General features: G+C 68.2%; 46 protein-coding genes and 5 pseudogenes (2 of these 51 cut by a window edge). 40 read left to right on the plus strand and 11 right to left on the minus strand.

Annotated elements, in window-relative coordinates; genetic code table 11:
• Positions 1-12, plus strand: the 3' portion of a protein-coding gene (locus EV567_RS22025; protein ID WP_130442792.1) for an IS481 family transposase. 993 nt of this gene lie to the left of the window's left edge; only the last 12 of its 1,005 coding nucleotides appear in the window; its start codon lies beyond the left edge, outside the window; its stop codon occupies positions 10-12.
• A 163-nt stretch (positions 13-175) separates the two neighbouring features.
• Here EV567_RS22025 and EV567_RS22030 read toward each other — a convergent pair whose 3' ends face one another.
• A complete protein-coding gene (locus tag EV567_RS22030) occupies positions 176-1,546 on the minus strand; it encodes a hypothetical protein (protein WP_130442794.1) in 1,371 nt (456 codons plus the stop codon).
• Positions 1,547-1,873: 327 nt separating this feature from the next.
• On the opposite strand from EV567_RS22030, the pseudogene EV567_RS22035 reads away from it, so the two are divergent.
• From EV567_RS22035 to EV567_RS22070, 7 genes and pseudogenes are all read left to right on the plus strand, one after another.
• Positions 1,874-2,254 (plus strand): annotated as a pseudogene (locus tag EV567_RS22035) (glycosyltransferase); the annotation flags it as partial.
• Positions 2,247-3,353 (plus strand): hypothetical protein, encoded by a 1,107-nt coding sequence (locus tag EV567_RS22040; RefSeq protein WP_130442796.1) that lies wholly within the window; start codon positions 2,247-2,249, stop codon positions 3,351-3,353. The pseudogene EV567_RS22035 and the gene EV567_RS22040, both read left to right, overlap by 8 nt.
• Positions 3,354-3,390: 37 nt before the next feature.
• Positions 3,391-3,849, plus strand: coding sequence for a hypothetical protein (locus EV567_RS22045; protein ID WP_130442798.1), 459 nt, complete (start codon positions 3,391-3,393; stop codon positions 3,847-3,849).
• Positions 3,846-4,942 (plus strand): annotated as a pseudogene (locus EV567_RS22050) (hypothetical protein); the annotation flags it as partial. The gene EV567_RS22045 and the pseudogene EV567_RS22050, both read left to right, overlap by 4 nt.
• Positions 4,943-5,620: 678 nt before the next feature.
• A complete protein-coding gene (locus EV567_RS22060) occupies positions 5,621-5,833 on the plus strand; it encodes a hypothetical protein (RefSeq protein WP_130442802.1) in 213 nt (70 codons plus the stop codon).
• Between the two features lie 46 nt (positions 5,834-5,879).
• Positions 5,880-6,377, plus strand: a complete 498-nt coding sequence (locus EV567_RS22065; protein WP_207228829.1) for a hypothetical protein — start codon at positions 5,880-5,882, stop codon at positions 6,375-6,377.
• 98 nt (positions 6,378-6,475) lie between these two features.
• Positions 6,476-6,901: a hypothetical protein gene (locus tag EV567_RS22070; protein ID WP_130442804.1), complete on the plus strand. Its 426-nt coding sequence runs from the start codon at positions 6,476-6,478 to the stop codon at positions 6,899-6,901.
• 124 nt (positions 6,902-7,025) lie between these two features.
• On the opposite strand, the gene EV567_RS28520 is transcribed toward EV567_RS22070, so the two are convergent.
• Entirely contained in the window at positions 7,026-7,346 is a 321-nt protein-coding gene (locus EV567_RS28520) for a hypothetical protein (RefSeq protein ID WP_207228830.1), read from the minus strand.
• Positions 7,347-7,694: 348 nt separating this feature from the next.
• Here EV567_RS28520 and EV567_RS22080 point away from each other — a divergent pair, with 348 nt between their 5' ends.
• From EV567_RS22080 to EV567_RS22165, 20 genes and pseudogenes are all read left to right on the plus strand, one after another.
• Positions 7,695-8,390, plus strand: a complete 696-nt coding sequence (locus tag EV567_RS22080; protein WP_165430455.1) for a hypothetical protein — start codon at positions 7,695-7,697, stop codon at positions 8,388-8,390.
• A 23-nt stretch (positions 8,391-8,413) separates the two neighbouring features.
• A complete protein-coding gene (locus EV567_RS22085; RefSeq protein WP_130442806.1) occupies positions 8,414-9,172 on the plus strand; it encodes a hypothetical protein in 759 nt (252 codons plus the stop codon).
• On the plus strand, positions 9,169-9,819 hold the full coding sequence (locus EV567_RS22090) for a hypothetical protein (RefSeq protein ID WP_130442808.1): 651 nt from the start codon (positions 9,169-9,171) through the stop codon (positions 9,817-9,819). Before EV567_RS22085 ends, EV567_RS22090 begins: the two co-directional genes overlap by 4 nt.
• Positions 9,820-9,833: 14 nt before the next feature.
• Positions 9,834-10,241, plus strand: a complete 408-nt coding sequence (locus tag EV567_RS22095) for a hypothetical protein (RefSeq protein WP_130442810.1) — start codon at positions 9,834-9,836, stop codon at positions 10,239-10,241.
• 275 nt (positions 10,242-10,516) lie between these two features.
• Positions 10,517-10,900 carry a hypothetical protein gene (locus EV567_RS22100; protein ID WP_130442812.1) on the plus strand — a complete coding sequence of 128 codons (384 nt, stop codon included), beginning with the start codon at positions 10,517-10,519 and terminating at the stop codon, positions 10,898-10,900.
• Positions 10,897-11,700: a DUF317 domain-containing protein gene (locus EV567_RS22105; RefSeq protein ID WP_130442814.1), complete on the plus strand. Its 804-nt coding sequence runs from the start codon at positions 10,897-10,899 to the stop codon at positions 11,698-11,700. The genes EV567_RS22100 and EV567_RS22105 overlap by 4 nt, the downstream gene beginning before the upstream one ends.
• 28 nt (positions 11,701-11,728) lie before the next feature.
• Positions 11,729-12,085 (plus strand): hypothetical protein, encoded by a 357-nt coding sequence (locus tag EV567_RS22110; protein WP_130442816.1) that lies wholly within the window; start codon positions 11,729-11,731, stop codon positions 12,083-12,085.
• A complete protein-coding gene (locus tag EV567_RS22115; RefSeq protein WP_130442818.1) occupies positions 12,076-12,894 on the plus strand; it encodes a DUF317 domain-containing protein in 819 nt (272 codons plus the stop codon). Before EV567_RS22110 ends, EV567_RS22115 begins: the two co-directional genes overlap by 10 nt.
• Before the next feature lie 19 nt (positions 12,895-12,913).
• Positions 12,914-13,480, plus strand: a complete 567-nt coding sequence (locus tag EV567_RS22120) for a hypothetical protein (RefSeq protein WP_130442820.1) — start codon at positions 12,914-12,916, stop codon at positions 13,478-13,480.
• Positions 13,477-13,614 carry a hypothetical protein gene (locus EV567_RS28525; RefSeq protein ID WP_347400501.1) on the plus strand — a complete coding sequence of 46 codons (138 nt, stop codon included), beginning with the start codon at positions 13,477-13,479 and terminating at the stop codon, positions 13,612-13,614. Before EV567_RS22120 ends, EV567_RS28525 begins: the two co-directional genes overlap by 4 nt.
• Positions 13,614-13,748 (plus strand): annotated as a pseudogene (locus tag EV567_RS28530) (DUF317 domain-containing protein); the annotation flags it as partial. The gene EV567_RS28525 and the pseudogene EV567_RS28530, both read left to right, overlap by 1 nt.
• A gap of 190 nt (positions 13,749-13,938) precedes the next feature.
• Positions 13,939-14,277: a DUF317 domain-containing protein gene (locus tag EV567_RS28535; RefSeq protein WP_347400502.1), complete on the plus strand. Its 339-nt coding sequence runs from the start codon at positions 13,939-13,941 to the stop codon at positions 14,275-14,277.
• A gap of 3 nt (positions 14,278-14,280) precedes the next feature.
• A complete protein-coding gene (locus EV567_RS22130; protein ID WP_130442822.1) occupies positions 14,281-16,074 on the plus strand; it encodes a type IV secretory system conjugative DNA transfer family protein in 1,794 nt (597 codons plus the stop codon).
• Positions 16,075-16,412: 338 nt separating this feature from the next.
• Positions 16,413-17,015: a hypothetical protein gene (locus EV567_RS22135; protein WP_130442824.1), complete on the plus strand. Its 603-nt coding sequence runs from the start codon at positions 16,413-16,415 to the stop codon at positions 17,013-17,015.
• A 587-nt stretch (positions 17,016-17,602) separates the two neighbouring features.
• Positions 17,603-18,439 (plus strand): tryptophan synthase subunit alpha, encoded by an 837-nt coding sequence (gene trpA, locus EV567_RS22140; protein ID WP_130442826.1) that lies wholly within the window; start codon positions 17,603-17,605, stop codon positions 18,437-18,439.
• Positions 18,432-18,884, plus strand: a complete 453-nt coding sequence (locus tag EV567_RS22145; protein ID WP_130442828.1) for a hypothetical protein — start codon at positions 18,432-18,434, stop codon at positions 18,882-18,884. The genes trpA and EV567_RS22145 overlap by 8 nt, the downstream gene beginning before the upstream one ends.
• A 57-nt stretch (positions 18,885-18,941) precedes the next feature.
• Entirely contained in the window at positions 18,942-19,865 is a 924-nt protein-coding gene (locus EV567_RS22150) for a hypothetical protein (RefSeq protein WP_242620972.1), read from the plus strand.
• Entirely contained in the window at positions 19,862-21,133 is a 1,272-nt protein-coding gene (locus EV567_RS22155; protein ID WP_130442830.1) for a DNA cytosine methyltransferase, read from the plus strand. The genes EV567_RS22150 and EV567_RS22155 overlap by 4 nt, the downstream gene beginning before the upstream one ends.
• Positions 21,133-22,251 (plus strand): DnaB-like helicase N-terminal domain-containing protein, encoded by a 1,119-nt coding sequence (locus EV567_RS22160; RefSeq protein WP_130442832.1) that lies wholly within the window; start codon positions 21,133-21,135, stop codon positions 22,249-22,251. The genes EV567_RS22155 and EV567_RS22160 overlap by 1 nt, the downstream gene beginning before the upstream one ends.
• A gap of 63 nt (positions 22,252-22,314) precedes the next feature.
• A complete protein-coding gene (locus EV567_RS22165; protein ID WP_130442834.1) occupies positions 22,315-23,682 on the plus strand; it encodes a DUF317 domain-containing protein in 1,368 nt (455 codons plus the stop codon).
• A gap of 95 nt (positions 23,683-23,777) precedes the next feature.
• Here EV567_RS22165 and EV567_RS22170 read toward each other — a convergent pair whose 3' ends face one another.
• Entirely contained in the window at positions 23,778-24,692 is a 915-nt protein-coding gene (locus EV567_RS22170) for a DUF5655 domain-containing protein (protein ID WP_130442836.1), read from the minus strand.
• A gap of 1,359 nt (positions 24,693-26,051) precedes the next feature.
• Between EV567_RS22170 and EV567_RS22175 the strand changes: the two genes are divergently transcribed.
• Positions 26,052-26,993 carry a zinc ribbon domain-containing protein gene (locus EV567_RS22175; protein ID WP_130442838.1) on the plus strand — a complete coding sequence of 314 codons (942 nt, stop codon included), beginning with the start codon at positions 26,052-26,054 and terminating at the stop codon, positions 26,991-26,993.
• Between the two features lie 23 nt (positions 26,994-27,016).
• Here the strand turns inward: EV567_RS22175 and EV567_RS22180 are convergent.
• A pseudogene (locus EV567_RS22180) lies at positions 27,017-27,695 on the minus strand (transposase family protein); the annotation flags it as partial.
• A 208-nt stretch (positions 27,696-27,903) separates the two neighbouring features.
• On the opposite strand from EV567_RS22180, the gene EV567_RS22185 reads away from it, so the two are divergent.
• Complete coding sequence (locus EV567_RS22185) at positions 27,904-28,218, plus strand: hypothetical protein (RefSeq protein WP_130442840.1); 315 nt, start codon at positions 27,904-27,906, stop codon at positions 28,216-28,218.
• Here the strand turns inward: EV567_RS22185 and EV567_RS22190 are convergent.
• Together EV567_RS22190 and EV567_RS22195 are read right to left on the minus strand one after the other, a co-directional pair.
• A complete protein-coding gene (locus EV567_RS22190) occupies positions 28,208-28,975 on the minus strand; it encodes a transposase (protein WP_130443091.1) in 768 nt (255 codons plus the stop codon). The two genes, EV567_RS22185 and EV567_RS22190, sit on opposite strands and share 11 nt — an antisense overlap.
• A 211-nt stretch (positions 28,976-29,186) precedes the next feature.
• Complete coding sequence (locus EV567_RS22195; RefSeq protein WP_242620956.1) at positions 29,187-30,323, minus strand: site-specific integrase; 1,137 nt, start codon at positions 30,321-30,323, stop codon at positions 29,187-29,189.
• A 1,338-nt stretch (positions 30,324-31,661) separates the two neighbouring features.
• Between EV567_RS22195 and EV567_RS22200 the strand changes: the two genes are divergently transcribed.
• From EV567_RS22200 to EV567_RS22210, 3 genes are read left to right on the plus strand one after another with little or no spacing between them, the layout of a single operon-like run.
• Positions 31,662-32,855, plus strand: a complete 1,194-nt coding sequence (locus tag EV567_RS22200; protein ID WP_130442842.1) for a hypothetical protein — start codon at positions 31,662-31,664, stop codon at positions 32,853-32,855.
• Positions 32,852-36,235, plus strand: a complete 3,384-nt coding sequence (locus EV567_RS22205; protein ID WP_130442844.1) for a hypothetical protein — start codon at positions 32,852-32,854, stop codon at positions 36,233-36,235. Before EV567_RS22200 ends, EV567_RS22205 begins: the two co-directional genes overlap by 4 nt.
• Entirely contained in the window at positions 36,232-38,988 is a 2,757-nt protein-coding gene (locus EV567_RS22210; RefSeq protein ID WP_130442846.1) for an RNaseH domain-containing protein, read from the plus strand. Before EV567_RS22205 ends, EV567_RS22210 begins: the two co-directional genes overlap by 4 nt.
• An 88-nt stretch (positions 38,989-39,076) precedes the next feature.
• Here the strand turns inward: EV567_RS22210 and EV567_RS22215 are convergent, their stop codons facing one another.
• The gene (locus EV567_RS22215; RefSeq protein ID WP_130442848.1) at positions 39,077-42,388 is read right to left on the minus strand and encodes a class I SAM-dependent DNA methyltransferase; all 3,312 of its coding nucleotides are present in this window, start codon (positions 42,386-42,388) and stop codon (positions 39,077-39,079) included.
• A gap of 618 nt (positions 42,389-43,006) precedes the next feature.
• On the opposite strand from EV567_RS22215, the pseudogene EV567_RS28300 reads away from it, so the two are divergent.
• From EV567_RS28300 to EV567_RS22230, 3 genes and pseudogenes are all read left to right on the plus strand, one after another.
• Positions 43,007-43,252: pseudogene (locus EV567_RS28300) on the plus strand (hypothetical protein); the annotation flags it as partial.
• Between the two features lie 61 nt (positions 43,253-43,313).
• Positions 43,314-44,126 (plus strand): hypothetical protein, encoded by an 813-nt coding sequence (locus EV567_RS22225; protein WP_130442850.1) that lies wholly within the window; start codon positions 43,314-43,316, stop codon positions 44,124-44,126.
• 53 nt (positions 44,127-44,179) lie between these two features.
• Positions 44,180-45,199 carry a hypothetical protein gene (locus EV567_RS22230; protein ID WP_130442852.1) on the plus strand — a complete coding sequence of 340 codons (1,020 nt, stop codon included), beginning with the start codon at positions 44,180-44,182 and terminating at the stop codon, positions 45,197-45,199.
• A gap of 96 nt (positions 45,200-45,295) precedes the next feature.
• Here EV567_RS22230 and EV567_RS22235 read toward each other — a convergent pair whose 3' ends face one another.
• Positions 45,296-46,447 carry a site-specific integrase gene (locus EV567_RS22235; RefSeq protein ID WP_242620957.1) on the minus strand — a complete coding sequence of 384 codons (1,152 nt, stop codon included), beginning with the start codon at positions 46,445-46,447 and terminating at the stop codon, positions 45,296-45,298.
• Positions 46,448-47,171: 724 nt separating this feature from the next.
• Between EV567_RS22235 and EV567_RS22240 the strand changes: the two genes are divergently transcribed.
• Both EV567_RS22240 and EV567_RS27895 read left to right on the plus strand, forming a co-directional pair.
• Entirely contained in the window at positions 47,172-48,398 is a 1,227-nt protein-coding gene (locus tag EV567_RS22240; protein WP_242620958.1) for a beta-propeller fold lactonase family protein, read from the plus strand.
• 128 nt (positions 48,399-48,526) lie between these two features.
• A complete protein-coding gene (locus tag EV567_RS27895; protein ID WP_165430450.1) occupies positions 48,527-48,688 on the plus strand; it encodes a hypothetical protein in 162 nt (53 codons plus the stop codon).
• A 170-nt stretch (positions 48,689-48,858) separates the two neighbouring features.
• Here EV567_RS27895 and EV567_RS22245 read toward each other — a convergent pair whose 3' ends face one another.
• The 3 genes from EV567_RS22245 to EV567_RS28415 form a co-directional block, all read right to left on the minus strand.
• Positions 48,859-49,908 carry a hypothetical protein gene (locus EV567_RS22245; protein ID WP_130442854.1) on the minus strand — a complete coding sequence of 350 codons (1,050 nt, stop codon included), beginning with the start codon at positions 49,906-49,908 and terminating at the stop codon, positions 48,859-48,861.
• A gap of 38 nt (positions 49,909-49,946) precedes the next feature.
• A complete protein-coding gene (locus EV567_RS22250; RefSeq protein ID WP_130442856.1) occupies positions 49,947-51,872 on the minus strand; it encodes a DNA/RNA non-specific endonuclease in 1,926 nt (641 codons plus the stop codon).
• An 83-nt stretch (positions 51,873-51,955) separates the two neighbouring features.
• Complete coding sequence (locus EV567_RS28415; RefSeq protein ID WP_207228831.1) at positions 51,956-55,336, minus strand: ALF repeat-containing protein; 3,381 nt, start codon at positions 55,334-55,336, stop codon at positions 51,956-51,958.
• A 584-nt stretch (positions 55,337-55,920) separates the two neighbouring features.
• Here EV567_RS28415 and EV567_RS22260 point away from each other — a divergent pair.
• Together EV567_RS22260 and EV567_RS22265 are read left to right on the plus strand one after the other, a co-directional pair.
• A complete protein-coding gene (locus tag EV567_RS22260; protein ID WP_242620959.1) occupies positions 55,921-56,376 on the plus strand; it encodes a hypothetical protein in 456 nt (151 codons plus the stop codon).
• A 172-nt stretch (positions 56,377-56,548) separates the two neighbouring features.
• Positions 56,549-57,671, plus strand: the 5' portion of a protein-coding gene (locus tag EV567_RS22265) for a trypsin-like serine protease (RefSeq protein WP_130442858.1). 1,079 nt of this gene lie beyond the right edge of the window; the window shows 1,123 of its 2,202 coding nt (coding positions 1-1,123); the start codon lies at positions 56,549-56,551; the stop codon falls past the right edge of the window.

A 57,671-nucleotide genomic window follows, 5' to 3' on the forward strand; every position in this document is an offset into this window, starting at 1 on the left:
TCATACAGCTAGATCCACCGTGTACTCCGCACCTGGCTCCGAGGTTGCCGTCGTCACCCCGACGTGGCTGCGCCCTGACCGCATCGCGTACCTGCTGGAGCTCGCGGCCGTCCTACGAGGAGGAGGTTCCCGGCATCGTCGATCCGGGAGCCGGACCGGGCGTGCGGCAAGATCATCACGATAGGTCTTCGCCCTCATCGACGAAGACCGACTTGAACACGTCGGCCGCGTCGGTGCAGGGCTCGGTGGGCACCCGAACCTCACCTCTGGTCACCGTGTCGCTGCCGTCCTCGGTTAGTTCCCACGATACCTCCACCGAACTGGCCTGAAGGTCCCTCGCGATGAGGACGTAGTCGTCTTGGTCGCTCGCCCATACTACGTTCGGACGGAACGCCTCGGGAGTGAGCACAACTTGGGCATCCGAGCCGTGGTTGCTCCAGGTCACGGGATAATCCCGCAAGACGGGTCGGATAGCCGAGTGGTCGAAGATCGCCGGGAATGGCACGTGCGGCCCTAGCACTGGTTCGACGACCTTCTCGATATCCGCGTCGTCCGGATCAAGGCAATCCAGCACCTCGCAGTTGTGAAACGTCAAGGTCAGGTGAGGCTTGGACACGAAACGATCGCGGCTGACCACCTGGACGCCGGCACCCGGAATCCCGACGCCTAGGAGATGTTCCCGGCCCTTGGCGATGTGCTCGGCCTTCTTGCTCCGCCATGCAGCAAGCGCCGCCTCCCTGTCCTCCATCGACAGCGGCTTGCGGTTGCCGAAGATACTTGACGGCAATACCAGCAGTGCCGATCTCGAGGTGTCCTCAGCTGGTGTCGGTTGCTTGCTGAACTGCTCTTCTTCGTAGCAGCGCAGGCTCTCCAAGACCTCGCCCACACGGCTGACCCTGCGGATCGGACCGACCACCTGCACCTCAAGGTCAATCGGTGATCTCCCGCCCCGGCGGACACGCTCGACGAGGGCGAGGACCTCTCCGGAACGTGCAGGCCGCGTGTTGCTGGTGCCTCGAACGTAGATCGCGCCATCCTCAAGGCTGTCCCGGCGATCGTCACTCTGGTAGCTCTTGTGACACGGAAAGATCGTCTGACCATCCTCCGGCGGCTGAGCGATGACGAACAGGACCTCGCGGTCGGAGTCGACGCCGATCCTGCCGAACTCGAAGGCTGGGAACTGGGGCCCGAGGTAGGGGCGGAGCCGGTCCTCAAGCTCATGCGCCTCGGTTCCGCGCAGCACTCCAGGAGCGCTGTTCTTCTGCACGCCGATGACCAGGACCGCGTAGCCATGGAAGTGCCGGGCCGCCTCCCTTGGACGTCGATTCGCTGCCCCCAGAAGGAACTTCGCAATCTTGGCCGCAGTCGCCTTGCTGTTCATGTCGAGAGGGCCCTTGACCTCAAGGTACGTCGTCTCGGCCTCATCGCCAGCAGCGACTACGTGCCCAAGAACGCCCCGCAGAGCGCGCTCACCGAGCGGGATGACGCTGGTGTCGAGAGAAGAGTTCCCGGCGTTCGACTCGTCTGAGGGCAAGATCTCCGGCATGGACCGATTGTCTCATTCACGACCGCCGGGCGGAGTCGAACGTCTGCCTTAGCGAAGGCCAGACCGCGGTCACGGCTCAACATAGCCGATGATCGCCGATTACCCCAACCCGCGATCATCACGACACTTGAAGCTCCCCTTCAACCGCGAATCCCACCGAGCTGGCACGCGCATGCCTGCGAAGCCGCCCCTCAAGGAGCAACCCCATCTCACGAGTACTCAAGCGGGCCGGCCGTCGGGCGGGGCTGGGGCTGAGACGAGCACGTGACGCACGCGGTCACTGGCTCGGCGCACCTCGCGAACAGCCTTCACCGCAGCCGGAAAACCGACGGCTCGGCCACCCTGTGGCGCTGCCCCACGCCGCCCGGCCGACACAAGGCCGGTGACGTGTGGACGTACTGGAAGTCACCGACGGACACCATCCCCACCGGGCCGACCACGATCCTCGCCCGTACCGACCTCGTGCGCGCCGCGCCGATGGGCGGCCTCGTCCAGGGCGAGGACTACTGCGCGGCCGTCGGCGTCACCGCTCTCGCCCCCGGGGTCCTGCTGCCAGTGCCCGTGTACAGGTACCGCAAGTGGAAGGGGCAAATGACAGCCCAGGTCGGATACGACCAGCTGGAGGCAGCGGCCCGTGAACACGCCTGGGCGTACGGCCGCAGCCTGCGCGCCGTCCTGCGCGGTGGCGAGGACCTGGTCCATGGCTGAGGCTCAGATCATCCTGTCGCACAGCCGGGAGTCCGGGATCGTCGCCATCGCCTCGGGCGAGCATTACTCCTGGGCGCATACCGCCCTCGCGGAGAGCAGCTTCCAGCGGGACGACGACGGTGTCTGGCACCTGCCCGCGGACGGCGCCCAGACCACCGTGGTCGACCTGGTCACGTGCGCGAAGCGGCACCGCACCAGCGTGCACACGAGCAGCCGCCGGTTCATCGGCGACGTCGCCCGCGACCTCGCGCGCCTCCTGCCCGGCCAGTGGCACGCCTCGGTCGAGATCTACTCGCACCCCGCCTGGCAGGAAGACCTGGTCCCCTGGATCTGGGACAGCGGCGAACTCGGCCGCGCCGTCCAGAGCGACAGGATCCCCTACGCCGCGCTCCTCACCGATATGGTGCAGGGCACCACGCTGCTGTTCATCGAGCGTCCCGGCCGTCAACTCGACTACCTGGTAGGGGCATTCTCGCCCGAGGGGCTCGAAGGGGGCTACGGCGATCCCCACGCCCCGCGCAGCATCGTCCTGCCGCCGTTCCCCGGGCGGGCTGCCCAGGCCCTTACCGACCGGTATCTCCCCACCTACGAGCAGGCCGTCCACGCCCGCCAGACGGCGGCCATCGCCGCCGTGCTCGGGGACATCCGCTCCGAGCACGACACCTGGCAGGCCATGAACGCCTCCGGACGATACGGCGACGCCACCCCGCTGAGCGCCGCCGCCCTCGGCGCGGCGACGGAGTTGTTCCTCAACCACGCCTGGCACCGTTTCCTGACCGTCGTCGACCACGCCCCGACGCTGCTCGAGCGGTGCCGACCCGCGAGCAGCCCGTGGCCCGACGACGCCGCAGCCCTCTCCTGTCTGGCCGACGCCGTGATCGATGCCGAGGGCCAGGTCGACGAGATCGTCCACGGCGGTTCCGTGCCGGAACAGGAGCGCCGAGCACGCGCGTGGCCAGCCATCGAGACGTGGCTCACCGACGGCCAAACGTTCTTGCGTCAGGCCCGCATCAGCGCACCCGACCGCCGCCCGGCCCTGCCCGTCACCGCGCCAGCCCGCCCCCTCACCGCGGCCCGGCCCGCGCGCCACGGCCCCTGACCCTTCCGCCCCACGCCCCGAGGAGAACCTCGCCCCCTTGCGACCCGGCACCCACTTCGCCTTCGGCGACCACGAGGAACACGGCTTCGTGGCCTCCTTCACCTCCTCCCTGCCCGCACACCTCGCCCACTGGTACCTGGAGCGCGAGCAGTTCGAGCCCGTTCCCGGAGAACCCGGCCTGTACCGGCTCAGCGAGCCCGAGCGCGACGGAGTCCGCCGCACCCGCCAAGCCGTCCACGACCTGCGCCGCCACGGCTACACCGTGCAGGCCGACATCCGCCTCGACCCGTCCCTCTCGGCCGGCCCGCCACGCCCCGCCCGGCCCAACGGACTCCAGGAGCGCCGCAGCCGTCTCGCCCAGGCCGCCGCCGGTCGAACGACGCAGCGCTCCGGACCGCCCACCACCTCCCCGCCGGCGGCCCGGCCGATCCCGCCGAAGCCCACGTACGCTCCGACCGTCCATTTGACGGCCGCGACCGGCGGGCGGTCCCGATGACACCCGCGAGCAGGCCGGCCCCCCACGGCCCCTTGCCGAGAGCGCCCGAACTGGCCAACTGGGCACGTGACTTCCGCTTGCGGATGGCGGTCATCGACTGCGAGACCGAGGACGTGCTCGACATGACACGCGACCGCTACGGCCGTACCGTCCACGCGGGCGCCGCGGCAGCCGCACGAGCCCACCGCGACAAGGCAGCGTTGGAGGCGTACGCCACCCACCTCGCCTCGCACGCCGAGGCTCTCCTCGATGCCGCCCGCCTCGTGCTCGACGAGCTGCCACCCGCCCGGCACCTGGCCGGGTGGCGGGCTGTCCTGGACGGCCTGGCTGCCTCCGCCGCCGAGATCCGCCGGGCCCTCGACCGGCCGGCTGCCCCCGGCTCCCAGGCCGAACGCACTCAGCACGCGGCCCTGTGGCCGCACCTCGCCGCCTGGGCGGACCACAGCTCTATCGCCAGCAACCTCGCCGACCAGCGCGACGGCCAGCGCCACAAGGCTCCGCTGAGCCACGAGAAACAGAAGATGTGGACCGAGAGGGCCCAGGCCGCGCAGCGGCGCGGCGAGCTGGAGCTGACCGAGTCGTGGTACGCCGCCGACGGGCAGCCGATCACCCTCGCTTACCTGGTCGAGGACGACGACTCGACGGTGGTCGCGCTGCGCGGCGATCCGGGGTACCGGGCTGGCAGGTGATCGGGCGCTACGCCCACGAGTACGAGGCGGGGAAAGCACTGCCCGCTCCGGTCCCGCCCGGTGTGCTGCGCGCGGACGTCTCTCGGTTCAACCGCCCGGCGCCGGCCCCGGAGGTGTCCCTGCAGGACCTCATCCGCGACGTCGTGGAAGGCCACAGTGCCGGTGACGCATCGAACGCTCTCCTCGGCGCCGTCCAGCGCGGCTACGACGCCGGCCCGATGGTCCGCCTGCAGGAACTCCTGGAGACGAGCAGCCAGTTCGCCAGCGCTCTGGAGACCGCACAGGGCCGTCAGATCGCCGCCCGCCTCACAGCGCTGGGCCGGCAGATCGAGTTCCTCACCCGCGAAGTCGAAGAGGCGGCCGAGGACCTCGGCGCGACCATCGCCGTCCTGCCCCCGCACCGAGAACACGAGCCCAGGGAGCAGTACGCGATTGTCCTTGCCATCGCAAACTGAAGCACGATCTTGAGCTGCCTTGAGCACCCACGGCCTAGGGGCGGCCATGCCAGCCGCCCCTGAGCAGCGGCTACTGCTGACGCTTACTCACGTGCGACACGGCGGTCATACCAGCGCCGTAGGTGAAGGCAAGGACGGCACCACCAGAAGCTACTGCGGTGAGGGCAGGCTGCCCAAGAACAACGGAGCCGATCCCAGCAACCAGCCCAGTGATGACAGATACCAAGGCAACGACGACAACGTGATACACGCGGTGGTCGCAGGTAGAAGTGGTGGCAGACAAGTAGGGCCCTCCCATACTCCGTCGGAGCGCCGTCACCCGAATCAGGGCAGGGTGCAGCCTGCGCTGGATTCACGTCACAGCGTCGCCGCCCAGCGGGCGTCGCAACAGGGAAGCGCCGGCCAGGCGCGCCTATTGCTCCTCGGCTGGAGCGCTGTAGCGGTTGGCCGTCATCACCGATGCACCATGCCTTTCAAGGAACTCGTCAACCACGCCCATAGTAGCCAACCCCACTGACACCCAGACAAGTTGGTGAACGCTTCCTGGGAGCCCAAGCGCCGATCTGCAGCGACCCTCACTACCTGAGTCTTCACGCGTGAAACCCCGTTGCAGGCACACCTCTCCTGGTGGCCGTGCCCCTGGCCAAGAATCCCGCCCGCCGCACCGCCCTCGCCGGACACCTCGCCAAGCAGCCGCCCGCCAGCGCTGCCCTCCCCGCCACCGGCGCGGCCTTCGCCCTCGCCATCCTTCTCGCCGCGCACCGACAGCTCCGCCCCACGGGACAGCTGCAGCGCGGCCGACACCGCCGCCCATTCCGAGGCCGGCACAAGACGCCCTGATCAGGGCGCACCCCACCACCTACCAACCCCTTGAGGAGACCGATTTATGGCCGTGCGTACGCACTGGACCGTGGAGCACGCCTGCTCCCACAGCGTGGATCATGACCTGTCCAATCGCCCTGCCGACAAGCGGGCCGGCTTCGCCCGCTGGCTCGCGTCGAAGGACTGCACCGACTGCTGGAAGGCGGCGCGCGACACCGACTCCGAGTCCAAGGAGGAGTGGCTCGCAACCAAGCGCGCCGAGGAGCAGGACGCAGCCGTCGCGTGGGCCAGGCGGTTCGACATGCCGCAGCTGGAGGGCCCGGAGAAGGCCCTGGACTGGGGCGAACGCTCCCGCCACCAGCTGATGACGGCCGCGCACACCGCGCTCGTCCTAGAAGGCACCTGGGACGAAGCGGACTGGGCGGATCTGGAGGAGAAGGCCCGCGCCATCACCCGTGCCGGATGGTGGATCGACCAGCGCGACGCCGAAGGCACCGACCTGCTCGAACTCCTCGACGCAGCCACCGAGGCGGACCGCGGGACAGAGAACCCGTACCGCTGACGGCGAGCAACATAGACGGAGAACGCCGGTTAGCCAAACCGGCGTTCCTCCGGACTATTGATGCTCCCACCCCGCCGGCAATCGCGCGGAAGGAACTCATGTCCCAGCCCCCGACCACCTCGGCGTTCGCACCGACGCCAGACCCGCTCACCCCCGACCGGGACATCACCCACGCCCACTTCCAGGCCGGCGACACCGTCGTCGTCCTGAAGGGAGTGGTCGGCGGAGAACTGTGGGGCGACGCGATGCGCGTCGTGGCGCCGTCCTGGCACACCCCGACCGACGAGGACGGGTGGCGGCTGCGTGATCCGGCCGGCGGAGCCCAGTCCTACGTCACCGCCCACCCCCGCTACCTCGTACACCTCTCACGCCGCTGCCCGGACTGCCTGATCTATGCACGGGCCATGGAGGACACCCTCCTCGCGCGGTTCGCGAACCGCGACGAGCTGATCGACTGCGGCTGGTACACGACCACCGCCCTGGGCCAACTCGTGCACATCGCCGACATCCGGAGCGGCCGGTGATCCCCCGCCTGCACGAGCGGACCCACCGGCCCCACGACCCGCTCGAAGAGGCGCTGGGGCGACCGGTCTCAGCGAACGAGGGCCTGACGGACCACACGATCGTCGCCCACTGGCCCGGCCTGGACTACTTCACCCTGGACGACGAGCAGAGACCTGGACGTCCGTCCAGTGGGCAGAGCACCTCGAAGACCCCTACCTGGAGCACCCGATCGCCGCCAGCCCCGACGACGACCGGCGGGCGATCCTCCACCTCGACATCCGCCTTCACCCGGACGACCGGGAGCTGACCGGACCGGAGTGGGCCGAGGTCGCTCACCGGCTCGCGCGGGCCGCGGGCACCGAGATCCCCGGAAAGGAGCACGGCTGCCGGTGGATCGCCGTCCAGGCCCAACCCGGGCGCCTCGACCTGATCGCCAACCTGATCCACCTCGACGGCGCTTGGCACGCTCCTCCCGCCGACAAACTGCGGCGCCTGGCACGCGAGGCGCGTCGCATCGAACAGGATCTCCAGCTGATCCCTGTCCGATCCGACCCCCCTTCACGGCCTGCCGTCCGCGCGGCGCTCACGGCATCGGCCCAGCTCGCGACCGTCCTCACGCAGCTCGCCGACGAACAGGCTGGCCCTCTGGCCGCAGTGCGCGGACTCGTCGAGCACACCTCGCACCGGATCGCCCGCCAGCCGGGAGCAGGACCTGGACACCACCGCAACCCGCCTGGTCCAGCCCCGTGCCGTCCCGGCCCCGGCAGCCGTCCGGTACACCGCCCAACGATCGCCGTAGAAGAAAACGTCTCCTTGCCCCGTACCGACCACTTCCTGGGCATCCGCCGCGACCTGCACTCCGGCGAACTCCTCGCCCGCGGCGGCGACTCCGAAGCGCACAGCATCCTCCAGCGCGCGGGCTTCGTCGCCGTCGTCCGCGTCCACGAGACCTACCACCGCGCCCCCACCGGCCTGACCGGGGACGACGAGTCCCGTCTCGCCACCGACGCCGTCGCCCGCCTGCGAGCGGCCGGTTACCACGTCGACTGCGACGCGGACTTCGACACCGACTCTCGTCCGGTTAGCTACCTGCCGCTGGGCTCCTCCGTCGCCCACGTCGCCGAGCGGATCCGCGAGGCCACCACCACGAACGAGGCGGCCGATGCGCTGACCGAGCTGACCGCGGCTCACGACGGCATCCTCGCCGCGCTGGAGGAAGTCCTCACCGCCACCGCCGACTTCCACAACGGGCTCGGCCAGGCGGCCGACTCCTACATCGCCCGGCGGCTGCGCTACCTCGCCGACGAACACCTTCGCGTCATCCGTATCGACCTCTCCGAGACCCGCAACCAGCTCGCCGACCGGCACGCCCCGCATCCCGGCCGCAGCACCTGCACCGGGGAAGTCCCGTCAACCGAGCACGAGCGCTCCGCCGTGTGCGCCTGCCCGCCACCGCCGCGCACCCTCCCGGCTCCGCCGCCGCCGATGGCTGCCGGACTGCGCCGCTGACTCCCACCTCGCCCAAGGACACCATGCACGACCACGACCCCTCCGAGCGCCTCGCCTCGTACGCCGACGTCCTCGCCGGCGAACTCCCCGACACCTGGACCAGCTCGCACCTGTCAGCCGACGCCAAGGACGACCTCGCCGAACTCGCCGACTGTATCTGGGACCTGGACCTGGTCGCCGCCTCCCTCGCCGAGCACCCCCTGCAGCAGGCCGCCGTCCTGAGCCGACCGGACGGCGCGCAACTCGTGCTTCTGGACCGGCACGACGAGCGCGACGGCTTCCTCATCGCCGCCGTCGCCCCGCGGGCCTTGCCCGACGAGGCGTACCACGCCGTCCCCGAGCCCAACGGCATCGCCCTGGCCGAGGACCCTTTCCTGAGCGCCGAGCAGATCGCCGGCGACCTGCTCGCCCGCTACGACAGCGCCCTCGCCCAGGTCCGCCACAACGCCCTGGGCGGCATACAGCCCTCCCAGGCGGACCGGGTCGTCCTGACCTGGCAGCCAGACGGCAGCATCGCCACCGCCCCCGTCGACGACCGCTCCGGAGCTGTTCTCATGGCCCACGGCTTCGTCCAGGACCCGCAGAGCGGCATCTACCGCCTGAGCGGCGACGACACCCAGGCCCAGGCCCGCGCCCTGCGCGAGATCGGCCCGCGCCTCAACGCGCGCGGCATCGGCACCGCTCTGCAGCATCCGGCAGGCCGGACCGCGCCCACCGCCGCCCCCGCTTCCGTGCCGCCCGTCCCGGCCGGTCCCCGCACGCCTGCCAACCGGTCTCGGTGAAGCAGACGGAGCCCGACTTCTGGGTGCTGGAGTACGTCACCATCACCAAGGACCCTCGCACCGGCCTGGTCGTGGCCATCGGCGGCACCGACAAGGCTGCGGACATCCTCCAGCGAACCGGCGGCTTCCTCTCCGCTCCCGGACCGCAGGGGGACTATCACCGGCTTCCGCACGGCCTGCCCGTCGAGCATCAGCGCCTGAAGGCGACCGCGGCCTCGCACGCCCTGCTCGCCGCCGGGCACAGCGTCCACCTCGACCCCACTCTGAACATGCTGGTCGCACCGGATGGTGAACGTGAGGCCGCCCTGCGCTACCTGGCGGGGCTCGCTGAGCGAGCCGCTGCCGCCACAACCAGCAGCGAGGTGGCCGAGGTCCTGACCGAGGTCGCTGCCCCCGTCCATGGGCTGCTGCCCCTCGCCAGAGAGGTCGTCGTCCGCGCCTGGATCGCCGCCAGCGACTTCCAAGGGGCCGCGCCCGCAGGGGAACGCGATCCCATCGCACGGCTCGGAAGCACCGCCACGTCCATGAGCGAGGCCGCGCGCGCCATCCTCCACGCCCGCAATCACGCCGCACGCCCTGCGCAGCGGCCGGCCACCACCTCACCACCGCCGAGCCGCGCCCAGCCCGCGGAATCCCGCCGCCGCTGACCCCGGAGAACCACATGGCCAACCTGGCCGACGAATACGGCACGGACGTCGAGATCTACATCAAGGCCCTGACGACCACCATCCACGCTGACACCCCGACCGGCGCCCCCGCCCAGCTACACGACCTGCTGGAACGCCTCGGCCTGGAACGCCACGCATACCCCACGGACGCGCCGCTCTACATCTGGCACACCGTGCCCGAGCACCGCGACGCCGACGAGCAGAAGCGCCTGGCGACCCGCGCCATCCCCGACCTGCTCCTAGCCGGGTACGAGGTCAACTGCACGCCCGATGTCTTCGACGAATCCGCCTACCGGCAGGCCGTGGAGGACCTGCGCACCCGAGCGGGTCGCCCTGCCGCGCGGCAACAGGCACCGGCCGGCTCCCCCTCGCCTGCAACCCCGGCCCGCCGCACCCCGTAAGGCGCCTGGGCGGTCCCGGCACCGCGCCGGGTCCGCCCACCTCACCACACCAACCCCGGAGAAACCCGTAGCAACCCGCACACCCCCACCGATCAGCAACCGGCTCAAGCCCCGACTTGCCACGGCCCTCATCCGCCGCTATCTGCGCGCCTGCATTCCGGCCGGCCACAACCACACCTCCCGGCTGGCCGGCGCCCGCCCGGAGGTTGTCCTCGCCGAGACACAGCGCGTCGGGCACCGCCACCACCACTGACCGTCCACCGCCCCGGAGGAGCATGTCCTACCCCACCCCCTACCCGGTGAGACTGGCCGACGAGATCACCCGCCAGCTCGGCCAGCTCGCCGACCACCTATCTCAGCTTCCCCTGCCCCAGGCCGCTCAGGTCATCGTCCGCGTGCTCGACCCGGACACCGGAGTCCTCGGCGGTGTCACCCACCTCGTCGCCACCGGCAGCGTGTTCGCCAAGGACCAGGCAGAGCGAGGGGCGCTTCCCGCGGAGGTGTGGCTCGCCCTGGGCCGTGCCTCGAACGAACTCGGCGACATCACCCTCGACCTGGACGAACACAAAGACGCTCTTCAGCGCGTCGGCGCCCAACCCGCCACTACGGCGGCGAAACCCCCGGCACCCGCACCGCTCGTCGTCCGGCGCCGCCGGTGAAGAAGAAGCAGTGGCAGGGCTGGGGACCCGGCGAGCAGGCCGAGCAGCACTACCTCGTCCAGCCCCGCGCCCTGGCCGGCGGCGGCGACGTCCGGCACCTCTCGGAGTTCCTGCGCGCCTCCGGCTGGCGGGACAAGTCCAAGACCGGCGGCCCCCCACGCATGGAGAGCCCGGACCGCACTGTCCGCATCACCTACGACCCCTACGTCCTCCCCGGCGGATGGACCATCCACGGCGACGCGGACGGAGCGAACGGCGAGTGGTCTGCCCACCTGGGCCAGCAAACGCCGGCGGAGATCGTCGCCGGCCTGACCGACGCCCTCACCCGCCCCCGCTCCGCCCATGCCCCCAACGTCTGGGCCCCGTTGCAGGAACAGAACTGGCGCACGCGCTTCGAGGGCCAGGACTACATGGCGACGAGCCCCGACGGCACCGCGTGGATGCAGTACCGGCAGAGCCCCGACGGGGCGTCGATGTGGTGGACCGGAGCGCATGACAAGCAGGGCAACGGCTGGACGGCCAACTTCGCGCCGAACACTCCGATGCACCTAGTGCAAGCCTTCTCCGCCGAACTCGCCAGCCCGGATCCCGTGATGCGCCCACGCGGACGCGTGCCGCACAGCGCGCAGATTCGTACCTGGTCGGTTTCCGTCAAGCCCTTCCAGCTCAGCGCGTGGCAGCAGGCCCGGATCACGGCCGCCCGCGCCGCCACGTGGGCCCGCACCAGCGCCCGAAGCACCCGGCCGCGCACCACCGCCCGTCCCTACACCCCAGCCGACGGCGCACGCACCCGCCGCTGACCGCAACAGTCCCGTCCCGAGGAGCCCGATGCCCGCACTCACCCCGGACACCATCCGTACCCTGACCGAAACGCTCGCGGACCTTACCGACTACCTGCGCGAGAACCCCGACCCCGCAGAAGCCCTCGCCCTCGTCGAGCCCCTTCTCGACGAGTACATGGGCCTGCCCGTCCAGTTCGCCGACACGCTGCGCGCCCTCGCCCGCGCCGTACAGGAAAACCCGGACACGCCGCGCACGGCGCAGGGCGACCTGCTGATCACCGAGCTGCGCACGGCCGCGTGGGAACTGGCCGACCAGCACACCCTCCACTACGTGCTGGACGATCTCCGTGACCTGTACGGCAGTTCGCCGACGAGCGAGCAGGGGCGCTGCTGGTGCCGCTGAGCAAACGGCAGCTCGCCGCCTTCGCCGACAAGTACGCCGTGCAGATCCCGCACGACACTAGCCCCCGCCACCTCGCCGGCCCCGGAGACGCCCGCCACGTCACCCACGGTCTGGCCGCCGCCGGATGGAACGTAGTCTCCGACCCCCTGAGCGCCGAGATCCTCCTGGCGAGCCCTGACCTTCGCCACCGGCTCCAGTTCGACCCGCAGTCCCGCACCTCGGCGTGGTGGCGGCTACGGGCAGAGCCCGTCGGCACCGAGCCCGGCTGGTACGCCGAGTTCGGCGAACTCGTGCCCGCCGAGGTCCTCGCCGCCTTCACCGACGCCCTCATCGCCCCGCCGCCACAACAGCCGGACCCGTGGCAGCAGGTGACCTCGGCAGGATGGCACCACGAGCCGGACGGCGGGCGATCGCCGGACTCCATGTGTCACATCGAACTCCGGCCATTGAGCGAATTCCACGACCGGTCGTCCTGGCACATCGAGACCCACGAGCCCGGCCACGGGGAGCTTCCTCGCCCGCGTATCTGGCACGCCTACCTCGACGAGAACACCCCCGCTCACCTGGTCAGCGCGTTCCTCACCGCGCTGACCGACCGCAGCCCGCTCCAGCGCGGCATGTTCGAGCGCATCGGCCACTACAGCGCCGTACAAGAGCCCAGCGCCCTGCGCCCGCAGCAGGTGGTAGACGCCCACGCCACGCGCATCAAACACCTCCGCGTCCGGACACGCTCCGCCCGCCGCCAGCAGACGAAACCCGCGACGGCCCCGGCCCACGCCAGCACCGCGCAGCCGGCCGCTCGCCGCTGAACCGACAGGACCCCACCTCATGTTCCGAGACCACCACGCACACCGCGACTTCCTGCGCCACCTCGACCACTACGTGCGGGACAGCCAGAAGATCCTCGACGCCTGGGACGCGTACTCCGACGAGCACACCGACCTCGACGGCTGGCCCTACGACGACCACGCCTACGGCGTGCGCAAGAGCCAGCGCGACGCGGACACCGCCGAGGCGTTCGAGACACTCCGCTACGGTGCCCGGCACCTGCTGGCCACGGCCGAGATACAGCTGGCCCAACTGCCGGAGAACGCGGTCCAGAGCCGCTGGGTCTACCAACTGGGCGTCCTGCACACGGCCCTCGACCGGCTCGACGAACTGCACGAGCAATGGCTGCTCACCCGCGACGCCCTCCCCGCCACCGCCAAGCCCGGCACCGCCGAATTCGACGAAGCCCTCGCCGAACATCACGCCGAATCGTGGAGCTACCTCAACGACTGGGCCACCCACGGCAAAGCGCTCCGGGAAGTCAACACCGCAGCCCGCAAGGCCCCTTCACCCCTGGCCCCCACACCGGCCCTCGCCCCCGCCCGGCGAACCGCGGCACGGAAGTGACTAGGGCCCCCACTCCCGAGACCGTCGAGGTCGACTTCATCACCCCGCACCACCCCGCCGGCGGCGGCGACCCCGCCTGGAGCACCGTCCCCCTCCACCGCGCCTGCGGATGGAGTTACGGCGCCGCCCCCTGATGCCGCGCGTCCTGCCCTCCAGCCCCGACCAGAAGGCCCTCCTGCGCCTCGAGCCCGCCCCCGACGACCAGTGGTGGACCCTGCACCACGCCGCCGAGCCGAATCGGCCCGCCTGGTACGCGAGCTTCGGCGCCCGCACCCCGGTCGAGCTGATCGCGGCCTTCACCGACGCCCTCGCTGCCCCAGCCCCAGCCACTGACGCGCCTTACGACCCATACGGAGCGCTCCGGCGGGCCGCTGGTCACCGTGCGGCGACAACGGCCTTGCTTCCCCCGACAAGACGGCGTACGTCGAGCGGCTGGGAACACCGACTGATCCGGAAGAGTGGTTCGTCACGGCACGCACCAGAAGGTCTGGCAGGCCCGCCTCGGCGCCCACACCCCGCCACACCTCGTCGCCGCGTTCACCGTCGCGCTCGCCGACCCGAAGCCCATGCACCGCACTGACAGCGGGCGCAGTCTGTCGACGCTCGACCCGGACGTCGACATCCGCCGGACGACCGACGTACTCGCCGTGTACGTCGCCGGGCGCGCTGGAAGACCGCGTCCACTCCCTCGCTGCCCGGCACACCACCACGCCAACAGCCCCGAGCCCCTCGTGGCAGGCACCGCCCAGGCACGGCCGCAGCCGCTGACCCTCCCCTCCCCGCCCGGAAGCACGTAGCCCTTGCCCCCTTCCTCCTCCAGCAGCAACATCGACGGATACGACCTCGTCCTGCGCCTCCTCATCGGCGTGCTCGCCGTCGTCGTCCCCCTGTCCCACCTGGCCTGGCTGTCCGGCAACATCACCGCCTACCTCACCGGCACCAGCTGGGCCCCGTACCAACCGACCAAGGCCCTGCTCCATCCCGAGCAGGTCTGGCCCGCCGCAGGAGAAACGTCCCTGCTGATCAGCGCCCGCATCGTCCCCATTCTCCTGTTCCTCGCCCTCGGGGCGGGGGTGGGCGTCCTGTGGGCTCGGCACAAGAACCGAGGCGGCGGCCGGAAGACGAAGATCACCGACATGGCCAAGGCCCGGGACATCGAGCCGCTGATGGCCAAGGCGATCACCGACAAAGCCCGCTCCCTGCGCCCCAGCTTGAAGGACAGCAAGCACATCCACGCGAAGGACACCGGCATCCTTCTCGGCAACCTTCAGGGCAGCCGCCACGAGGTACGGATGGGGTTCGAGGACGTCGCCGTCGCGATCATGGCCCCCCGCTCCGGCAAGACCACCTCGCTCGCCATCCCCTCCATGCTCGGCGCGCCGGGCCCGGTCCTGCTGACGTCGAACAAGGCCGCCGGTGACGCCTTCACCACTGCCTACGAGGCGAGGGCCCGGGCGGGGACGGTGTGGACCATGGACCCGCAGCAGATCGCGCACGCCGCACGCGAGATGTGGTGGAACCCCCTCGCCAGCGCGAAAACCCTGGACGGGGCGAACCGGCTCGCCGGACACTTCCTCGCCGCAAGCGTCGATGCGTCCCAGCAGGGCGACTTCTGGTCGAAGGCCGGCAGCAACATCCTGTCCCAACTGCTGCTGGGCGCAGCGCTCGACGAGCGCCCGATCACCGACATCATGCAGTGGCTCGCCTTCCCCGCCGACCGCACGCCGCTCGACATCCTGCGCGACCACAACTTCGCCGCCGTCGCCGCTCAGCTCAAGGGCACGGTGGAGGGGCCGCCCGAGACCCGGGACGGCATCTACGAGACCGCTCGGCAGTACGCCTCCGCGCTCCTGAACGCGGAGATCGCCGCATGGGTGACCCCGCAGAAGGACGTCCCGGAATTCCGGCCGGAACGGTTCGTCACGTCCACCGACACGCTGTTCCTGCTCAGCAAGGACGGTGGAGGCGGAGCCTCGGCGCTGATCGCCGCGTGCGCGGACTCGGTGATGCGGGCCGCGACCGCACAGGCCGAACGTGCCGGCGGGCGCCTGGATCCGCCCATGGTGGCGATCCTCGACGAGGCTGCCAACGTGTGCAAGATCGGCGACTTGCCGGATCTGTACTCCCACCTCGGCAGCCGCGGGATCATCCCGATCACCATCCTCCAGTCCTACCGCCAGGGCCAGAAGGTGTGGGGAGACGCGGGCATGGACGCCATGTGGAGCGCTTCCACCGTCAAGGTGATCGGCAGCGGCATCGATGACCCCGACTTCGCCGACAAGCTGTCCCGCCTCATCGGCGACCACGACGTGGAGACCACGTCCACGTCGCACTCGGAGTCCGGCAAGAGCACGTCGGTGTCGATGCGGCAGGAGCGGATTCTGCCCGCTGACGCGATCCGCGCCCTCCCTAAAGGCACGGCCTTGTGCTTCGCCACCGGCATGCGCGCCGCCATGCTCGATCTTCGGCCGTGGTACCGGGAGCCCGGCGCTGAGGAACTGTCCACGGCCTCCGCCCGTGCGTCGCAGGCGATCACTGCCCGCGCCGTCGCGAAGCACACGCCAACCCAGTCCGACCTCGGGAAGACCGTGTGAGCGACACCCCACTGCACCTGGTGCCGGTCCGCTCACGCCCGGCAAAGGAGTTCGTGCGAACCTGGCACCGCCACCACCCGCCGCCCGCAGGGCAGATCTCGCCGTCGGTGCCGCCGACGAGACCGGCATTCTGCGCGCCGTCGCCATCGGCCACTCGCCCCACCCTCACCGGCGCCCGGCCCGCCATCAGCCTGAGTGTGCCAAGACGGCATGCGCAGTAACCCGTTGACCGCGGCCCTCGCCCCTCCCGCCTTGCCACACACCCCGCCATTCCAGTCCGTCCCCGCGAGCCAACTGCCGTACTTCCCGGCCTGCAGCCCGCCGAATTCCTTGGCACCGTGTCAATGCTGGACGTCCCCAACGTATTCATCGGATCCACCGACGACGGGCACACCTTCGTCCTCCTCAACCGCCGCATCCGCGACGCCGACCGGCTGCTTACCGAAGTCGGCTTCCGCACACGTGAACACCTCGGCCGCATGCTCTACCTACTGCCACCGGGTACCGCGCAAGACGTACACCAGCGGGCCGGCTTCGCGATGTACAGGCTCCTGGCCCACACCCATGACCTCGTCGACCTTTCCTGGACGACCCGCTGGAGTCCCAACCAGCCGGCAGGCGGACCAGACCTGCACTTCCAGTTCGGTGACGGCACGGTTGCGGTGACCGCCTCGACCACCACCGCCCGGTCCCTGCTGGAGCAACACGGCTTCCTCCCCACGGCAGACGGCGCGTCCTACCGTCCGCAGGACGGGCTGGACGAGCGCGGACTGCTCGGCGCCGTCACCGCTGTCGAGGCGCACGCATACGCCCACGGCCTCAACGCCCGTGTCCGCCTGGGCATCCCCACACCAGCCGACCTCCCCGTCAGTGCCCGCCGCCGCTCTGCTGCCGCCGCCGGTCCGGGGACTGCGCCCTCGGCCCGTCGCCGCACCCGCTGACCACCCCCGCATCATCCAGCACCGCCATCCGAGGAGCTTTCACGTCTTCCGACACCCCCGCCGTGCATGATCTCGCCCGTGCTCTCGCCGACCAGCTCCACCCTGGTGCCGCTCCCGGGGACGGGACTGTCAGTTTCGGCGCCCGTCGAGTACCGCAGCCGCAGTCGGGGCGGATCCGTGACGGTCTACCCCCAGCCAACTGCACGCCGCCCTGTACGGGCCCCCCCGCGTACGACGAGTCGCTGCCCACCGCTCTGGACGCGCTTCTACAGGCCGCGCACACCGCGACCGCCGTGGAGCAGAAGACCGCGGTCCTGCGACAGGTCGCCGAGCAGCTGCGCAACGCCGCCGAGATCATCCAGTGCTACCCCATACCGAGCCCAGTGGGACCGGTTCCCCGCCGAGGTCGTCGAGCAGCTCGCTGACGCTCACAACCATGCCCATCACATCGCTCAGGCCCTCGACCGCGTGGCACCCGCCTTCAGCCACCGGCCCACCACGGACACCACGCCCAGTGCCCAGGCCAGCCACGGCCGGGGGGCCACCACGCCCGTAGCCTCCCCGCCTTCAGCGGCCACACGCCACCGTTGACCTGCGGCGACAGTCCACCCGCCGAGAAAGTCATCCTGGCCACCACCGACTCCCTCCGCACCCTTCTCACCCAACCCCGATGCGCGCTCGGCGTGTTCGTTCCCGCCGGACTGCATCCGCCCAGAGCCGAGCGCCGTCAGCTCGACCAGATCGCACGGGCCGGTGCCGACCTGTTCGAGATCGGCATCGCCCACCATGACGCCAGCCTCGACGGGCCCGTCATCCAAGCGGCCTACCGCCGCGCGCTGAGTCACGGAAACGTCCTCGCCCGAGCCCTCCGCGCGGTCGAGCACGCCGCTGGCCTTCGGCCGACCGTCGTTATGACCTACTGGGGCCCCGTCAGCCTGCACGGCCCCGAACATCTGGCCCGTCTTTTCGCTGACGCGGGTGCCGTAGGCGCGATGGTCGTAGACCTGCCCGACCACCAAGCAGAGCGCTGGCAGACCGCAGCGAAGGACGCGAACCTTCACACCCCACGCCTCGTGCCGCGCAAGATCGATGACACCGGCCTCGCCACAGTGGCCGCCGGTGCGTCGGGATGGCTCTACGCACCCGCCAGCACCGCTGCCACCGGCTACCGCGGCCCGCTCGACGTCCCGTCGCTCGCCGACTTCACGACACGCCTTCGCGCCGCGAGCCCCCTGCCCGTCGTGTCGGGCGTCGGGATCTCCACCCCGGCCCTCGCGGCACGCGTCGCGCCACTGGTAGACGCCGTCATCATCGGCACCCCCGTCGTGCGCGCCCTGATGACCGCCCCCGAGCAAGCCCCCGCTTCGACCACCACGTTCGCCCGGGCCCTCAACCCGCACGCCACCACGGAGACCCGTGCCTGACACCACCAACCTGGCCTCGGTCCTCACCCGAATCTCGTCCGACGCATCGGACCTGCACCACGCCCTGTGCGTCCACCCCGCCAGCCACGGCGCATCCACACTGGCCGCGCGGATCACCGACGCCCAGCAACTCGCTGACACCGCCCTGCGGCTGTTCCTCACTCTCAGCCCACAGGCGTCGCGGCCCTCACGTACGGACCTGCTGCTCCTTCACCAAGTCGCGCAGATCGCCAAGGCCGCCCAGGACGCCGCCGCCGAACTGACCGCTGCTCTTGCCCGCGGCCTGGAGAACGAGCGCCGCCAGGCCGGCGCCACGTCAGGACGGGTCGTCCTGATCGGGCCCACACCGCAGCAGTTCATCGAGTCAGCCGCCGACCTCCTCGGCCACATCCCCTCCCTGTGCCAGGCCATATCCCGCGACCGGCCGGAATCCTCCTGCCACTGACGCGACAGCCACGATGCGGGCACAGACCCTCCCGTTTCCCCACCCCCAGGACAGCCCATTTCAGATCAGCCCCGATTCCGCGCCCTCTCCCTCGGCGCGGGAGTTCAATCCAGCACTCTCCTCGCCCTGTCAGCCGAGGGCATTCTCCCCAGAGTCGACTACGCAATTTTCGCCGACACCGGATGGGAACCCGAAGCGGTCTACACACACCTTGACCGCCTGGAAGAGGAGATAGCCGCACCAGCGGGAATAACTGTACTCCGCGTGTCGGCCGGAAATATCCGCCACGACGCTCTGAACCCCGATCACCGGTTCGCCTCGATGCCGCTCCCTATCCTCAATCGGGACGGGCGACCTGGGATGACCCGGCGACAGTGCACCGGAGAATATAAGATAAAGCCGATAAAGCAGAAGGTTCGCGAACTACTCGGATACCCCTACCCCACCCGCATCCCGGAGGACGTCTTCGTCGAGCAGTGGGTAGGAATCTCGATTGATGAATTCCACCGCGCGAAGGATGCGGACGTCAAGTACATGCGCAACCGGCATCCGCTTCTGGACATGGCCTGGAGCAGGGCCGAATGCGTGCGGTACCTGACGTCGCTCGGTCTCGCCGATACACCGAAGTCGAGTTGCCTGGGATGCCCGTTCCATGGAAACGCGCAGTGGAGGCATATCAGGGACACCTCGCCGTCCGAGTGGGCGGACGTCGTCGAATTCGACGCGGCCATCCGGCAGGGCAATGCCCGTGCCAATGCGTCGGGCAGCCGACTGCTCGGCGAGGCGTTCCTGCACCGCTCCCGCGTCCCGCTGAGCCAGGCACCGATCGACCACGTCACCGCAGCCGAGCGGGCCGCCCTGCGGATCGGTGCGGACGAGGCAGACGTCCTGGAGAACGGTGTCGAGGACGGCTGCTCGCCCTGGGCGTGCCGCGGCGACGCCGATGCGCTGACGCAGGATGACTTCGGGCTGGCCACGTGATACTCGACCTCTTCGCGGGGCCGGGCGGCTGGAGCAGGGCACTGCACGTCCTGGGCGTGCGCGACGTCGGGCTGGAATGGGACCAGTGGGCGTGCAAGACCCGTGCTGCGGCAGGGCAGTTGACCATTCGCACCGACGTGGCCATGTATCCGACCTGGCCCTTCATCGGCCGCACCCACGGCGTGATCGCTTCCCCACCGTGTCAGGCGTGGAGCATGGCCGGCAAGCGCCTTGGTCTGCTCGACCAGCCGCTGGTGCATGCGGCGGTCGAGGACCTGGCCGCCGGACGCGACACCCGCGAACGCCTCCTGGCCGCGTGCCGCGACGAGCGCTCCCTGCTCGCAGCCGAGCCGATGCGCTACCTGCATGCCCTGAACTCGGTCGGCGAGCCCGACTGGGTCGCCATGGAGGAAGTGCCGGACGTCCTGCCCCTGTGGAAGCACTACGCGGCCGTACTGCGCGGGTGGGGTTTCTCCGTCTGGTACGGCATCCTCAACGCCGCCGACTTCGGCGTCCCGCAGACCAGGAAGCGAGCGATACTCCTGGCCTCCCGCGTCCGTACGGCACAGCCGCCCACGCCCACGCACGCCCAAGTCGCTGAGCCGGAATCGCTGTTCGGCCCGGGCCGCACCCGCTGGGTCAGTATGGCCGAAGCCCTGGGATGGGGCGCGACCGACCGGCCCGTCCCCACCGTCTGCGCAGGCGGAGGGCCGGGGGGCGGTCCCGAGCCGTTCCCGTCAGGCTCCCGCAAGACGCTGTCCGACGCCCGGGAGCGCGGCACATGGATGCCCCGGCCGGACAGGGTGGTCCTGCAGTCCCGACGTGAAGGCGCGGGGTGGGCAGCCCGGCACGGCACACGCGAGAACCGTGCCGCCGACGCTCCGGCGCCCACGTTCACCGCCGAGGCCCACCGCTGGTCCTGGTCCCTGCGCAGCAACAACCAGGCCAATGCCACCGTCCGGTCCATCCAGGAACCGGCTGGCACCCTGTTCTTCGGGCACCGCGCGAATGAGTGCACCTGGGTCGCCGAACCCGCCACACCTTCGGCCAAGGACACGGATGCGCCAGCCGTTCCCGAGCCGATCCGGATCACCGCCCGTGAGGCCGGCCTCCTGCAGACCTTCCCCGTCGACTACCCCTGGGCCGGCAACAAAGGCCAAGTCTTCGGACAGATCGGCAACGCCGTTCCCCCGCTACTCGCTGGCCACCTGCTCGCCCCGCACCTCGGCGTCACCCTCGACCCCGACGACTTCACCCTCGCCGCCTGATGCCCCACGCCTCCGAACCCGACGAAGACGACCTCGACGCCATCCCACCGCCCCAGCCCGTGTTCCACGTCGAGCAGGCCATCCTGGGGGCCCTCCTCCTCGACCCGCACCGCCTGGATGACGTGAGCGGCATCGCCGCCGACTCGTTCTCCACCGTCGCGCACGCCGCCCTGTACGCCGCGATCACCACGCTGCCGCGGCCCGACCCCGCCGAGCATGCGAAGAACACCAAGTGGCTCGACCGCGTGCTCGCCACCAGCCGGGAGCAGGCACGCGGGCTGACCGCCTCCTACCTGCACACCCTGGTCCAGGTATGCCCCTGGCCCAGCCACGCCCCCGCCTATGCCCGGATGGTCGAGGCGGAGCACGCCCGCCGTCGGCTGCTGACGGCCGCCGAACGCCTCATCCACACCGTCCACGACGTCTCCCTCCCGCACCCCGTCCAGACAATGCTCGCCGAGGCCGAGGCGCTCGCCGCGGTCGTGGACGACATCGCCAACCGCTTCCCGCCACGCGCAGGCGTGCTACCCCGCACCACGGCACCACCTCCGCCCGCCGAGCCCGACTCCGTAGGGGCCGTCGAGGAAGAGCAGATTCTCCTCGCCACCGCCACGGCCTACCCCTCAGACATCGAAGCCGTACGGTGGCTGCTCCCCGACGACCTCACCCTGCCCCTGCACGCTGGCCTATGGCAGTGCCTGACCACCCTGGCCCGCCGCCACGAGCCCGTCGACCCCGTCACGGTCCTGTGGGAAGCCCAGCAGCGCGGCCTGCTGGACGACGGCAGTGAACCGGGCGAGGTCCTCCGCATGCTGGCCGTGCCGGCCGGTTCCGTCGAGCACTGGGGCGAGCGCGTCCTACAGCGCTCCCTCCTGGCCACAACCGAGCACGCCGGCCGACGCATCGAGGCGTATGCCGCCGATCCAGCGAACACCCCTTTCCAGCTCGTCGTCGGCGCCCGCCGCGCCCTCGCCGACATCTCCGCCGTCCGCGCCCGCTGGCAGCACGCCACCGGAGCCACCCCGCCACAACGGCGACGGCCCGCGCCCACCACCCGCGCTGGCCCGCCGACCACCACGGCCGCGCACGCCGCCCGCCCCACACGAGCAACCCGATAGCCCCCGCGTACGGCGGTGGCCGGACCCGAAGGCCCGGCCACCGGCAGAACAGACGAGACCCACGTGACTGCCACCATCGACGCCCACGTCCGCCTCGACACCCACCCCACTCACCCAAGCGCCGTGCAGGCCGTCCTGACCGGCACGCAAGCCCGCGTCGCCCTCACGGCTCTGGAGGCTGCCGACTGGCGCGTCGCCGCCACCAACGTCCTGGTCCTTGCCCGCATCGATCATGAGGAGCCCTATTGGGCTGACGACGCGGCCAAGCACCTGATCGTCGAAGGCATCACTGTCGAGATCACCCCGCGGCTCCAGGAGGCCAGCAATGAGGAATGGACCTGGGCGAACTATCCGATGCCGTGGTGCACCCGCAGCGAAGTCCGCGAGGTCTCCAACCAGGCGCAGAAGATCCACGACGACATCCGCAACGGCCAGCTCCTTATCCACGCCCACGCTCACGACGGCCACACCACCGTCGCGGTCGGCACCTACCTCCACCGGGGCGGCAAATCCGTCTACCTGCACGGTGAGGACCACCTGCGTCAGGTCGCAGACACCTTCGACTCACCCGCAGAGGCACTGACGGCCTTCGAAAGTGTCCACGCAGCCGCGCTGCGCCCCGGCCCGGCGCCCCTGACCGACACCGAACGCGCCGCCATCGAAGCGCGCTCCGTCTTCGACGTCACCACGGCCAAGTCCGAGCCTTCCCGCCCGGAGCCGGAGATCGTCCCCGTCTACCTGGCCGATGCCGGCGACCACGACGCGCTCCTCGAGACCTTCCTCGACGCGCACGACGAGTTCGAGAAGTGGCGGACCTGGTCGGACGACACGACCCACGCCATCCACGAGTCGCAGACCCTGCGCATCGAACGCGTCCACGAAACCCCCGCCCACGAGACTGCCTGGACCGTGGCCGCCTACGAGACTCCTGTCTCCGACCGCATGTGGGTCCTCACCGCGACCGGCGCCACCCCCGCCCCGGTGCTGCAGGATCTACTCACCCACCTCGCCGACGGCGACGGCTGGGACACGGCCATCGGCGCCCCGATCGACGAAAAGATGGTCACCTCGGCCACCCAGCCGCTCTCCGACGCCGGATGGAAGCACACCGTGGACGGGCGATGGATCCGCTGGACGTCCCCCCACGGGGCCGCGGGCGTCCACTTCGACGCCTTCGCCGCGCAGCACCCGAATCAAAACCTGGCCACCTGGACCATCTGGGCCGGTCCCGGTCCGGACCAGCCCACCTGGGCTATCACCGCGTCCCCGCACACCCCGAGTTCGCTGCTGGCGGGCCTTTCCGAGTCCCTCGCCCAGGAGACCGGCACGCGCCAGGTCCAGCTGGGCCGCGAGCACAGGGCCGACCTCGCCGCCAGTGCGCCGGCGGTTCCGGCGGTCACGGCAGGCCGCCCCGTCAGCCGTTCACGCTGATCATCAGCCCGCACGAGCGCGGCAACATTGCGCGGGATCGCCGGTTGGCCAAGCCGGCGATCCCGCGCACCATAGAGACGGGCGGCGGCATCCGATCACGCAGCCGCGTAGCTCGCCCGGAACAGATCCTGCGCCCGCTCCACGTCCCTCGGCGTACGGAGCTGGACCTCCAGGTCACCCGTCCCGTGGTGACCGAGACCGGACACGTCCCGGGTGAAGCCCGGAACGAGGTCGACGTCCTTCGGGTCGACCTTCAGGTAGACCAGCAGCTTGCTCCGCTGCGGCGGGCACAGGCAGGCGAAGTTCCGCAGCCGCTGATACGCCCAGTAGGTCTTGCGCTCCACGCGGCTCACGCCGTCCCCGAGCCCGAGCAGGACCTCGTCGACCGCACCCGCCAGTTCCACCATCGCCGCGCTCTGAACGTCGGCCGCCGCATGGGCAACGGATCGGCCCCGTCCCCGGCGGGCCACCTGTATGCCGCCGCTCACGGAGGCCACGGTCTCAAGGCCGAGCAGGTCACTGCCGAAAAGTCGGTAGCGGACCAGGTCGATCGAGCGTCGGTGCTCGCGCACGGCGTGCGCGTCGTAGCGGGTGAAGTCGCCGGCGATACAGATCAGGCGTGGGCCGCTCCACAGGACCTGGGACGCGGCCGTCACCCCGAGCCGGTCGCGGACCAGGTGCTCGAACTCGGCCCGGTGGTCCATCAGCCACGCCAGGTAGAACAGACCCTGGTTGATGACGCCGGCGTCGACACCACGCTTGTACTCCACGATGACCGGCGATCCGTTCTCGTCCAGCCCGAGCGAGTCGATCCGGCCACCGTGCACCGGTCCGGTGCTGTACTCGCTCGCCAGAAACCGGACGCCCAGCAGCGTCTCCATGTGCGCCTCTACCCGACCCTGCACATCGGCCTCGACCTCAGCAAGACGCGGCACGACCTCGGCCACGCAGCCCTTCGTTGTCTCGGTACGGAATAGTTTCAAGCCGCCCCCCGTTATCGCATCAGGCATCAACAACGTCGGGCAGGCAGAGATTTGTTTCCGCAACAGGCGTAAATCATGTGGAGAACGTGTGCTGAAGGTTCGATCGGCTGGGTTAGCTACCCACGGCACGCACGCCCGTGTTGCCTGCGTAGTAGGTCGGCGTCCGGGACGAATCCAGCTCGGTACAGCTCTCGGGTGGGACCACGAGGGACATCGAGTTCGACTGGACCGTCGTCCCCTCTGTGTGCTGCGCTGGTCCGATCGGACGGGCGTCTCCGGCCTCAACACCGACGTGGACACATACTCGACTACATGCCGCCACACCCAGGTCGCATTCCAAGTCTTGGTCACGATGGCAACCTCGCCCACAGTAGGCACACTGCAGTTCCGACGGGTTCAGCGCATCTCGGACACGACCGCGACCATCATGCGGGCCAGCTCCTTCCTCCAGCTCAACCGCACCGCCTGAGCGTCGTGTTGGCCCACAATCCCAGGAGGTCCCTGGCTGGCTCGCCCCGGGGCTGTGTTCACCAATTCGATCGCCCCTGTAGTACAAGCGGCGATATCGTCGTCGCCATGGCTCGCACCTGTGTCTTCTGTGGCGCCACTCCACTTACGAAGGAGCACACACTTCCCAAGTGGCTCAAGTCCGCGTTGGCGTCCGACGGCTCTAGTGCTCTCCACGTGAGAGAGACGGAGACAACCCGGATTCAACACTTCGCATCGGCCTATGACGCCACAGTTAAGATCGTTTGCGCGTCCTGCAACAACGGGTGGATGAACGGTCTCGAACATGAGGTTCGCCCGTTTCTGCCCAACTTGATCAACGGACGAACGGTCGACCTGACCACAGAGGACCAGAAGGCACTGGCCTCTTGGTCTCTCAAGACCATGTTCATGTTCGCGGGCCAGAACAGGCATCCCAGGTTGGAGTCGCTGCCACTGAAGGACTGTGCCGCCTTATATCACGATCGTGAGCCCAGTCGCTTCATGATCGCCAGAATTGGCGCCATGGAGCCCTGGGGAGACGACGAGGGTACGGCCATGGTCGAATTCGTGTGCCCTCAGTACAGCTGGCCATCCCCCACCACCGACCCGACATATCTATCGACGCTGAGGATCGGCTGGTTGTTGGTTCAGCTAGTCCGGGCTGGATCCCTCAACGAAGATCAAATTCTCGCGCCTTTCGATACTCATCCCATGTTCCATCCATTGTGGCCTGTCGGCGACACGGTGACGTGGCCGCCGCCGAGGCACATACCAGCAGCCCATATGGCGGCCATCGCCTGCCCACCCACTCTGCCTCTTCAGGTGGCACTCCCTCCACAACTTACGGTTCGCGCATAACCCATCGCCTTCCAACTCAGGGGCGGTTACCGTCCGTCCATGGACGATTCGCTCTCGTTCGAGAGCTTCTTCGAAGGTGCGAGTAGGGCCGCCCAGAAGGCCATGGAGGATCATGGGCGCGGCGAGTACGACGAGTTTGCCCTGCACGCCGGTGTCGCCGTCGAGCGGCTCGCCAAGGCCGTCCTTGTCATGAGAAACCCGCTCTATCTGGTCGAGATGCGTAACGGCAATTCGGACCTGCTGCTGTACTTCGGGGGCGACCTGGATTTGGACACGGCAAAGGTCCGCACCGTCGGCGCGAAGGAAGCCATCCAGCGCCTTCGGCGCATGAGCGTCCTCCCTTCCGACTCACAGCTCGACCTGTTGATCGAGCTGCGTAACGGCACTGCCCACACGACCGTCGGCGATGAGGCCAAGACACTCCTCCCCACGCTCGCCGAGACTGTCGCGATCTTGCTGACGGCCATCGGCACGAGCTTCCGTGTGTTCTGGGGCCGGTGGTCAAGAGCAGTGATCGTGGCCGTCGACAAGCAACTCGATGAGATCCGCCGGGATGTACAAATCCGGATCGACCAGGCCAGGCACCTATTCGAGGACAAGTTCAGGGGATTGTCCGAGGATGTAAGGGCGCTAGTACTGGTAGCGTCTGAACCACACGTACCAAGGTTCGATCCAGGTCTCAATGCAAGATGGCTGGACGAGGTGCCCGCAGGTGGCCATTACTTCCATTTGGCCACAGTCGACTGCCCTGCATGCGGGGGTCCCGCCACGGTCAGAATTCTGCCGTCCGGGGACACCGTCCCAAGGAGCATGGACATCCTGTACTGCGATCTGTGCAACCTGTACCTGACAGGACAGGACGAAGTGAAGGCGTCCGGCGCAAGCAGCCCATTTCAGAGCAGCAGACCTCCTCGGCTAGTAACAATCACCGGCATTGGGCCCATACCTGTCCGGGATCCCGAGTCGGCGACCGGGAACTGATCCAGCCCCGAAGCCCCAGCATCGGATCTGCGGAAGATCCTCCAGGACTTCAGGCGGGCGACGCCGCGTTCGACGGGTGCCCGTGTCGCGGCAGGGCACGGTTGCGGGTCTTCTCGGTGGGGGTGAGTTCCTGCAGGGGCCTGCGTTTGATGCCCGTGGTCAGCCAGGGGCCGCCGCCCTGGTAGGCGAGATCGGACACGATGGGAACGCCCTGGCGCTCGCAGATTCGGATGATCCGGTGGGTGCGGGCAGCGGTCAGGTCGTGGGTGCGGCCCGGCAGGGCGGGCGAGAGCCACAGCAGCCGGCCGCCGGGATCGGTGACAACCTGCACGTTCACGCCGTGAGCGCCGGTGTTTGTGGGAATAGTCGGCCCGGCCGTCGCCGACCCGGTCGCACTCGGCGAGAGTCCCGTCGAGGAGGACGAAGTCAGGATCATGCTCGCCAGCGTCTTCAGCAGGCCCGGTGCGCGTTCGGCGAGCAGGTCGACGACCTCGCTGGTGTAGGCGTGGGCGGTGGACTCGCCGATCCCGAACCCGGCGGCGATCCTCGCCAGAGTGGTGTGTTCGCGCAGGTACACCAGTGCCACCGCGCGCTGGGACGGGTGGAGCTTGCAGCGCCGGTCGCCCTCACGGGTGACAATCAGCATGGTGACCACTCGACGAGCGCATGCGGTAGGTCGAGTGCGGCAGGATGGATGACCAACGAGGCCCCCGAGCAATGTGATTGAGACGTCAGACATCTCGATCAACAGCCCGGGGGCCTCGCTCGTTGCGGCTCGCAGACCATCACCCGATCGGTGGCCACCTCGAAGAAGCTCACTCATCTAAAGGTTGTCCCGTAACGAGGCCCGAGGTCTCAGGCATACTGGCGCTCGTTGTAGCTGGGGACCGGACCTAGGACGGGAGCCTGAGTGCCTGAGCTGCGGTGTGAAGCGGTTCGTTGGGTGGATGACGAGCCGCTTCCCGGCATCGTCGAGGTTCAGTTCGTTGACGCTGCGGGCCAACGTTGGTCTTTGATCGACAAGAGCTCGGTCTTCGCGCAGACCGCTGAGCTGGCTCCCGACTCGGTCTACCCGGTGAAGGTCACGGTGGCGTGCGAGGTCGAGGGCGATATCGAGGCGACGGCCGGCGACGGAGTCGTGACTATTTCCACGTCACCGGACGGGGTCACGACGCCGGATGGACGGGACACCTTCGCTGTGAACCAGAGCCAGCTCATCCCGTGAGAGCGAGATTGTGAAGTCGGGCGATGCCGAGCATGGCCTGGTGAACGCCGGTGCCCTTGAGTCGGCAGTCGCGCAGGATCTTCCAATTCTTCAGCCGGGACAGGGCGTGTTCGACCCGGGCGCGTGCCCGGCGGTGGACGGCGTTCTCCGCCTCCTGCTGCGGGCTGAGATGCGTCTGGCCACGTTGTTTGCGGTGCGGGATGAGCAGGCCGGTGCCCTGGTAGCCGCCGTCGGCGATGACCGGGGCGCCGCGGCAGGCCCGGTCGACACCGGACTCCGTAAAGGCCCGGCAGTCGTTGCGGCTGCCAGGCAGCGGGATCCCGATCGCCACGACCAGGCGGCTGTTGGCGTCGATGACAACCTGCAGGTTGGTCGAGTACCGGTAGTTTTTGCTGGAAGCGGCGATGCTGCGGTCGCGGGTGGGCACCAGGGTGCCGTCGACGATATAGACGGTGTCCTTACGCGGTCGACGGGCCGGCGAGATGGCCAGCAGAGGTGCGAGGTGATCGAGAATGCGGTCCGCCGCGGACTTCGAGACTCCGAACAGCGGCGCTACCTGCCGCAATGTGAGGTTCGTGCGCCAGTACGTGGCCACCAGCAGCACCCGGTCCTCCAGCGGCAGTCGCCAGGGACGGCCGCGCTGAACATCACCGCCACGGCGCCGTACCAACGCCACCAGCCTGGCGAACTGCACCTCGGACAGCCCGGAGAACGGCTCGATCCACTTCGGATCATCCGCTGAGATCACCCCACCCATGTCCATGGCAACGCAGCAACCGCCACACGGGTTACGGGACAACCTCTAGCGAGGCGAGAAATTGCAGCATCCGGCCTCCATCAAGACAAGGATCCGGACCATACGCGGGTCAACACTCCACCCAAGGCGACTTATCGCACGTCTGCCCTTCTCAAGAAGCCGTGCGAGTTGTACCACTGCAGACGAAGAACCTGCTGACCTCAGCGTCGAATCAAGCTGCTTCCCACAAACCTGCGTCCAGAATGCGAGCCGCCTTCGTGATGCTCCCAGGCATCAAGTGCCGGTAGGTGCGATACGTCTCCTCGATGGATTTGTGGCCCATCCATTCAGCCACGTCGGTGATGGGTATTCCGTTTCCGAGGGTGTTCGAGGCGAAGTAGTGCCGGAAGCTGTACATCCCCACACCGTCCGCTGCAGGGAGTCCCTTGAAGAGCTTCTGCGCACGCCGACGTTCCATCGGCTCTGTGTAGTAACCGCTCGGGCCACGCAGCAGGTATCCATCCTTCGTAGCTCCGTGCTTCTCCTCGTATCGTTCCATCGCCTCCCGCACCGAGCGTGGCAGAGGAACTTCCCGGAACTCTCCCGCCTTGCGGTGCTTCAGCTTTGCCGGCTTGTGTGTGTTGGAGTGGATCTGCTCGTGCACCCGGTAGACGTCATCCGCCACGACATTGTTTACGTTCACCGCCCGTGCCTCGCCATTTCGCAAACCGCAGCCCACCATCAGGACGATCTCGAGGGCGAGGATGTGATCCGCGACGGTCAGCGCCGTGTTCACATAGTCGAGGGATGGGATGACCACCTTCTCGCGGACGTACTCCGGTTCCTGGACCCCCTTTACAGGGTCGTCCGCCATGGCCCCCTTGCCATAGGCATCCCGCAGAATGGCCTTGAGGACCCGGAATATATTCACCTGGTTTCCGCGTCCGACCCCGTCGGTCTCCAACTCATCCAGGAAGCGTTCCATCACGATTGGCGTGACGGAGTTAAGCTTCCTCGATCCAAGACGGGGGACAATGTGCACGTTGATGGAGCTGTCCACGTGCCAGCCTGTGGAGTACTCCGTCAGCCTGCGCTGCCGGGGCCGCCACTGCTTCGCGTATTCCGCGACCGTCTGCTGCCCGAGTTCGCGGCGGGCCACGGCAACGGATGGCGCCGTGTTTTTTTTCTCAGCGTAGATCTGCGTGAGGCGCTCGATTGCATCGTCCTGTGTGTCATAGCCGGCCTCCTCTCGCTGCTTGCCGAGAGCATCCCTGAACCGAATCGTGTACGGGTGCGGGCAACGAGTCTGCTTGGCACAGTCGCAGTCCTTGAAGAAGGACCCCATGCCGCGGGCGAGCTGTCGGGCCACGTATCGAACCTTCCGAGCGCAAGTCAGTGATCAGGCACCCGCGCGTGCGCAGCGGGCAGGAAGTCAGCAAGCGGAGACGCCGCTGCGACGCATGCTGACCAGTGGCCTCCATCATGCTCCTGACCTGTACAAACGTCCAAATGCTAGATCCTGGACTTGATCAAAGTTCGCAGCACTTTGGACTCGTAGAAGACGGCTCCCCGCCAGCTTCCTGCAGGTCAGGGGCGTCGTTCACTGTATACGGGCACGCGTCGAACTCGAGATGTCGAGGAACATCGGTTGTCTCTCACGACTACGCTCTCTACCTGCACTTTTACGAGAGCCTGGCTGCCGTGACAGCGCTGATCTGGCATCTGTTCGGGCAGCCGTTTCGGAATTTTCAGGGCCTGATGCTGATCAGTTGCTGAGTTACCTGATGATGCATCAGGCAAATGGGCGGCCTCTCAGCACGCAATCGCGAGGTATCGGCCGCAAAGTGAGCTGGTGGACGCGGCACAACAGTTGTCGCCGTCGGCGCAGGAGGCTCTACGAGAAGCGCAGTGCCCGCCCTCCTCTCGGTCGCGCCCCGGCCGCGCTTTCCGTAAGGGTTAGGGAGCATCTGGATGGGTGGGGGCGTGGGTCACCCCCAGGAGGCGCCAGCTGCCCGCGTGCTGGCGGCCGCGCGGACCTCGCTCTCTCCTAGCTCGAAGCGGCCGCCTTCGCCCGCGGTCGCCTCCACCTCGTGCAGGTAGGGCTGGCTGCCGGAGCCGACCCGGAAGTTAAGCCGGGACCGTCATCGCCGGACGGTTCCGAGGAAGGCTTTCCGACAGTTACCCGACACCCAGCAGGTCTCGTCCATGCGGTGCGAGCCGTGCAGGTCGGCGTGGTGGGAAGCAAGTTGGTGAGCGGCGAGGCGCAGCCGGTTCGACAGGTGGGCATCCGTGGGGTGGGGCGCTCATCACGAGGTCGAGTGGCGCGGGCTGCGGGCTGCGGGTGTCGTGGGACTGGCTGGCGCGCTGCCCGCCCGAAGCCCATACCCCTTTGCTGACCTGGTGTTTTCCGGGACGTTGTACGTTGACATGGTCCCGGAGGAGGTTGCAGTCCTTTGGGGCTCTTTCAAGTCTGTCGTGGGCGAATGCCCTGCCGACGCCGCACGTGAGGCGCGCCAGTTGGACCCCTCCGGGCGACTGAGCGGCGATCTCTTCGCTCCCTCGAGCCTTGGAGAGATTTTCACTGCCGCGGCCCCGCTTCCTGCGCATAAACGCACAAACTTGATAGAAGCGCAGTAAAAGGGCGACCCGCCTTCTAGCAGGGATCCATGACACAGCCGCCGCGCACGATATCGAGGACCGTTCACAGATGCTTGCCCTCGAAGCAACGCCAGCCGAGATCGATGAGCTGGATCAATGCCAGCGCGACGCTCTTGATGCGTGCGTGATCGCAGCAATGACGTTGTGCACCCGCGAGGGGGATGCGCGGGGTCGTGCGCGCCTCCTGATGGAGTGTCACGGCCGCTATACGCGGTCGTGGGGCGTATTCGGTAAAGCAGCTTCGTTCCCTGCCTTCCTGAACCAGTTGCAGTCGGCTCCCGTTGGCGCATTGTTGCCGGGGCCTGCGTCGTGGTCAGAGATCTGGGAGGTGCGTCTGCTGGAGAATGACGGCACCGCCACGGCCACTCTGACGCGTCTGATCATGGAAGCGTCCGGTCAGGCCCACGAGGTGCCTGGTCTCTCGGCTGATCTGCGGCACCTTCACAGTGTGCTGCGAGCCCTGGGGAAGCTTCCGCCAGGAGCGCGGCTGGCTCGCATCGCGGCCGAGGCGGTGCAGCACGCCGTATTTCGCACTTTGCAGCAGGCCGGGTTCGCCGCCTACACCGAAGGCCGCAGGACCTTGGTGAACGAGCCCGTCCTTGGACGGCGTGCCCTGTCTCGCTATGCCCTTCTCACGGACCTGGGGGTGTATACGGGCATTTCCCCCGTCCGGCAGTTCGCCAGCCAGTGGGCGCCATGTCCGCTGTGTAAGTGGACCATGCGGGCAACGCCACGAGGCCGCCACAGCGCGGAGTTGGCCTGTGAGGACGAGCGTCATCGCCAACGGGGTGCGCGCTTCAAGATGGAGTCGGACGACGGACAGTGGCGGCTCAAGCCACTGGGTGAGATCCGGGAGAAGCCCGAACTCCGCCCTGTCGAAGGGTGGATCGCTCTGTCGTACGGGCTGTGGCAGTGGATCACGATCCCCGGGTTGCTGGAGATTGACCTGGAGGCGCTTGTTCACGGCGCAGGCGCAGATGTTCGCCTGTGGCCGTTCGGCGACAGCTACGACCTCCACATCACGAAGAACGGCATCACCTGGCGTGTCGATGTCAAGACCTGGGCTGACCCACAGGGCATCGCGGAGCAGATGCGCGCGGATCCGGAGGGCTGCTCAGGTCTGACCGTGGTCATCCCCGAGCATCTACGCGGATACACCGCTGTGCTCAACCGGGTGCTAGGCCCATTCGGCGCGAGGGTGATCACGGACCTGGATCTCGTCGTGGAGGTTCGCGCGGCATGAGCCGGACTCTCGCGGCGGCTCTCGCGCTAGCTGAGCACTACTTCCCGGCAAAGGACGACGCAGGCCGTGCAGTCGTCCGGCTGGAGGACGCCCACGTGCTGATGTCAGGGCAGGCGGCACAGGTGTGGCCCGAATGGGACTCGCTGACGTACCCCGAGCAGCAGCGCATCGGACGGCTAGTCGCTCAGCGGTCTCGCGGCGAGGCCGATCTGACGTCGGTACAACGCCGTGTGCGCAAGTGCTTCGACCAGCAGTGGGAAGATCCCGTCTTCTACCGCTACACCGCAGGGGCCCGAGATGGCTGGCGCATGGTGGAGGTCTACCCGCGCCACGGCCAGGACCCGCTGGAGTCGGCGGATCGGCTGCTCGTGCCCACGGACCGGGAGGTCCAGATCCGCGTGGCCAGTGGTGGCGGCTGGGTCGCCACCAGCTCCCGCGGTCCGCTGCAGCTGGCCTTCGAGACCACCGCTATGCCCTACAACCCGCCCGTCATCACCACGGTCGACGCGACCGGCCCGATCCCTATCAACCCGAACGTACTGAGCTGGCTTACACGCAAGACCGACGTCGGAATGGGCGGCGATCCGTTCCGGGAGCGACAGGTGGGGCTTCTGCTGAGCGGCACGATGGGGGGAGGGGAACTTCCGCAGTCCGCAGTGCTGATGGACCCCGGGCTGATGCGTCATCTGAGCGCACCGACGGGTGTGGGAAAAAATGTGTTCGCCCGCGCCCAGGCCAAGCAGCTGGCCCGGGACGGTTACACAGTCACCCTGCTGGTCAGCGACAACGCTGACGTCTTCGGCGAGGTGGCCACGCTGCGGCGGGAGCTGGCCGCCTTGAGCCTCGATGTGGCGGTGACGCCCTTGATCGCGCCGGGAAGTCGCCACGAGTTCACACTCCAGATCGCGCACAAGGCGGTCGACGAGCACACTGCCCTCTCCCAGATGCCGGCCGACCTCATGGAACGCCTGGCCGAGTCGGGCTATGGCTGCGCGGTTAGGGCGCAGTTGGAGGGGCGCGACGCCTTCGGTGACGGGCGGGAGCCGTGCAGCAGCCTGCGTCATACGGACCCCGACGGCCCCCAAGGTGCCGCCTTGTGCCCATTCGTGAACCGATGTGACAAGTTTTCCCATATCCGGGCTGCCTGCTCGGCCCAGATCATCGTGACGACGCATGCCTGTTTCCAGCGCGGCATGGTGAAGGTCCCCGTCATCGTGGACGGCGAACTGCGTCGTCAGGTGAGCGTGCGCGAGACGCTGCTGCGTCTCTCCCACCTGGTGATCATTGATGAGGTCGACGCCTACCAGTCCCATGGCTTCGAATCGTCGCAGAGCTTGGTGCTGGCGTCGGTCAGCGAACCGAACACCATGATGCGAAAGATCCGTGACAACCTGCACCGTGCCCCTGAACGGCTGCGGCTGGAGGCGCGGGGACCGCTGACTCGGGCCGTCTTCCTCTCCGAGCAGCTCTTGGACCTGGCCAGCAGTGGCGAGGTGTGCACGGAGACGTACCAGGCGCATGCGTTGGCCTCCGGGCAGGACCCGCGACGGATGCGGCAGGTGCTCCGCGACCGCCGGCGCTGGTATCAGCCGCATCATTGGGACCGCGAACTCCTGGAAGATCTCATCGGTGTAGAGGTCGATGACAGCGCCTCCATCGCGCAGATGGACCAGCTGCAGGCCCTGCTGCCACCTGTCGCTGCCCGTCCGGAAGACCGCGTTTCCGCTGCTGTGTTGCCGGACCATCTGCGGCAGATCCCTAACGTGCTGGAGCGGATGCTCAGTATTGACGAAGGCGGTCAGTGGGAACTCGATGAAACCAAGGAGTTGCTGCGTGAAATCGTGGAGAAGGCCGTCACCAAGCTCGCCAAGGCCCGCGAACGCAAGAAGAGGGACACGGGTCAGCAGGCCCACGAAGCGCCACCGCATCCCGAGCAGAAGAGCCGCAGCGATAAGCGCCAGGAGCTGTCCGCCCCGGTCCTCGCCGTTGGGGTCTTCCACGCGGTGATGATGAAGGCATGGCTGAGCGCGTTGAACCACACCGTGTTCGATCTCGCCGATCGGGCCGGTGAGCTGGCTGGTCACGGCATCGACGCCGCCTCAGCGGTGGCGGATGCGGTCGGACACCGCGACACCGGCAACATCGTTCCCTTCGGCCCGCTGGGACAGCAGATCAGCGGATTCCGGTTCGAGGGCCTGGATGTCCCCACGGCAAAGCCCCGCCTGCTCATGGAGGTGTTGCGCGGCGATCCGCACACCGAGACCGCCTACCTCGGCGACATCGTGTCGCTGGCCCTCGCCGGCCACCGCAGGGTCATCCTGGGCATGTCAGCAACCGGATATCTGCCCCGGGCCGCACGGACACACCTGCTAGCCGAACCTCAGTGGACAATGCCCGACGCTCAACAGGGCGGCCTCGTCATCTTTCGAAGCACCCCCGTCATCGACCAGCGCACCCTGGCGGTGGGCAGCACTCCCTACCGCGAACGCGCCCAACGCGTCGCCGCACTGGCCAGCGGATACGCGCCTGCCCTCATCGCAGACCTAGCCCGCTTGGCCGCTGACCCGGTCACCGCACATCGGGCCCGGGCTCTGATCGCCGTCAACTCCTACGCACAGGCACGCTGGTTCGCCGCCGCCTTGTACGAAGCCGCGCTGGCCTTGGGCCGCAAGCTGAAGATCTGCGTCGCCACCCCCGACAAGGAGGACCCCGACCTGCCGCCGGTTCCCGACGCGGTCAGCCTGGTCACCCGCGACCAGTTCTCGCAGCTCGCCGACCGAGGCGGGGACGTCCTCATCTCACCGCTTCCGCGCACCGAGCGGGGCCTGAACATTCTGACCACGGCGCCGTCGGGGAAGCGGGAGTCGGCGATCACGCTGATCGGACTCGCCATTCGCCCGGTCATGCCGGTGGATGAGCCGCCCGTCCTGGCCGCCAGCATCGCTTCCTGCGCCTGGCGTTCCACCCCCCGTAAAGGCTCTCCTGCAGTCCGCCTCGCCGCGGTCCGCAAGATGGCCCGGCAGCGTCTGTGGGCTATCCTCGCGGCCCCCAAGCGGTTCACCGCCCTCCCCGACGATCTCCGCAGTGAGCTGATCGCCACCCTGCTCGGGCAGTGCATCCAACTGGCCGGCCGCGGCAGGCGGGGCCAGACGCACGTCGAACTGCACTTCATCGACGGCGCCTTCCACGACACCACCTGGGGCAGCGACCTGCCCACTCTGGTGCGCGACCTGTACACGAGCTACACCCCCAAGGAACTGGCCGGCACCGGCCGCACCTACGGGTACACCGCCGAAGAGTTCCTCGATTATGCCCAGGCCCCCCAGCTGCGCGCCGGCCTGCGGGACGGATACCCCGACCACTTCGGAGTTGCCGCATGAACCCGTGTCCCCCCGGCGACGAGACCCGCAAGCGCGCCGGCCTCCTGCAATACCGGACCGACGCCAACGTCCTGGGCACCGTCTATGCCTACCGCCCCGGCCCGACGGCCTTTGGTCTCTGGTGCGACCTGTGCAGCGCCTACAAGGAACGCTTCGGTGACAAGAAGAAGGGCGTGCAGCCCCCGTACCGCTCCCTGGAGGCCATCCTGCGGGCCGTTCTCGGTGACTGGGCACGCTGGGACGTAAACGACGGGCAGGCGCAGCTGATCACCGGCGCAGAGATGACAGCCGAGGACCGCTATGACGTCTTCCTGTACTGGGGCGAAGCGATCTTCTCCGACGGGCACGGCAGACAGCTCGCCCAGCAGTTGTCCGAGCTGGTCGCCCGGGCCCCGCTCCTGCCCTACCCCGACCTCCCGCGCCCGGTGGCCGGACGACGCACCCTGAGCTGGTGGCCCGGCGAACTCGCCCGCTGGCGCCTGGCCGAGGATCTGGCCCGCATCGACTGGAAGCTCGGCTCCAACGATCCGGTCCGCTTCACGTTGTGCACGGACGGCACGCTCGCTGCCATCGGCCACGAGCTGCCCAGCGCACCCGATGCCCAGGGAAGAATCCGCCGCCTCCTGCCCCGCATCAAGATCGGCACGGCAGCCACAGGACACTCCTCACGCCACGCAGTCACCATCAACGCCGTCACCACACTGCTGGCCAACCGGTGGTACGGCGTCGCCACCGTCCTGCTCTCCAACCCCGAGCAGCCGCTCGCGGTCGCCGCTCAGACTGATGGACCTGCATGGCAGCGTCGCTTGAACGTGCCCGCCGTCGCCGCCAGCCGACGGCTCGCCGGCCTATCCCGGCTGAACCGACGCGTCCCGCCCTTCCCCGAGACACTGGACGAACAGGCCATCACGCCCGATGCCGAACTGAGCACGGTGCGGGCCGTTGCTCCCAAGAGTGTCGTCACGCCCGGCCTCGGCCGCGGCCACGGGATGGAGATGTTCCGCCGGATCGAGGAGCACATCGACGAATACTGCGAGCGCTACCGATCCCGCAGCCCGCTGTATGTCGAGGTGCCGGACCTCTCCGTTCCCCCGGGCAAGACTGGCATCCGTATCAGCGGCCCGATCCTTCCCCAACACCTGCCCGCCGCCATGGACGCTGCCCAGCTCGACACGGTCCTGGTCGTGGTGCTGTGGCACACGGATGAGGTTCGTGCCCGCCTCCAGCGCGAGATCGCCCGGCAGTGGAACCTCCGGGACGACTTCGTCGCACCGGACAACACCGTCGTGCCCGATGTGATCCCGGGCCGTGTGCACCTGCTGTTCCTGGAGGACAAAGCCGGTGCGCTCACGCACGGCCCCGCATCCTCAGCACACCGCCAACAGCAGCTCGAGACCCTCCTGGCTCCACATCGCGCGCCAGGACTGACGATCGCAGCCCTGTGCGAGACCCAATGGGATCCCGACCGCAAGTTCGCCAGTCCGGAGGAGAAGGAACAGGCTGAGGCCGAAGACGGCAAGTGGCCTTCGAAAGCCGCGCTGGCCCGCATGGGTATCACATCGCAGTACATCAAGCAGGCCCCTGCCCCCGTCCCCACGCACAAGAAGAACGGCGAGCCCTGCTCCCCCAAATACATCGAGAAGGCCACCGCAGCACGGGAGTCGGGCCTCGCCAACTCAACCGAGAACTCGTTGCGCGACATGCTCCGCGGCCTCGGCCTCGCCGACCACCGCCTCGGCGCGGCCTTCGGCCCGCTCCCGCTGCACCCTTGGTGGCACATCGGCATCCACGTACGACGCCACAACCAGCCACGCCAGTACGGCCAGCGCAACACCAAACCCGCCCCCATCACCACCACGCTCACCGCCATCCGCCCCGCCGGCGGCCCCAGCGAACCATGGACCATGTGGGCCTACTCGCCCGTCACCTCCCAATGGGCCCCCTACCTCCACACCCGCCTCGCCGTGCACGCCACTGAACTCGGACTCGACGTCTCTGACTTCGAAACCGTCGGCGACGAGAGCCACCAAGCATCCGCCGCAGCACAGATCACCGAGGCCGCTCTGCTAGCAGCCCGAACCCAACTGCCCCAACCAGGGCCCATGGTCATCTACGTCAACGGCGACACCACCGAGTACATCTGGGCCGGCCTTCGAGACGAGAACATCGGCCAGCAGCCCACCAGCGACCTCCCACGACCAGCCTCGTGGCTGCCCGGACACGGCCTTCCGCGGGCACAGCGCCCACTGGCAGTGGTGCGCACGATCACCGAACTTGAACGCATCGGCCGCCCCACCGGCGCCTACGTCTACGGCAAGGACGGTCAATGGCGCCGGACCGGCACCACCAACAGTCCTTTCCAGCTTGTCTCGGACGACGGTGTAACCTACCTGCCCGACTTCCTCCTCATCAACGTCCCGCGCACATATGCCGCTGGTCCCGGTGGCCGCTTCGGAGGTGAATACACCCGACTCGCCCCGCAGGCGACAGCACGGCAAGGAAAGAACGGATACGCCCACACCGCAGTACGCCTCACCGTCATCCTCGCGGCCGAGGCAGCCGATGCAGATCTCATCGGCAAAGTCGGCGTCGTACTCACCAACCAGGGCGTCAGTTGGGATGGTCGACAGACCGAGCCCACACCTCTTCGTCTAGCAAGACAGATCGACAAGGACCACCCCTACTGGCGACGCAGCTGCGAGGAGGCGGCGCCGCAGACTCCAGAAAACAACGAATCCGGCGACCATCCGTGAACAGCGAGTTTCACGCGCGGCCGATTTCTCCTCCCAGCAAGCACACATAGTTCAAGGCACACACCTCAAACTAGACGCATTCACCAGCTCAGTTCTGGTTTTGGTTGGGGTACGGGATTGTCAACTCGTGCTCCTCCAAGCTACGCAGAACCGCTGTGTCATTGGAGAGCTTATTCAGCAGGAACAGCTCTCGCGTGCGGCAGTCCGGACACAAGCTGACCATCGCCAATGGCCATAGATCGATTGGGACGCCCGGCGGAGTGCCGTCGACATAGATTCGGTCCGGCCGCAGAGGGTGGTTGATCGATCGGCTAAACGGCTCCCAGCTCGGATGGCTCCCGCGCAGCCTCAGACCCACAGCCTGGAAGGAGGAATCATCGAGGTATTCGCAGCGCTCTACCCAAAACCAGTCGGTGCTCGACAACCAGTTGGATGAGCTGATAGCCGATACCACATAGGGTTCAAGCTTTTCGACGTCCTCGTCGAGTTCGTGACTGCTGCGCACTCCGTGAGCATGGTGGGAATTATTACGGAGATCCTTGATGTCCTTCAGAAGCGATTGAGTGACGCCATATTCACGGAGTGCGACGAGTTCCGGAAGCTGAGGAGTTGTGACCTCATCCGTGAATCTCTTAATGAGCGTGGTCCAGGTGCCAAACGTCGCCCCGTTGCTGAACATTTTGCGTAGAGCGCTAGTGAAACTCCCGTGGTGCACAATGAGCTCACGCAGGGCGAGGATACCCAGGGTGCGCGCCGTTCCTTCACCGAGCTTGAGGAGTCCGTCCTTCCGCTCGGCTGGGTGGGTGCTCACACGGTAACGCCGCGCGAGAGCCGCGACATGAAATGGATAGCTAGCCTCCGCACGCCACACGGGGTCGTCGAAGGGGCGCACCAGTTGTCCCGCGAGGCGCGCCTCGCGGGCGACGAACCGGATGGACTGACGGATCTCCGCAACGCGTGTCTCGGGGCCGGCGAACACGTTCGGCAAGATGCCCTCCGTCGCCATTCTCAGCGCATGACGACCCTCCTGCACCTCTGCGAGAAGATCCTCGACCTCCAGAGCAGTGACCAGCTCCACCGGTACGGGCGTGTCGAGCAGTTCTCGGGCTTGTGGGTAAGCCGCGTTTCCCTTACGGGAGTTGAGCCATTCGCATAGCCCACGCCCGCTCCCCTGGGTGGGGTGCAGCACGAACAGCCGAGTGACTGCGTCACCGAACCCTGCAGGCAAGAGGCGCCAGTTACCGGGGCGCCCGACCAAGTCGCCACCTAGGCATGGTGTCAGTTCGGAGCCATCCAGTTCCGCATCTGGCAGTTCCAAGGCCGAGTCGACACTGTGCAGGTGGGACGCCGTGAGGTGTTTGGGCGGGATGTGTTCCGCCTCGCCTCGCTGCGGAGGACGCAGCTTGACACGCTCCGTCTCCAGCTGCGCGAAGGCCCGCAACGGTCCGAACGCCCCGTCGAGTTCCGCGACGTAGAAGAGCGAGGGCCGGATGGCGCAGCCAAGACGGGTCTTCGCGTGGTCGAGCCAGGCGTCCGGGTTTTGGGGTAGCACCTCCGTGCGGAAGTACGCATCAGGGTCGTCCAGCAGCGGCACGACGACCAAGTCACGCAACTCCGGATCAGGTTCCGTCACGCCGCGGCGCTGCTGTACTTCTCCTTGATCGTCGCGCACCCCAATTACGTTTCGGACGCTTCTTTCGAAGGCGGCACCTCGCGGCCAGGTCTGGCCGACGGCCGCAGCTGCGCCTCGTAGTGCCGAGAAGGCGTCGGCGCTGGTGGCCCAAGACGTGCCGACCAACCCACGCAGCGCACCGATCAGCTTTTCGGGGTGACCCCCTCGTTGGATCGGTCGCAGGGAGGAAAGCTGGTGCAAGGCGTCGGTGGTGAGTTCAAAGCGCAGACGCAACGGGCGTTCAATGACAATCTGCCGGTACAGCAGGTCCTCGTTCCGCACGACATTCACCTGGTCGCGGGGGGATCCACCGAGCGGAGCCGACAACGCCTCTTCGTAGAGCCGGACGATCTTGTCGAGTTGATCGGGGCCGAGATACTTCCGCTTGCTGCCCGATGACTGCCGCGTCTTCTGCCAGTGGTCCTGAGCTTTGATCAGGGCCACCCTGCCCTGGTGCGCCGGCTTCTTGCGATTGCTCAGGACCCAGAGGTACGTGCTGATGCCAGTGTTGTAGAAGAGTTGGCCAGGCAGGGCGACGATGCCCTCGAGCCAGTCATTCTCAACGATCCATCGCCGGATGTCGGACTCACCCGAGCCAGAGGCTCCGCCCTGCATCGGAGAGCCGCTGAAGAGGACAACAACACGGCTTCCACCGCCACCGGAGGCGTCCGCCGGTTTCATCTTCGCCAGCATGTGCTGGAGGAAGAGCAGTGACCCGTCGCTGAGACGCGGCAGCCCCGCGCCGAAGCGCCCCATATTGCCCAGTTCATGCTCGGCACGGACCTGATATTCGGCGGTCTTCCAACTAAGACCGAACGGAGGATGCGCCAACAGGTAGTCGAAGCGCTCGTGGCCGAAGAGGTCGTCCCGCAGCACATTCCCGAACCGGATCTGCGCCGGGTCGCGCCCGCTCATCAGCATATTGGCGCCAGCGACGGCCCAGGTCTCGGCGTTGATCTCCTGGCCGTGCAGGGACACGTGCGCCTCGGCGTTCGAGGACTCGATGCACTCGGCCACCTCATCGAGCAGTCCCCCGGTTCCGCAGGCCGGGTCGTGAACCGTGCGGAGGACGCCGGGCAGCGCGAGCTCCTGCTGATCGGGCCGCACGAGTAGTGCAGACATCAGTCGGCCGACGTCACGGGGGGTGACGTGCTCGTCTGCGCCAGTCCCTCCTGCCGTGTCGGCCGAGCGCCGTACGAGGTCCTCGAACACGAACCCCATGTCGCGGGCAGAAAGGGAGGCCCCCAGGTCCAGCGAGAGAAACCGGCGGACGACCCCATACAGCAGCCCAGTGTGGTGCAGCCGTTCGATGGTGCGGTCGAACCCGAAGCGCTGGAATACGTCTCTGACGTTCTCGGAGTACTCGCGCACGTACCCACGTAGCAACGCCTCCAAGTTGCTCGGGTCGGCGACGACAGAGTCCAAGGCGTAGCGACTGGTGTTGAAGAAGGGATGGCCGGAGGCGCGGCGGAGCGCAACCTCCCGGAATGAGTCCGGATATGCACCGTTGTCCGCCAATTTGGCCGAGGTGCCCAGTACCTCCTGGCGCGAGGGGTCGAGCAGGCAATCCAAGCGCCGCAGCACGGTGAACGGCAATACAACGCTGCCATACTCAGATGTCTTGAAGTCCCCGCGAAGAAGATCCGTGAGCGACCAGATATGCCTGGAAAGCTGCGTCCCTGATTCGCTGATGGCGTTCCCCCTCCGACCCCCCGGCCCCTCCTGCACCCAGGGCCGATCTTCACACGGTCATTGATCTTACGCAGAGGGCATCACCGTGACGGCCCGCTCCCGCCAATCGGCCATTGCCGCTCCCCCAGCAGCAGCCGGCGGGCACATGGACTCCGCAATCTGGCATGACCGCGCCAATAAGCTGCGATGCGCAGGTACAACGTCACCGGGCGCGCGATGTGATCGCCCACCCGTCACCCACCGCTTCATCCCGCGCCGCCGCGCCAGCCGCTCCGTCATGCCGGGCCGAGTGGTTCCTCCCTTCGCATCCTTGGGTGCCGACAAGAGCCCGTAACCCGGCCCCGGCAAAGCACCAGCAATGACCTTCGACCCCTTGAGACGGGACTAGCAATCCCATATGGAACCAGATGCCAATCCACTAAGATCAGGTGAGGCAACGGCAACATCACGTGGGTCAGGACAACTCTTCCAGAGTCCTCCCGGGCGCCCTCCACGACCAGGAGGAAACGCTACCGATCGCAGACTCGTCACGCAGACGGTTCCGTGAACGGCAGCGCAGAGATCACCCGCCTGCCACTGTCGCTGTAACCTGCGGCTCAGGGTTCGGGCCGACTCTCAGGCCGGAGGGACGCGAACCGCACTGCGGCCAACAGCAAGGTCGTCTCGCCCTCCACGCGCACCAACATCCCCGGTGCCTTCGCCGCCGACGATGTCGTCGACCACACCTACCGCCAGATCATCACGGCCGCTGGCAGTGGCTGCCAGGCCGCACTCGACGCAGAGCGGTACCTCGCCGGGCTTGCCGACAACAGGACCAAAAAGGCGTTGACCATTCTTACGGAAATCGCTCCCGGGGCGGCCTCGCTCGTACATCTAGCCGCCCCGGTCATCCCGACTTGACGATTAGGCAAGATACGTAAATCACGTGCACTAGTACGACTTTCACCCATACCCTCAAGTCGTGACAACCACCACTGAGGAAGATCAATACCTCAGACGGACCCTTGCACTGCTGGACAGCGCCAGGCCGTACGAGAGCCTCACCCAGTCCGACTCCAGGCAGTGGCAGGTGCAGCCCGGAAGCGCCCTGGCCGGGGACGACGCCAAGACTGACCCCTACCAGGTGTCGCACAACGCCTGGAACGCTCTGGGCGTGGCCGTCGACCACCTCCACTGCTTCCGCTCCACGTTCGCGGACGACCCGCGGGACAACTCGATGTCGATCACGCTCCACACCCACGGACAGTACTCATTGCTGCGAGGCGCTTTTGAGAACAGCGCCCGCGCCGTATGGATGCTCGGGCCCAACCAGCGTCTCGTCCGCGTGCAGCGGCGACTGTGCATGCAGGCCGGCGAGAACAAGAACTCCGACCGCATGAACGCACTGCTCCATCAACAGCCCAGGCGGCCGCTGGACGTACGGATGCAGCAGCTGACCGACCTCGTCATCAAGGCGGGAACAGACCCAACCGACGCCAAGAGGGTCCTCAAGCCCGCGACGTACTCGGAAATCGTGCGGGAAGCGGGAGCCCTGACTCTCATGGGCTCTGCCGAAGCCGAAGTCGTGTGGAGCAGCTGCAGTTCGCTGGCACACGGCGACATCTACGGCACCCTCAGCATCCTGGAGCGCAACATCGTGGACACCCAGGGGCGCCTGGTCCTCGCACAAATCACCAGCTCTCCCAAGGTGCTGTTTTGGGCCACAGACCGCACCGTCGCGATGATGCAACGCGGCTTCGGCCTCTTCAAGGAACGCATCACCTGTCACCGCTGACCAGCGGCGCACGCACAGAAGCCACTGTCAGCACCGAGGGGAACAATCAGCTCATGCGCGACCACCGCAGATTCAGAATGGCCGATGGTGCCGAACTCGTCGGCCGTCAGGGCGAGTCGTTCGAGATGCGGGTCAGCATTCCTTCCGATGACAACGGGTTCTTCGGCCGTCAGTGCCCGGAGTGTTCGCTGGTCTTCCGCATGGACGTTCATCAGTACGAGGCGCTACCCGACAACCTCGTCCTCTGGTGCGTCTACTGCGGACACCCCGCGGAGCACTCAGAGTTCATGACCGAGCAGCAGCGCGATCGCCTCATGCGCGCCGCAGGTGACTTCGCCATGCAGATGGTCAGCCAGGAGTTGGACAAGATGTTCGGCGGGCTGGTACGCAGCTCGCGCGGTGGCAGCATCTCCTTCTCCTATAGGTCGCAGCCCATCTACCCCCGCCCGCTGCCGGGCATCGACGAGGAGCAACTCGTCCGTGTCCGAACCTGCGCGGGATGCCAGAACGACTACGCTGTCTTCGGGGAACACCGATACTGCCCCGTGTGCGGTCAACTACCGGCCGCATCGGTCGCCTTCGACGCCCTCCAGGCCGATACCGCCCGCCTGGACGCGTTGGAAGCCCTGCCCACGGACGCGAAGGCACTGCTCCGGGAGCAGGGAGTGTTCACGCGCAACTGGGTCGACACCGTAGAGAACGTTGTAGGAGTCGTGGAAGCCTTGGCTTCCTCCCTCTTCCGCGCGGCCGTGCCGAACGCGGACAGCCTCCTCAACGGCAAGGGGGCCATCTTCCAGCGTCTCGACCACATGGCCGAACTGATCGTCGCCGCTGGCTTCCCCGACCTACGGACCACCCTCGGCTCGCAAACGTGGCAGCGCCTCCTCGAAACGTGGGCCGCTCGACATGTCTTCACCCATAACGACGGCATCGTGGACGAGAAGTACCTGATCAAGGTGCCTCATTCATCCGCGCAGATCGGGCAGCGTCTCGTACTGACCGAAACCATGTGCCGCAGCGCGCTGGACGATGCCAAGGCCCTGTGCGAAACCCTCGTGGACGTGCTGCGCTAGAGGCGCGCGAGGGCACATCTCAGTCACATGAGCCTGGGAAACGGCCCCACGTACCCTTATGCATGCGGATGTGAGCGGACGGTCCGGCACGAGCTGTCACCAGCGGGATGGTTCAGGCTGCTTCCCAAGGCCGGCGTCCAGGATGCGGGCCGCCTTGGTGATACTCCCCGGCATCAGATGCCGGTAGGTTCGATACGTCTCCTCGATCGACTTGTGGCCCATCCATTCCGCCACGTCGGTGATCGGTATCCCGTTTCCGAGGGCGTTCGAGGCGAAGTAGTGCCGGAAGCCGTACATGCCGACACCGTCCTCCGCGGGCAGGTCCTTGAAGAGCTTCTGCACACGGCGGCGTTCCATCGGCTCCGTGTAGTAGCCGCTCGGACCGCGCAGCAGATAGCCCTCCTTCGTGGTGCCGCGCTTCTTCTCGTACCGCTCCATCTCTTCCCGCACCGAGCGCGGCAGGGGAACCTCCCGGAACTCCCCCGCCTTGCGGTGCTTCAGCTTCGCCGGCCTGTGCGTGTTGGAGTGGATCTGCTCGTGCACCCGGTAGACGTCGTCGGCCACGACATTGTTGACGTTCACTGCCCGGGCTTCCCCGTTCCGCAAGCCGCAGCCCACCATCATGACGATCTCAAGCGCGAGATCTTCGTCAGCGGCCGCCAGCGCCTTCTTCACGTAGGCGAGGGACGGAATGACCACCTTTTCGCGGACGTATTCCGGTTCCTGGACGCCCCTCACAGGGTCGTCCGCCATAGCACCCTTGCCATACGCGTCCCGGAGGATCGCCTTGAGGACACGGAAGATGTTCACCTGGTTTCCGCGCCCCACCCCGTCCGCCTCCAACTCATCCAGGAAGCGCTCGACCACGATGGGCGTAACCGAATTCAGTTTCCGCGACCCGAGACGAGGAATGATGTGCACGTTGATGGAGCTGTCCACGTGCCATCCCGTCGAGTACTCCGTCATCTTGCGCTGCCGCGGCCGCCACTGCTTCGCGTATTCCACGATCGTCTGCTGACCGAGTTCGCGGCGAACCTCGGCGACGGATGGCGCCGTTGTCTTCTTCTCCGCGTAGATCTGCGTGAGACGCTCGATCGCGTCGTCCTGCGTCTCGTAGCCAGCCTCTTCACGCTGCTTGCCGAGAGCGTCCCGGAACCGAATCGTGTACGGGTGCGGGCAACGGGTCGGCCTGGAACAACCGCACTCCTTGAAGAACGACCCCATCCCACGAGCAAGCTGTCGAGCCACGCATCAAGCCTTCCGAGCAGGGCAATGGGCAGCGCAGGAGGCCCCTGCCACAGGTGCAGGTCAGCACGCCGGACACCATCCGACCCGATGCTGACCGTTTGCTGACCCGGGGGCAGCGATCAGGGCTCTGACCTGCGAAAACACCCAAACGCTAGATCTTGGACTTGAACATGGTGCGCAGCATTTTCAACTCCTGGAAGACGGCTCCCTGCCTGCTTCATGCGGGTCAAGGGCGGTCTCCGGAGAGTACAACGAGTCGCATGTCCGGTCAGCTGTCGTCCGGTGTTCCAGGGGTCACACTGAACTCATCTCTGATAGGCCATCATCCCGGAGCGCGATGAGTCGCCGGCCGGCCGTGACGACTCCGCGCCGGCCCGGGAACCTCGGTGGCACGGGCCCGGCCCCGAGCAGCCCTTGATGCTGGGGGGTGAAACGACGGCGCGATCAAACAGGCGTCTGCCTGCTGGCCGAGAAGTGAGCGAGATGGCGACCGTCGGGGCGAATGACCACGTTGGTCATCCGCGCAGCAGGTCACCGGGTCCCACCTGTGCACACAGTGGCGTGCGAGCCGCAGGGCCGGACCGCCACCGAGCGCCCCGGAACGAAGTTCTTACGAGACGCTGACGCGGTACCAAAACACCTTCAGCTCACCCTCCCCACAGGCAACTCTGGTTCTGCACGTCACCAACCGTCGGTGGCGGCGAGGCACTACGAGGAGTCAGGCGTGAGCAGGCATACCAGGCGCAGGTCGAAGTCGCAGGTTCGGATGACCATCGCCGGGGCCGGCATCCTCGCGTCGGCGGGGGTCGCGACCACGGTGGCGATCGCATCGGCGGGGGAAGCTCCCCGACCGTCCGAAGGCGCGACGACGAAGCACGCCGAGCAGGGAGCCGACCACGCCGTCTTCGTACAAGGCAACGAGCTCGCCGGAAACACCATCCATGTCTTCAAGCGCGACGAGAACGGCAAGCTGACCGGCTCAGGTACCTATGCGACCGGAGGCAAGGGCGGCGACCAGGTCGACGCGCCCACCGACTCTCTCGCCTCCCAGGGCTCACTCGTCTACGACCGCGGCTCGCACCTGCTGCTGGCGGTCAACGCGGGCAGCGGCACCGTGACCTCCTTCCGGGTCGAGGGACAGAAACTGACGAACCGACGGGTGGTGCGCTCCGGCGGTGACTTCCCCTCCTCCATCGCGGTGTCCGGCAACCTCGCCTACGTCATGAACGCGGGAGGCACGGGGAGCGTCCAGGGCTTCAAGATCACGGCCAACGGACTCGAGCCGCTGGGCGGTTCACACCGCTCCCTGGGGCTGAAGAACGACAAGGTGCCGTTGTTCAGCAGCTCGCCCGGCCAGGTCGCGTTCACGCCGGGCGGCCGTGAGCTGGTCGTCACCACGAAGTCCGCCAACACCATCGAGGTGTTCCCGGTGCGACGCGACGGACGTCCCGCCCACCGGGCGAAGGTGAACGACTCGGCCGGCGGCGTGCCGTTCGCGATCACCTTCGACAAGGCGGGCCGCATGCTCGTGGCCGAAGCCGAGAAATCGACGGTCAGTACGTACAAGGTGCTCGCCGACGGCAGCCTCAAGGTCGTCCAGAAGCCCCTGGCCAACGGTCAGAACACGCTGTGCTGGCTGGAGCGCGCCGGCAACTTCTTCTACGGCGGCAACACTGGCAGCTCAACGGTCACCGGTTACCGCGCTGACCGGTACGGCAGGCTCGCGCTGACCAACGAGGCGGGCATCGCCACCATGCCGTCCGCCATCTCCCAGGGCGTCATCGATTTGGCGGTGACACAGGACGAGAAGTTCCTGTACGTGCAGAACGGAACCTCCGGCACCGTCGACGGCTTCCGCATCGGCAGGAACGGCTCCCTCACCAAGGTCACCACAGCCACCGGACTCCCTCCTTTCGCCGAGTCCGGCATGGAGGGAATAGCCGCGGTGTAATGAAGCGGCCACCGTGGCCTGGCGCCCTGGAGACACCTCTCCGGGGCGCCGGCCCCGTAGCGAGACCGGCCGCAACAATCGCGCGCAGTGCCGCCCAGTTCGAAGCCTTCCCGATGCCTCACTCCAGGGTGCGATCCGTCCCACGGGCGAGCTGCCCGAAGCAGTCCACACTCCTGCTCGCCGTCGGCGACACGGGCACCAACCACGAGCCGCGCTCCGTCAGCTCCGAAGGCGCCCCCGACACCGGGAAGCTCACCAACGCGAAGGCGGCGATGGCCGTGACCCCGTAGCCACGCTGAGGCCGGCCCCGTCCCTGCGGGACGGCCCGGCGTCAGCGGTCCGCGTCGGCAACCGGTCGTGGTGGGGCGCGGTGACCGTCGCGTCGGCGTCGAACTCCTTCAGAAAGGTGAACTCGGTCAGGCGGGAAACGAAGTCGAACCACCGACTCCAGGCCCGCCGGTCACGGGATGAACTCGATGTGGGGGTGGGACGGGTCGGCCGGGCAGGCGTGGAGCTGGAGATTGTTGCCGCCGGCGATGTCGATCAGGGTGAAGTCGCTGCTGTGCGCGCCCAGGCGCCGCGGCGCCGGGTGCCTCTGTTCCTCCTCGGGGGTCCAGGTCACGCTGCCGGAGTCCCATTCCCAGGAGGCGATGGTGAGGAGCGGGACCTGCTCGGTGCCGCACTCGGGGCAAGGGCGGTCGACGGGGCCGGCGACCACCCAAGGGGTCCAGCCGCCGGCCTTCCAGCCGGGGGCGTGGCAGAGGTTGTTGAGGTAGAGCTCCTCCGGGTCGTCCGCGTACGAGCTGTACAGCGCCGGGTCGACCGTTTCCCAACGGCTCATGTCCTCCAGCTGCTCGCTCAGCTCCTCGTCCAACTCCGTGGGGTTGGGGAATTCGGTGACCTGCTCCGGTGAGAGCAGACATGGCTGCGGGAGGTAGCCGCCGAACTGGATGATCGGCGGCTCGGGCGGTGTACGGAGGATCTCGGTGACGGTGGCGGAGCAGCGCCAGAACAGTGCGGTCCTGGGGTGGGTCGTCCCTTCGGCCGGGTGGTCGAAGGGACACCACAGGACTTGGAGGATGTCGGCGTCGGGCGGACAGAGCAAGGGGACGTCGCGGGTGTACAGCTGGGCCACGGGCAGGAGCGGGACGGGGCCGTCGAACCACGGGCGGCCCGCGCTGATCCGTCTTTCGGTCTCCAGTTCCTCGGGGGTCCACTCGGGCGCCTGAGGGTCGCGGCGCAGCCGTTCGGTCGCTTCCGCGCGGTCGCGGCGGAGAAGCCGGATGTCGTCCGGTGAGTGGACGACCGGCGCCGCGCCTTCATCGTGCGGTCCTTCGCAGTACGGCCACGGCTCGTCGGCGGGCCACAGGAGCGGCCCGCCCACGGAGCTGTCGTGCATGGTCGGCGACCCCGGCCGCGGGTGCAGCCGGGTCGCCGTCCGCGCCAACGGGGCCAGTCGAGGGAAGAGTGCGGTCACGTCGACCGGCCTCGGCGGGGTGGTGATACTCATTCGGGCTCCGTTGGCGCGCATCGGTGGAGAACGGTCGATCAGTTGCCGAGGTTGTACTGCAGCGTGTTCTGCCTGGTGTTCGGGATGTAGACGTTGGGGAAGAGTTCCTCGGTCGTCCCGTTCGCCCGCTCGATGTGAGCGTTCATCGTGACCCCCACCGGAATGGTGCTGTTCGCGTTCTTGTAAGCGGGTGTCACCTGGTAGAAGATCGCGTCGTTCGTTCCGAGACCGGGCTTGTTGCCCTTGATCAGATCCTCCGCCATGGTCTCGTACGTCCGCATGCTGGGTGTGCCCGTGTTCATGCCCACCTGCCAGCACGGGACGAGGTTGAACTTGGTGCGGCGCGAGGTCCCCTTTCCTCCCAGGACCTTCGCGATCAGATGACACCGAACCGGCGAGTCAGCGAACCCGTTCGCCGCCTGGAACGCCTCCGCGTCCTTGAGGCCTGTGATGTCCTTCCTGGTTCCGGTCCCCTCTTTGGTCTTCTTCCCAAGGCAGGCCTGCGCCTGGGTAGGCCGTTGCCCGGGCCCGTCCGACGGGACGGTCTGGTTGATGAGGGGAACCGGCTCGGTGGTGTTCTTGAACCAGCCGTTGCCGTTGGGAAGCGCGCCCTGCGGTAGGGGGTCGTTCAGGCAGCTGGCCTGCGGGCCGGCGTCCGGAGTCGAGATCGTCAGCTCGAACTTGTCGGCGTCGAGCACCCGCTGGTCCTTGAAGCCGTCGGCGAGCTGCGCCTCGGCGAACTGCTTCTCGGCGGGCGTCACATGGGCCTGCACACAAGGTGAGGCGGGGTCCATGTCACGGCTGTCGTTGAAGATGTACGTGTCCCATTCCCCGTTGCCGAGGTTGGGGATCACCTCCACGCACCGGTCGCCGGCGGCGCCGCCCTCCTTCGCCTCCCCGAACGGGAAGTCCGCGCAGGTGTCGGCGTCGACGAGCTCCGTCTGGGGCGTGAAGCCCCCGCAGGTGGCGGCGGTGCGGTTGGCCACGCCGCTCGTCGACCGGGTCAGCGGCGTGCTCTTCTTGCCCCACGCGCCGTTGAGGTTCTTCTGGGCCCAGGCGTAAGCGGCCACGACGCCGCCCGCGTCCGCGCTCGTCGCCTTCATCGGCACGACGGCCATGACGGAGGGAACCGCGCAGCCCGCCCCCGAAGTGCCGCCCACCGCGTCGTCGCACCTGATCTCACGCGCGTTCTTCCACGACGCGTTCGGGTCGGTCGGCGTGGCTCCCGGGGCCGTCACGTACATCTTGTAGGACGTGAAGAAGGAGGCGGAGGAGCCGGTGCTCTGGGGCGACGAGAAGGTGACGTCCCCGGTCAGGGGTTTGGCGGGGGTGACAGTGCTCGCCCACCACGGCGCGTCCTTGGTCGCGGTGCAGCCGGCGTCGCAGGAGGCACGGAACTTGGCGCTCAGGGCGGTGACATCACCGGAGGCGCTGGTCATCGCGACGGTGACATGCTCGTTCCAGGTCGTGGCGGTCGGGGAGAGGTCGGCGCTGGTGGAGACCGCCAGGGTGCCGCGTCCGATCTCCAGACCTCTGCTGTCGCGGAGAACGTAGGTGACGTTGATGCCGGTCACGCAGTACGAGAAGCGCTCGTAGCTGTAGTTGCCGGGGTTGGTGATGCTGCAGCTGGCCGCGGCCGCGGCGGCGGCGGTGCGGGTCTTCGCCGTCACCGGTGCGGGGGTGACCGTCACACAGGACTCGACGGCGCCCGCGCGGCGCTCCTTGGAGCCCGGGGCGGTGGCGGTGCAGTCTTCACCGGAGCCGGCCACGAACCTGCTGGTCTCGGTCGAACCCGTTCTGGGCGCCGCGGACTTGGTGGCGGACGAGGCCCTCTTCGCCGCGGGCGGCTCGGCCGCCTGGCTCGTCGCGGCTGTCGTGACGACGAGGGTCAGGGCGGTGAGGACGGTCAGGACCGTGGAGCGGGCGCGTCTTCTCGTGGCGCGCCCGCCGGGTATTCCGTGCATGGAGGCAGGAACTTTCCGTGAGTGACGGGGAGGAGGGGGCGCCGCCTGGTCGCGGCGCCCCCGGGGAGGGAGAACGGGCGGGGTCAGGCCGCCAGGCCGAAGTCGCTGAGGCCCTTCGTGATGCCGGAGACCAGGTCCTCGCCGACGTCTGTGATCTTGCTGACGACCGGCTTGACGACGCTGCCGCCGAGCGCCTTGTCCGCGGCGCCGACCCACTTGTAGGCGCCGAAGGAGACCAGGCTCAGGCCGGTGCCGGCGGCGGACTCCCAGAAGGCGCCGCTGGTGAAGCCGTGCTCGATGCCCGTGAAGAGGCTGCCGAGGGCTCCCGCGCCCGCCGAGACGCCGGCGAAGAAGCCGGCGGCGGCGAGGGCCGGCGGGAAGACGGTGGCGGCGAGGGCGCAGCCGGCCGCCAGGAACCCGGCGCCGACGCTGACCACGTTGGCGGCGTCCGCGTAGAACTGGGCGTCGTTCCACCACTCGTCGGGGTCACCGGCCGCGGTGCCGTTCGGGTTGACCTGGTTGTTCTTGTCGTTGTTGGCCGGGTCCTGCCCGTTGTCGCGGGCCCGCGCCGCCTCGAGGGCGAGCGCCTTGGCCTTCGCGATGTCCTCGGCCCGCTTCTTGTCGGCGGCGATCTTCTTGGCCTGGGCGTACGCCGCGGCGGCGGCCCTCGCATCGGCTGAGGCGGCGAGCTCGGCGGCTCTGGCGGCGGCGGCGGAGCGCTGGGCCTGGGCGGAGGAGGCGAGGGCCGCGCGGGCCGAGTCAACGGCCTTGTTCGCCGAGTAGTTGGCGGAGCGGGCGGCGCCGCGGGCGGTGGCGGCGGCCTTCTGCGCCTTGGCGGCGGAGGCCTGCGCGTCCGCTGCGGACTTGTCGGCGGCGTCGGCGTTGTCCCGTGCCTGCTTGGCGTAGTTGTCGGCCTTTGCAGCGGAGTCGAGCGCCTTCTGCTGCCACTTCTTGGCCTCGTCGGCGGCCTTGCGGGCGTCGGCGGCGGCCTTCGAGGCCAGGGCGGCGTCCTCCTGCGCCTTCTCCGCGATCTTGGCGGCAGCGGCGATGGCCCCGCGGACGGCGGCGACGTGGGTGGCCGTGTCGAAGTCGAGCTGGGCCGTGCGGAACTGGATCACGCTGATGAAGTTGCGCAGCATCCACGCCGGTCCTTCGAGTGCGACCTCCGCGTAGGCCTTGGTGAAGGCGCCGGCGGTGCTGATCAGCTGGACGGCTCGGACCCGGTCGTCCTCCTGGATGGCCAGCGGGTAGTCATGGTCGAAGAAGTAGTTGAGGGATTCGGTGGTGTTCTTGTCCAGCGCCTTGTCGCCGGCCTCGATGACGGCCTTGCCCGGGGCGTCGGCCATGATCTTGTTGATGGCGACGCGCAGGTCCTCGTCCGAGGCGCGCTTCATGCCGCCGGTGAGGAAGTCGCCGACAGCCTTGGAGTCGTTGCTCGCCAGCGCGGCGGCGGCCGCCGCCGCGACCTTCGGACTGCCGACCGCCGCCACGTGCAGGGTGGTCTCCCGGTCGTCCTGCTCCTGAGCGAGGACCCGGTCGAGGTCGATCCAGGAGTAGACGTCGTAGTCGGAGCCGGCGAGGGCGTGCTGGGCGGCCTGGCGGGTGTGAGCGCCGCGGGCGTCGATCAGCGCGACCGCGGCCTGCCTGCCCAAGGTCGCGGCGACCGACATGTCGCCGGAGTAGAGCGCCGTCTCCGCCTTGGACAGGAGGTCCTTGGTCGCTTGCGTCATGCGCTCCTGCATCTGCCGCTTCTCGCGGACGTCGGCGAGTTCGGCCTTCTCTATGGCGGCGAGCTGCTGGGCCTCCTCGATGGCCTGCTGCTTGTCCTGCGCCAGGGTCTGCGCCTCGGCGGCGCGGGCGTTCTTCTCCACCTCGATGGCGTCGGTGACGGCCTGGGTGGCGACGTTGGCGGCCTTCACGGCAGCGTTGGCGTGGGCGGTCGACTTGTTGGCGTAGTCGATGGCCTGGCCGGCGTACTTCACGGCCTCCTCGGCGGCGTCCGCGGCCTTGTCGGCGTGGTCGGCGGCGGAGTTGGCGGCGTCGCGGGCGGTGCGGGCCGCCTTGGCGGAGGCGCTCGCCAGCGCCTGGGCGGCCGAGGCGGCGTTGGTGGCGCGGTTGGCGGCGCTGCTGGCGATGGCTGCCTGGCGCTTGGCCTCGTTGGCTTCCGCCTGGGCGGCGCCGGCCGACACGGCGGCCTGGGCGGCGGCGGCCGCGGCGGCGGCCGAGTTGCGGGCGGCGGAGGCGGCGGCCAGACCGGCGGACGCGGACGCGTCGCCGGCGAGGGCCGCCTTGGCGGCGGCCGCGGCGGCGCTGCGGGCCTTGGCGGCGGCGTTGCGGGCGGCCACCGCGGCGTTCTTGGCCTCCTTCGCCTTGCCCGCGTCCTTGGACGCGGCGATCGCGGCGTTGAAGGCGCGGGCGGCGGCGTTGCCGGCCTTCGCGGCGGCCTGGGCGGCGCCCGCGGCGGCCCAGGAGGCACGGCGGGAGGCGTTCACGGCGGCGTTGGAGGCGTTGACGGCGTTGCGGGCGGCGTCGGCCGCGCCCTTCGCCGCGCTCGCCGCCTTGCGGGCCGCGGCCCCCGACTTGCGCACGTCGCTCTGGGCCGCGGCGGCTTCCGCGGCGGCCTTCTCGGCGGCATCCTTGGCCTTGGATGCGGCGGTCTCGGCGCGGGCCCCGGCCTCGACGGCCAGATTGGTCTCGCGTTCGGCGCGCTTGCCCTCACGCTCGACGACGGCCACCAGCTCCTCGATGGTCGCCGACTCCTGGTCGCGGGCGCGCGCGATGTGCTGGCCGGTCTCCATGAACCATTCGGCGTCCTTCGCGGTGCCGCCGAGCGCACGGTCCGCGTACTTGCGCACCTCCGGGCCGCCGGTCACCATCATGGCGCTGATCTGGACCCGGGTGTCCTCCAGCCGCGCGTCGTACTGCTTGTCGGTGAGGAAGCCGACGAGGGCCTGCTCGGTGCCGGCGTCGAGGGCGGCGCTGGCCTCGCGCGCCACGGCCTTGCCGCCGGTGGACGAGACGATGCTGGTGGCGACCTTGAGGTCCTCCCGAACGGCGGGGGCGAAGCCTCCCGCGAGGAAGGCGGCTATCGCCGCGTCGCCGTTGTCCAGGGCGGCGACGGCCTCGCGGCGCAGGCCCTTGCCCGCGCGGTCCAGGCTGCGGACGATCGCGACCCGGTTGTCCTGAACGGTCTGCTGGGGCAGCGTCACGGCGAGGAAGTTCTGTATCTCTGCGTCGGTCCCGTAGAGGGCCGTGGCGGCGGCGGCCTTGACGCCCGTGCCGCCGGTCAGCCAGGCGCGGACCGCCTTGGCGCGGTCGGTGTCCGGCAGCGGCACCGGGCCGGTTCCCGCCGTCTCGGCGGCCGCGGCGGTGGCCGGTCGCAGAACCGCGGGAGTGGAGGCGACGGCGGTCGCGGCCGCGATCGCGCCGAGAACGCGGCGTCTGCTCCATAAAGCTGTCTGCATTCGGGACTTGCCCTTCTCTGAGTAACGCGGCGAGCTGTCGGATTTCGCGTCGTGACGGACGACGGATCCATGGATCGATGGCCGCCACAAGTTGTGGACAGTATCAACTCCGTGGGCCTTTTGCGGGAGTTGGGTCAGTCGAAGCTCGAACAGCCCATATGAGCACGGGAATTCGACGAACCAGCACATACCTCGCGAAGTCGTGACACAGGCCCGGGAAGCACCGGGAAGAGTGACGCAGGTCACGGAGAAATTGCTTTCTATATCCAGATATGGGCAGTTCAGGGAGCTGGACGTGGGTGCGTCGCCGTGTTCAGATGCCAGGGTCGATGACGATCACCGGGTTCACAGTGCGTCACGGACGCGGCGCACTTGGTGCACGGGGGACTTCACATGCCGCATGTACGGCTTCCCCTGTTCGCGACCGGCTCTTCTACTGCCGGAGGTCATCAACTCCGGCCGGTGGACAGGAAATTAGGGATACGATGAAGGAAAACAACGCCAATGTCGGAAAGCCGCGAAGAATGCGGCTCGCGATGCAGACACTCGGCGTAGCAGTCGGCGGTGCGTTAGCCTGGATCGCAGTGACCAACGGTGGACACGGCCCGGACGCAGGCACCGCACAGGCCGCCGACGCCGCCGTGCTGGTGGCAGGGGCCACCCCCGGCTATGCCGTGGAAGACTTCAACTATCCCCAGGCCGACAAGATCCTGGCGGAGCAGAAGATCACCCTGAAGCGAGGCGACGGCCACATCACCCTCGCCAACTGCGTTCCCAACACGGGGCAGTTGCGGCTCCTGGTGCGCAACAGGGCAGAAGAGGTCTGCTTCAACACCACCGGCAACGAGGGCTGGCTGACCCTGGACCTCCCCGGCGTCTACTCGATCAGGGGCAACGACTACTCCACCACCGTCGACATGACCGTCGGCACCGAGGAGAAGTCCTACGAGATCACCAAGAACACGTTCACGCCGGTCGGCGAGAGCACGGACCCGGAGTCCCGCGCGCACACGCTGGTCGAGATCCGGACGGCCAAGTAGCCGCCTTCCGTCCCGCCACCGACCTGCTCAGCACCGCACATCGTTCCTGATCGGTGAGCAGTTCAGACATCAGGCAGTCGACGGGGCCCTCGGCAGCCGGCACACGCCTCCCGGTCACGGTTCCTCCCCGTCAATCAGCCTGCTCAGCCTTGTGATTGAGGTCACCACTTCTATGCACCCCACCAGACGCCCTCGCACGGCCGCGCTCGGCGCCGTCCTGGCCACCGCGTCGCTCGCGTTATCCGCGGTTCCCGCAGCCGCCGTCACCGGGGGAACCCCGGTCGCCGACGCGGACACCACCTTCGCCTACACCGCACAGATCATCGTCGGCGACCACGACCGCGGCTGTTCCGCGGCCCTCGTGGACATGGAATGGCTCCTCACAGCGGCCAGTTGCTTCGCAGCCGACCCGGCCGCCTCGCTCGCGGTCGCTGCCGGCGCCCCGGCGAAGGCGACCACCGCCGTCATCGGACGCGCCGACCTCTCCGGCACCCAGGGCGCCCAGCGCCGTATCGTCGAACTCGTACCGCGCGCGGACCGCGATGTGGTCCTGGCCCGGCTGAACAGGCCGGTCACCAATGTCGCGCCCATCGCCCTCGCGACCGCCGCGCCGACGGCCGGCCAGGAACTGCGGTTCGCCGGATACGGCCGTACGAAGACCGAGTGGGCGCCGCTGAAGCTGCATACCGGCACCTACACGCTCGACTCCGCCGCCGCCACCTCGGCTCAGGTGACCGGCAAGGACGGCGCCGCCGCGTGCATGGGCGACTCGGGCGGCCCGGTGATCGGCGACGGCAAGCTCGTGGGCCTCAGCTCCCAGTCCGCCCAGGGCGGTTGCCACGGCATCGACGCCACGCAGACCAGTACCGCGGGCGTCATCGCACGCGTCGACGACCTCACCTCCTGGGTGAACTCCAAGGTCGGCGCCACCCGCGTCACCGACTTCAACGGCGACGGCGTCGAGGACATCGCGATCGCCGACCCGGCAGGCACCGTCGCGGGCAAGACCAACGCCGGTCTGGTGCGCGTCTCCTACGGCGGAGGCAAGGGCACCGCGGAGATCAGCCAGGAGCTCGCCTGGGTCGTCGGCGACCCCGAGCAGGGCGACTCGTTCGGCGACGCGATGGACACCGTCGACTACAACGAGGACGGCTACACCGACCTCGTCGTCAGCACCACCCTGGAGGACGTCGGCTCCGTCGCGGACGCGGGCTTCGTCGATGTGCTGTACGGCGCTCCCGGCGGCCTGGGCACCGGCGCGGTGAAGGACACCCACTTCGAGCAGGGCGCGGGCA

This window comes from Streptomyces sp. BK239, from assembly GCF_004217285.1.
Classification (GTDB): Bacteria; Actinomycetota; Actinomycetes; order Streptomycetales; family Streptomycetaceae; genus Streptomyces.

Coding starts and splice junctions, on each gene's coding strand:
- EV567_RS22030 (WP_130442794.1), bottom strand. CDS start 1,546: ATGCCGGAGATCTTGCCCTCAGACGAGTCGAACGCCGGGAACTCTTCT.
- EV567_RS22040 (WP_130442796.1), top strand. CDS start 2,247: ATGGCTGAGGCTCAGATCATCCTGTCGCACAGCCGGGAGTCCGGGATC.
- EV567_RS22065 (WP_207228829.1), top strand. CDS start 5,880: ATGGCCGTGCGTACGCACTGGACCGTGGAGCACGCCTGCTCCCACAGC.
- EV567_RS22070 (WP_130442804.1), top strand. CDS start 6,476: ATGTCCCAGCCCCCGACCACCTCGGCGTTCGCACCGACGCCAGACCCG.
- EV567_RS22085 (WP_130442806.1), top strand. CDS start 8,414: ATGCACGACCACGACCCCTCCGAGCGCCTCGCCTCGTACGCCGACGTC.
- EV567_RS22095 (WP_130442810.1), top strand. CDS start 9,834: ATGGCCAACCTGGCCGACGAATACGGCACGGACGTCGAGATCTACATC.
- EV567_RS22100 (WP_130442812.1), top strand. CDS start 10,517: ATGTCCTACCCCACCCCCTACCCGGTGAGACTGGCCGACGAGATCACC.
- EV567_RS22110 (WP_130442816.1), top strand. CDS start 11,729: ATGCCCGCACTCACCCCGGACACCATCCGTACCCTGACCGAAACGCTC.
- EV567_RS22120 (WP_130442820.1), top strand. CDS start 12,914: ATGTTCCGAGACCACCACGCACACCGCGACTTCCTGCGCCACCTCGAC.
- EV567_RS22160 (WP_130442832.1), top strand. CDS start 21,133: ATGCCCCACGCCTCCGAACCCGACGAAGACGACCTCGACGCCATCCCA.
- EV567_RS22170 (WP_130442836.1), bottom strand. CDS start 24,692: ATGCCTGATGCGATAACGGGGGGCGGCTTGAAACTATTCCGTACCGAG.
- EV567_RS22175 (WP_130442838.1), top strand. CDS start 26,052: ATGGACGATTCGCTCTCGTTCGAGAGCTTCTTCGAAGGTGCGAGTAGG.
- EV567_RS22190 (WP_130443091.1), bottom strand. CDS start 28,975: ATGGGTGGGGTGATCTCAGCGGATGATCCGAAGTGGATCGAGCCGTTC.
- EV567_RS22200 (WP_130442842.1), top strand. CDS start 31,662: ATGCTTGCCCTCGAAGCAACGCCAGCCGAGATCGATGAGCTGGATCAA.
- EV567_RS22205 (WP_130442844.1), top strand. CDS start 32,852: ATGAGCCGGACTCTCGCGGCGGCTCTCGCGCTAGCTGAGCACTACTTC.
- EV567_RS22210 (WP_130442846.1), top strand. CDS start 36,232: ATGAACCCGTGTCCCCCCGGCGACGAGACCCGCAAGCGCGCCGGCCTC.
- EV567_RS22230 (WP_130442852.1), top strand. CDS start 44,180: ATGCGCGACCACCGCAGATTCAGAATGGCCGATGGTGCCGAACTCGTC.
- EV567_RS22245 (WP_130442854.1), bottom strand. CDS start 49,908: ATGAGTATCACCACCCCGCCGAGGCCGGTCGACGTGACCGCACTCTTC.
- EV567_RS22250 (WP_130442856.1), bottom strand. CDS start 51,872: ATGCACGGAATACCCGGCGGGCGCGCCACGAGAAGACGCGCCCGCTCC.
- EV567_RS28415 (WP_207228831.1), bottom strand. CDS start 55,336: ATGCAGACAGCTTTATGGAGCAGACGCCGCGTTCTCGGCGCGATCGCG.